Genomic DNA, 57,671 nt, shown 5'->3' on the forward strand with positions numbered 1-57,671 from the left:
ATCAGATGATTTACCATGCGTCCAGCGTGGTGAGAGCTGTAAAACGTGCCCTGGTGGTGGTGGATTTACCCTTTGGCTCTTATCAGTCCAACCCGGAACTGGCCCTTGCCTCTGCGGTTCGGATGATGAAAGAATCCGGTGCCCATGCGCTCAAACTGGAGGGCGGGGTAGAGATCGTGGAGGCCGTTAAAAAAATAATCGGCGCAGGCATCCCGGTCATGGGACACCTGGGCCTCACTCCGCAGAGTATCTATAAGTTTGGCACTTATACGGTAAGAGCCAAACAGGACGCCGAGGCAGAAAAATTAAAAACAGACGCCCTGGCCCTGCAGGAAGCCGGTGCTTTTGGCACGGTGCTGGAGAAAATACCTTCCGATTTAGCCCGGGAAGTATCCGGTTCACTTAGTATCCCGACCATCGGAATAGGAGCCGGCAACGGTTGCGACGGACAGGTCCTCGTTATGCATGACCTGCTGGGCATCAATCAGGACTTTCACCCCAGATTCGTTCGTAAATATCTGGATTTACAGTCCCAGGTGACGGGTGCCATACAAAACTATATTCAGGATATTAAATCCGGCAGTTTCCCCAGTGAGCAAGAGTCCTATTAAACCTCAGGCAAGACCAACCATCCATATATTTTAAATTTTATGGAAACCGGAAAAAACAAAATATTACAGTCCGTCTTTACCCTGGTCTTCTGGGCCTGCTTTTTAATGCTGCCCTTTTTATTCTTTCCTTTTGACAGGGATAAGTCTGCTTTTCAGAGCAGCCGGTTCATTGAGCTTTATATATTTTCCATACTGTACCTGGCTGCCTTCTTTTATGTCAACTCCGGCATTCTGATACCCAGGCTCTTAGGAAAAAGGAAAGCCTTAATTTATTCATTATGCATTTTAGGGGCTTTTTTGCTTTATCTAACCATCTATTACGTGCTGTGGTATAATGCGGCCGAGACCATAGAGGGTTTTGCCCGCAGAAGGGGCAGACGCAGGGAATGGCGCTGGTTTTATTTTTTTCGACTCGGCCCCATCGTTCTATTCCTGCTGGCCTTTACTTTCAGCAGCGTATCCAAGCTGATCGCCCGGTGGTTTTATGCAGAAAAGATAAAAGAAGAAGTCTCCAAACAGCAGCTACAGACCGAGTTGTCTCTTTTGCGCTCTCAGGTCAACCCGCATTTCCTGTTCAATACCTTAAACTCGATCTATGCGTTAACGGTCAGCGGCGATGAGAAAGCCTCCGACGCGGTGATGAAGTTATCCGGTATCATGCGCTATACCCTGGAAGAATCACAAAGTGAATATGTTCCCCTGCAAAATGAGGTCAATTTCATCAATAATTACCTGGAACTTCAACGGATCAGATCCACAGAAAAGGTCCAGATCGTTTTTAAAGTTGATACGGTCAGCCAGCAGGTAAGAATAGCCCCTTTGCTGCTGATCCCCTTTATTGAGAATGCCTTCAAGTTCGGAGTAAGCGCCAGGCAACACACCCAGATCGAAGTCGGCATCCGGGTCAGAAATAACAAACTGATTTTCACCTGCATCAATGATTTGCTGCCCAAAGTCAATACACCGGAAGGGACAGGGACAGGGATTGTCAATGTCCGCAGAAGGCTTGACTTGTTGTATAAAAAGAACTATCAGCTGCAGATCCAGACCGCAGACCACAAATATCAGGTATATCTGGAACTGGATATTGCTCCTCAGGAAGGTAAAACCGGTAATAAGGCTTAATTTTATCCTTAATGCTTACCTTAGTGCTCACTTGACAGATTGAATTGTTGGCAAACCCTGACAATATATAACAGAAAAACAATGAGTATAATTATACACGCCATTGCCATCGATGATGAGCCATTAGCCTTACAGTTAATTGAACAATATGCACAAAAGTTAGACTGGCTGCAGATCGATGCCACATTTTCCGATGCCATGGAAGCAAAGGAATATATGGAAAACAATACGATTGATTTACTCTTTTTGGATATCCAGATGCCGGATGTCAACGGGGTTACTTTTTACAAAGAACTCTCTTTAAAACCTGAAGTCATCTTCACCACCGCGTACAGTCATTATGCGGTGGAAGGATTTAACCTGAACGCTGTCGATTATCTGGTCAAGCCCTATGAGTTCAGCAGGTTCGAGGCGGCCGTTCAAAGAGCCAGAGAACTTATCGGATTCAGGCAGGCCAAAGAAGTCGAAGAAGGTTTTTTACTGGTCAAATACAACTACCAATGGCTTAAAATCAGCTATAAAGACATAGATTATATTGAGGCTTTGGATGACTATATTAAAATCAATGTGAAACCCAAGCCTTACCTGGTACATATGAGCATGAAGGTCGTCACAGAAAAATTACCTCCAGAGCGCTTTATGCGGGTACACCGCTCTTATATTGTCGGCATTGAAAAGGTGACCAGCTGGAATAAAAACACGATCACCATCGCAGACAAAACCATACCGGTCTCCATTACCTATCAGAAACAGGTACAGGACACACTCAATAAACTCATGGAGGAGAGCGGGGGATAAGTGATCAAAGGACCTATTGATGTGTTTGTCATTTAAAGCACGACCCTGAAATCCTGATCCAGCAATAATAACAGCACGCAGAGTATACACATCAATAGCGCATTGTAAAAATGGTGATACTCCTTATGCGCCATATGGGCCGTAAAAGCGCCAATGGCAAAAGGTAGCAGTAATATTAAAGCCAGGTTTTTATAAAAGGGTACAAATAGTCCCGTAACCAGTAAAAGCACTCCCAGTAATTCTGCGATGCCGATACCAATGGTCCAGCTCTTATTGAAACCCAGTTTTTCCATCCCCTGCATCATAGAGGTCTTCTGAAAGACCTTGAAAAGGGAAGCGTAGCCAAAAACATACAAAACATAGCCGTAGCTGCTCCAATAAATGGCGGATAATACTTTTTCCATTTTTCATTATTTTGATGAATGCTGCAAAATTCTTTATTAACTTGCAGAATTAAAAGAACCTACTAAATTGTAGGATACTGACAAAAAAGTAAGTATGGTGAAAAGAAAAGAAAACTCCACCAGCTCCCTTAATGAAAATTACTGGAAAGAGAACTGCGGGATTACCCGGACGCTTTGTTTAATAGGAGGTCATTGGAAAATCAATATTCTGGCATTCCTACTGAAGGAAAAGATACTCCGCTATCATGAGTTGAGAAAAAGACTGCATGGTATTTCTGAAAGAATGCTGATTGCAAAATTAAAGGAACTGGAAAATGACGGCCTGGTCACAAGAACCGTCTATCAGCAAGTGCCCCCGAAAGTAGAATATTCGCTCAGCGAACTGGGATCATCGCTTGAGTCGATTATACAGTTAATGGATCATTGGGGAGAAACGCATTAATTAAATTTAAAAACCTGTTTTACCGATTAAAGATCTGATCTACAAACAATTTTAACATCCATTCAATGAATCATCCAGATAACCAAGCCGATAAACAGGCCCAAAATCCCTTGGATCCATCTGTCCTGCCAATTAAAATAACCCTGATTGGTGCCGGAGGCGTGGCCACCAACCTGGGACGATTATTCAATGAGCAGGGCCGGGGAGTAGAGATTACGCAGCTGCTGGGCCGGTCAGAAAAATCAACAAGCGTCCTTGCAGAAAAATTAAATTGCCCTTATATTCTTTCTGCGGACCAATTAACTCAAAAGGCTGATCTGTATATTGTGTCTATTACGGACCGGGAAATTAAGGGCCTGTTGCCTAAGATTCATATTCCGGCAGCTTCGATGATTGTGCATACGGCCGGCGGCGTTTCTATAGATATTTTTAAGGGGTATTTTGAAAACTATGGCGTTTTATACCCTTTACAGAGTCTGAGAAAGGAGACTTCTGTTATTGCTCGGATTCCTTTTTATCTGGATAGTAATAACCGGAACAGTAAAGCAATACTGGAAAACTTTGCATGGAAAGCAGCACTGGATTATAGGTGGGCGGATGACCACCAAAGGATGCAGTTGCATATTGCAGCTGTTTTCTGCAGCAATTTCCCGAATTATCTGTATACCCTGGCTGAAGATTTCTGTACCCGCCAGGGACTGGATTTCACCAGTGTCTTACCGGTCATTGAAGAAACCGCCAACCGGCTTGGCAGAGAAGGCCTGCATCCGGCTACACTACAAACCGGCCCTGCCATCAGGCAGGATATTCCAACGACTGAGCAACACGCTGCTTTGTTGGTCAATGATCCGGAGGCCGCAGCCGTCTATCAATATATGACACAAAGGATCATGGAAAGTCCGCTTTTTAAACAGCCAACTAAGTAGCTGAGGACTACATCAAGCGGCCATTATTCTAAACATTAATGACTGGGAAAAAAGGTAATTTTCTTTCTGGGGCCGTTTTTGTATTTAAAATAAACAAAAACCAGGGTACTAATAACACCTGCGGCACCCGCTACGGCGACCGCAACCTTAGCTCCGCAACTGGAGGATAAGATACCAATCAACAGGCTGCCTACCGGGATAATCCCCTGATACCCCATAATAAAATAACTGATGACGCGCCCCCGCATTTCATCACTTACATGGGTCTGTAAATAGGTGTTGATGGCAGCCGTCTGTGTCATCATGCCCATACCTGTTACCAAGGTAAAAAACAGGGCTAATACCAGATCAAAGCTTACCGAAAGCAGCAATACACCGATAGAAAAAATAAGACTGGCAAATACCACTATCTGGATAATATTTCTGCCTGGCTTAATACCGGCAAAATACACCGTCCCCAGTAAGGCGCCCACGCCGGCAGCACTTTCAAACCAACTGAAGGTCCCGGCGTCCCCGTGAAAAACGTCTTTGGCAAATACGGGCAATAACGTGCTGAAGGGAATTACAAATAAACTGTAGCCCGCCATCAGTACAATTAAAGAAGATAAATCAGGCGACTGTTTTAAATAGATAAGGCCTTCTTTTAGCGTTTGCCATATCCTGACTTCCTGCTTTTTGGAGGCGGGCAGGTTCAGTTTCATTTTTAATAAAGAATAAATCACAAAAAAGTAACTCACAAAATTAATCAGAAAACAGGAAGTCTCTCCCAGCGTGCTTAGCAATATGCCACCTAGGGCAGGACCCAGAATCCTGGTCAGGTTGGCCATAGAGGAATTAATGGCAATCGCATTGGGGAGGTCCTCCTTATTATCAATCATATTGATCAGTAAGGATTGTCTGGCCGTGGTATCAAAAGCATTAATTAACCCTTGCATTAAACTCAAGGCCAGAATAATGGCTATACTGTCTATTTTTAAAAAAATAACCAGCGTAAATAATCCGGCCTGAACCATCAGTAATATCTGTGTAATCAATAGGATATTATAGCGGTTATGCCGGTCGGTATAACTGCCGGCGTAAGGGGATAAAAAAAGTGACGGAATCAGATTGGCAAACATAGTCAGCCCCAGGTAAAAGGCAGAATGCGTCAGTTGATATACAATCCAGCTCACCGCTACTTTTTGCATCCATGTCCCAAGCATGGATACAGACTGCCCACTCACAAAAAACCTGAAATTTCTGGATGAAAGAGAACGAAAAACTTGCATAAAATAATTTAAATCAGCACCACGCTGCACAGGGTTAACTGGCCAGACGGCCCAGTATCTCAACAGCTTTGATTAAGGTATCTTTTTCCTTTTGGCTGAGCTGTTCACTGACAGCCCCGGACAGCCATTTACTCCTTGAAACGCGAATGGCCAGCAGTTGCTGCTGCCCGTTACTGGTCAGCGATAAGTAGACCTTTCTTTTATCTTCCGGATCGGGATGTTTGTGGACAGCACCCTGTTCATACAACCTGTTAATAATCTGGGAAATGGCCTGTGCAGAAATAAAATGCGCATCGGCCAGTTCAGAAGGCAGCATTTTACCATTGCTGTCAAGCAGTGCCATTATAGCCTGCTCAGTCGTAGAAAAAGGCTGCTTACCTGCCTGTTTTCTGAGTTTTCTCAGGATTTTCCCCAGGACATTATACAGTCCCACGGAAAGCTTAAAATCATGCTCATTAATTTGAATGGCTGGATCCATAATCTTGCAGGTTTTACAGGCGAATAAAACGTAAACTACTAAACAAAGTTTATAAATTAACTTTGTAAAGTTACTTTAGTATTTTCAAATCACCCAAATTTATTTTATCAGATGCACTGATCAATAGGTCCGACAATTTCCATTTTAAGTAAAAAACGTCCAAATCGCAGGGAGGCAAAATAGCTAATCTCATTGCTTCATAACAATTAAAGTAGCTGAAAAAGAGTATCTTTAATTCTTATTACATCTAAAAACAACTACCATATGCTAACTGGAACGGACAGCTATGATATCCCTTTTAAAAAAACGGGTATGATCTTACTGGTAATAATAGCGCCTGTTTTATCGCTATTAATGGTCCTCATGCTCTTTTATCCGGAAATTTTAGGGCGTACGCCAGCATCCATAACCGGTAAAACGCTTCTGTATTTCACCATATTCCAGTTATTAATGCTGGGATTAGTTCTCTACTATGTCATTTTGTTAACCAAAAAGACACCGGCCGTTGTTTTGGATCCATTCGGGATAACCATTCATACTTCAGTCTGGGGGCCTTTGGAGATTGCATGGTCAGAGATGATACGACCCGAAATAAATATATCCGGAAAATACCGATATCTGCTTTTATTTGTAAAACATCCAGAGGAAATCATCAACAAGGCCACCAGCCTTCCGGTGCGGTGGTCGTTGAAAATACGTCAGAAACTACATAAGACACCCATAGTCATTGACATCCATTATTTAAAAGGAGAAATGGAATTACATAAAAAAGCCATTGAAATGCAGTTGAATAAGCGTAGTGAGACACATTTAACCAGCCGCTGAGTGCTGCTCCGGGGGCAGCCCGCTATAATACATTCCGGCCGATCCAAAAAGCCATGACCAGCACTAATATAAATTTAATGGCGCCCGCACCAAAAAGCATTTTACGCCATTTTAGCATGGAGCCTGAGAGGGGGGATGCCAGTTTAAAAACAAGGGCCACCAGCAAATAAGGAAAGGCCAGCACTAAAAGGGCGTTTTCTTTTAGTGCGCTGAGTATGTCCAGATTTAGCAGGTCATGGACAGCTCTTTGTGCGCCGCAGCCAGGGCAAAGCAGCCCGGTTAATGTCCTGAAGGGACATTTTGGGAACCAGGCGTAATCCAGCGGGTTATAGCTTTTATACACCCAGCCCAGCAGTACCAGCAACAGCGCACCCGCCGTCCATTTCAAGTAAGATTTAACGACCAAGGTTTTTACTTAAGCTGAAAAACATAAAACAACCATATATAATTCCGGATACAATACCTAGCCAAAAGCCAATATTCGTCCATTTTTTGGCCTCTTCGGATGCTTTAAAAGCGCCATCATAATCACCGGCATAAAATCTGGATTCCACTTTGGCAGCGTTCACAATGCCGGCAATACCAAAGGGCAGGCAGCAAATAAGTGTCACTAAAATGGATTCCACCAGCCAGGTCTTGGGCGGAGTCTGCCCCTGGGCCGGCGGGACACCTTGTTGTAGCGGCGGCTGCTCCGCCGCAGGCCTTGGACTGGCAGAATAGGTATAAGGAGGAGGCGTATCTTTAAATAAGATGCTCAGCTCAGCCACCGTTCCGGCAGGCTGCCATTCGGGCAACTCCTGGAACCAGACCTTTGTCTCTCTGCTTATATTTTCTTTAATCAGTTCCTCCAGCGTAAAGGGCCCGAAAGTCGTTATACCATTGGTGTAATAATATTTTTGCATTCAGTTTTTAGTTTTTCATTTTAAACTTGACGTAACGCTCGCCGGTCGGGATGCTCCGACCACTAAAACAAAGATAAGTTAATTCAGTGCTAACATTTATATTTTTTTGAATTGTAAGCACTTGCGGTCAAAAACACGACTTTCAAGTCTTAAAATGGAATACCTTGACGCAGCGAAGCCCAAGCTTCTTATTTTGCTGAGAGCAGGCTTTGCCTTTCTTATTAATTTTCAAAAACCCGATCAGGGTTTACTTAGCCATGCCTGTTATTTTCTTATCAGTTTCTTACCAGTTCGGAGCCGAACGGAGTTAGTATATCCCTGAAAATTGCCTTACTTTTGTGTGGCGGCGCAGGATAGATTGGCGCCCGGTAACAACCAATTAAACCATTATTTATATAAAAATCATGCTTAAAAAAGGTGTATTTATTATTTTGGCGCTCGTCGTTTGTATTGCCGCCTGGTTATTTTTTGCCAAATCCGGCAAGAAAGATGTTCAAAATCAAAAAGAAGTTCCCCTTAAAATCAGTAAAAATACAGACAAACTCAATCAAAGCCTGGACGGCACCTTAGCCATCTACAATGCCTTGCATGACGGACTGGTCCGCTGGGCCCCTTTGGATTCCATCAGTCTGCTGGCCGGTAGACTTAGCCAACAAACGGCGCAAATCCCTTTTACCGAGGTTAAAGCCGACTCCATCTTGATTCAGACAGCCAAAGACTTCGGACAAAACATTCAGGACGCCTGTCTGGCTATCACCAAGGATACAGCCATCACCGGACAACGCAGGGATTTCTATACAGCGACGGAAGCCTTATACAACTTGCTTAGAACAGTGCAATATGATAAAAAAATTATTTATCATATTAAATGCCCCATGGCTTTTAACGGCGATGAAGAAGGGTTTTGGTTAAGTGATTCCACCAAAATCGTAAACCCTTATTTTGGCACCAAGGATCCTACTTATCATAGCGGCATGATTGGCTGCGGCTCCGTAGAAGATTCTATTGCTTTTGTACATTCTTAAATGTTTCTCGCAGGAATTTCAGGATATCCCGAAGGCAGCCAATTTAATTTTAGGGCTTGCGCATTGAGGGATTTTGAAGGCATAGTTGTATTTTTGAGCACTTTTTCCATCAAACAATTCCTGGCAATAGCCAGGAATGTATAATATATTAATAAATATTATGATTCATATTACTTTTCCTGACGGAGCGGTCCGTGAATATGAGGCCGGTATCTCAGGACTAGATATTGCAAAATCCATCAGCGAAGGGCTGATGCGTAAGGTACTGGCTGTTGAGCTGGACGGTAAAGTGGTAGATGCCTTCGGAGCCATTAACCAGGACGCCCATATTAAATTTCTGACCTGGGACGATAAAGGGGGTAAATCCACCTTCTGGCATTCCTCCGCCCACCTGATGGCTGAAGCGCTGCAGGAAATCTATCCTGACACTAAATTTGCCATCGGACCACCCATTGAAAAAGGCTTTTACTATGACATTGACCTGGGTGAGCAGAAAATCACCGACGAAGACCTAGCGCTCATTGAAAAGAAAATGAAAGAGCATGCGGCTAATAAAGAACGCTTCAGCCGCAAAGAGGTATCTAAGGCTGACGCCATTGCCTATTTCACTGAAAAACAGGATCCTTATAAACTGGAACTCATAGACGGCCTTGAAGATGGGCAAATTACTTTCTATACCCAGGGAGAATTTACCGATCTGTGCCGGGGACCGCATATCCCTAATACTGGGTATATCAAGGCGATTAAACTGACCAATATTGCTGGTGCCTACTGGAGAGGAGATGAAAAAAATAAAATGCTGACCCGTATTTATGGGGTTACTTTTCCGGCTAAAAAGGACCTGGATGATTACCTGACCTTTCTGGAAGAAGCCAAAAAACGGGATCATCGTAAACTCGGTAAGGAGCTGGAACTCTTTGCCTTCTCAGAAAAAGTGGGAGCGGGGCTGCCGCTGTGGCTACCCAATGGTGCCATGCTCAGGGAAAGACTGCAGCAATTTTTACAAAAAGCGCAGATTGAGAGCGGCTATTTACCGGTTATCACCCCACATATTGGTAATATCAATCTGTATAAGACATCCGGTCATTACGAAAAATACGGTAAAGACAGTTTTCAGCCCATTAAAACCCCACATGAGGGTGAGGAGTTCCTGTTAAAACCGATGAACTGCCCGCACCACTGTGAAATTTATAAAACGTCTCCGAAGTCGTATAAAGACCTGCCGGTGCGTTTTGCAGAATTCGGGACCGTTTACCGCTACGAACAGGCAGGGGAGCTGCATGGCCTGACCAGGGTGCGCGGCTTTACCCAGGACGACGCCCATCTGTTCTGCCGCCCGGATCAGGTTAAAGATGAGTTTAAAAAAGTGATTGATCTGGTCCTATATGTATTTAAATCCCTTGGATTTAATGAATATACGGCGCAGGTCTCATTGCGTGATCAGAACGACCGCAGCAAATATATTGGTAGCGAATCCAACTGGGACATCGCTGAAGAAGCCATTAAGGAGGCTGCAGCGGAGAAAGGTCTTCCTACCATTGTCGAATATGGCGAAGCGGCTTTCTATGGCCCCAAGCTGGATTTTATGGTAAAGGACGCCCTGGGGAGATCCTGGCAGCTGGGTACCATACAGGTAGACTATAACCTGCCGGAACGTTTTGAGCTGGAGTATATTGACAGCGATAATACCCGCAAAAGACCGGTAATGATTCATAGAGCACCCTTTGGCTCCATGGAAAGATTCGTTGCCGTTTTACTGGAAAACTGCGCCGGAAAACTGCCTTTATGGTTGGTGCCGACACAGGTGAAAATTCTGCCTGTCTCTGATAAATACAATGACTACGCCAAGGAGGTGGAAAAGACTTTAAAGGCAGCAGATGTCCGCGTTTTGATTGATGAGCGTAGCGAAAAAGTGGGTCGTAAGATCCGCGACACAGAACTGGCCAAGATCCCTTATATGCTGATCGTCGGCGAAAAGGATGTAGAGGCAAAAACAGTGAGCGTACGTAAACAATCCGCAGGAGAGTTAGGTGCCATGCAGGTTTCCGATTTCATACAACTCATTGAAAAAGAAGTAAAAGAAAAGACTAGCTAAAATTTAACTTCAGGTAAGATTACCGGTTAATTTTGCGCTGTTTTTTTTCGCAAATAATAGTAAAGACGTCAGGGCTGGCTAAGATGCCTTAGCAGCCCTGGCGTTTTTTCATGGCCAGACGAGGCCGCATTAAAAGAGCCGCCCGGTCTTAAAATCCGGACGGCTCTTTTATTTATCTCTGAATATTTCCCCTGAAATGCTACACAAAACGACTCAGCTGCTCTGTAAGTTTTTTCAGCGTCTTTTTCTGATCCTTGATAAAACTGTTATCAGAAAACTTACCTACGACTGCTTCCATCTCTTTTTCATTCTCATACATCATCTTTCGGTAGGCATTGGTATAATCCTTTTTCCGGGAGATAACGATCTGATCCACCATCCACTTTTGAATCCGAAGATAATCCTCGGCCAGACCGGTAAGCTGGTCTTTGCTGAGCGTTGCCGGATTCAGGGCTAACACCTCGCTTAAGACGGCCAGCGCATCGGTTCTTTTTTGTTCTTCATATTTATCTCCCTGCGTTTTATAAAACTCATGGAGCTGATCCCAGCTCTGGATCTTACGGTTACGGACCCTGTCTTTTAAAGTTTCTACATTTTTTTCTAAAATCAACTGTCCGCCCACATTAAGCCATGGCTGTCTTTTGGGACTGGTCGGTAAATTTTCCAGTAATCCTTTCAGGTGTTTAACTTCATTCAACCTTTGTTCGGAAAATAAGGCCTGATAACCATAAAGACGAACCATATCATTATAACAGCGGTACGCATGCCGCACTTTAATGATTTCTACATTCCTTTTGCTATTTTCAATACCGCTGGCAAGGATGGTCAGCGATTCTACAGGCGAATCAGGATCTGAAAGGAGTTCCTTCCCTTTCTGAATTAAGGTATCCAGGTCAGGCTCTTTAAAAGGCTGGCCCTGAGGCGACTGGCTCTTAAAATAAGCCAGACCCGTGTATTTTTCCAAAAGTCGGATGGATTCCATCATTTCCCAGATCGTATCCGGTGCCAGGAAATCAAATTCCAGATGCTGGGCCTTTTCTTTACGCTGATCCCGATCGCCATATTTCCATGCATTTCTTTTCAGTGCATACATATTATACATAAACCAATAGCCTGGCATGATAACCAGCGCATTGGTGATGGGATGAATACTGATTAAAGAAAAAGGGAAAGGAATATTCAGCTCATAATTATAATCTCCCTTGGCTAGCATCGTAAAGCTTGCGAACTTACAATTATGCTTTAAGGAGACACATAAGGCCGGCCAGAAGCCTCTACCCGCTACAATCTCACCATCAGCTCCCCTGGAGTTGTGATTGGAACCAATGGTGGCTCCCGCTGGAATATTGCTTTGCCCCATGACGGTAGCCGCGCATAAAAAGGAGTTATTATGGTGCTGTTCATGCCCCGGGAAAATCAGGGAGTTAAGGACCTCACAGCAAGAGATCGTGGCATTACTCCCCAGATAGGAGTTAATGAGACGGGCGCCATATTTTAACTGCGTATGGGAGGCGGTCACAAAGCGGACGGCTTTCACCCCATAGAAGATACGACTGCCATAGCCTACGCTTCCGTTGACGAGCTCACAGCCTTCCCCGATCTGAGTTCTCCCTTCCTCTCCGGAATTAATGGTCAGGTTTTTCAGTTTATTGGCTCCTTTAATATAGGCATCGGATCCAATCCAGACGTCCTTAATAATATTGGAGTTCTTAATGACGGTTCTGTCTCCGATTTTTCCATAAAAGCCCCGGGCAGTTTTAAATTCAGTTTCCGTGAGTTGTTTAAAGCCTTCCAATAAGGCCTCATCATCACGGTATTTGCTCCACAGCCAGGCATCCCCCGGTAACATGCCGTTAAATGGAAGTATCTTTCTGCCTCCGTTTTCATTACAGAGCTCCAGCCAGATCCTTACAGATTCCTGTTCGCCTTCTTTAATAATACCATTACCAAATTTACAGATATCTGTCGTCTGGATTTCATTGATATTAGTCAGAATGACTTCCTGACCGATTATATAATGGGAGAGATAATGAACGTTGTTGATGACACTGTTATCACCAATATCGCTGGAGATAATCGTTGAATCATATAACCCAACGGCCACTTTGAGATCACTGAAACTTAAGAAGAATGGTTCCAGCTTGCCAATACGTACCAGCCCGTAAAACTTGCAGTTCTTAACAAGCTCAGGATTAAAGTTGTCAGAAACGAGGATATTATTCCAGTTATCACTGGTATTTCTGTTCCTCACCAGCACTTCAATCTCAAAGGCGGAGAGCTGACGATATTTTGTACCATTTCTGTTTTGAAGGTTGCGTAGATAATACTCATCCTTTCCTTTTGGCAGGTATTGTTTCTTTATAAAATCATACCCTAGAGAATCCAGGGGTAATCGGGTAATATTATTCATCTGGTGCAGGTTTATGTTAGAAAATCCGGAGAGATAACCCAGGTAACGGGCAAATCTGCTTCCTAAAAGATAAAGCAAACAGATTTAGCGATCAATCGGGTTAAGATTAATTCCCTGGCTGGCCCAGCAGCCAGCCAGGGATAATCCTGATATTTTTGTTGGACAGATAGAATTTGATGTTACGACTTATTCCACCGTCACAGATTTTGCCAGATTTCTTGGCATATCCACATTACATCCTCTGGCAATACCAATATGGTAGGAGAGTAGCTGTAAGGGTATTACATTTAAAATAGGCGCAATAATTTCATCAGCCTCAGGAATCGTAATGACGCTGTCTGCGATGGCCGGTGTCACCAGATCTCCTTCGTTAATGACTGCAATGACCTGGCCTTTTCTCGCTTTAATTTCCTGCATATTGCTGACAATCTTTTCATGGTAGACATCCTTAGTGGCCACAAAGATGACCGGAAGATTTTCATCCACCAGCGCAATCGGACCGTGCTTCATTTCTGCTGCAGGATAGCCTTCTGCATGGATATATGAGATCTCCTTTAACTTCAAGGCTCCTTCCAGTGCAATAGGGAAATTATAACCTCTTCCTAAAAACAAGGCATCGGAACTATCTTTCAGACTTTCTGCAATCTTTTTGATAGACTCATTTTGTTCCAGGATTTTTTCTACCTTACCAGGCACGAGGGCCAGCTCAGAACAAAGTTCCTTGAAACGTTCTTCAGTAATTGTTTGACGATGACGGGCAATTTTAAAGGCCACAAGCATGAGTGCCGCCAATTGTCCTGTAAAAGCCTTGGTACTGGCCACACCGATTTCCGGGCCAGAGTGGGTATAGGCTCCTGTCTGAGAAATCCGGGAAATGGAAGAGCCTACCACATTGACTATGCCCATGATTATGGCGCCCTGCTCCTTAGCCTTTTCAATGGCTACAATAGTATCCGCGGTCTCACCACTTTGTGAAATGGCGATAATCATATCTCCGTTATGCACAATCGGATTGCGGTAACGGAACTCAGAAGCGTATTCAACTTCCACTGGGATCCTGCAAGTCTCTTCAATAATATATTCTGCCACAAGGCCGGCATGCCAGCTGGTGCCGCAGGCAATAATAATAATACGGTTGGCACGAGAGATTTCTTCCAGATAATTTTCAATACCACTGACCTGAATAGTACCTTTCTCCGCATTGAGTCTGCCTCTCAGGCAATCTAAAATGGTTTTGGGCTGTTCAAAGATTTCCTTAAGCATAAAATGATCATAACCGCCCTTTTCAATAGTATCCAGTTCAAGGTCTAACTTGGTGATAAATGGCGTTTGCTTTTCATTACCCAGATTCTTCAAAATCAGTTCATCGGGTTTAACGATGGCAATCTCATAATCATTGACATACACCACTTCCTTTGTATATTCCACAATAGGAGTCGCATCAGAGGCCAGGAAATGCTCATTTTTACCAATACCGATTACCAGCGGACTGCCTTTTCTGGCCGCAATGATGGTATCCGGATTTTTCGTTTCAATCAATAAGATACAATAGGCACCTACCACTCTTTTAAGCGCAATACGCAGGGCTTCTTCTAAATTACCTCCATTATTTTTATAGATATCTTCAATAAAATTCAGCAGTACTTCTGTATCCGTATCGCTTTTGAAACGATATCCTTTCTGAAGTAAATCTGCCTTTAAGGATGCATAGTTTTCTATAATCCCATTATGAATCATGGCCAGTTCACCACTGCCAGATAAATGTGGGTGTGCATTTGCATCACTGGGTTCACCATGGGTGGCCCATCTGGTATGGCCGATAGCGGTCGTGCCTTCCAGTGATTTGCCGATGGTATAATTTTCCAGGTCTGCTACTTTTCCCTGTTTTTTATACAGCTTAATACCTCCGTTTAGCAGTGCGATACCCGCACTGTCATAACCGCGGTATTCAAGACGCTTTAGTCCTTTGATGACAACAGGATATGCCTGTCTGGACCCTACGTAACCTACAATTCCACACATAAATAATATCTTTTAGTAGTTTAATGGAATGCAAATGTAACTGAAATCAATCGTTTGCGTGAAAAATCCTATATTAAATATCAGTGTTTTTTGGATAACAATTATTTGTTATCTGAGAAAAAATCGCCGAAAATCAATCAGGAAAGTTTTGATCCTTGCTAACTTAAAAACCAGTAAATCAATTATTTCAGACATTAACACCTATCATTATTTGCTGGTGGCTACTTCAACAAAAAACAAGCAGAAGGTTGATTAAGATTGTTAAATAATTTCCTAAATTTTTGCAAACAATAGTTCGTATTCAATACCATAATATTTTGATTGGCATGGGAATAGGAGCCCCAATTGATATTTTGAACAATTCCTGGCCGTCCGGTCCTTATAAAATTTACCCAATAACGATGAACAACCTGGGCGAAGGCCTTGTCTTTTGCGTTCATATGATCTCTTGCCTGATCATACCAGACATAACGCAGTTCGGATGCGTGATGGGCCGGCGGATATGTAAACCGGTACATCCAGACAGATCGTCCGGCTATGGACAGGGTATCAGCCAGGCGGCTGGCATGCATTTGATACATGTATTGGGATAATACGGCGGCCACGGCCAGGCTATCAGCAGCAGATCCGGGCTTTAATCCCCGCCGGGCTTTTCGGATATCTGACAGGCAATAAGGATAATTTATGCCAAACCAATCATATATGACTGTGGAGTCCGGATGATATAGTCTTTTATCCATATCCATAAAAATCTTACTCTCATTTTCATTAGCGCCAATCAGATAATGGACCATATTGCGGCCTTGTTTTTTGACATATAAATAAGGATTCCCCTGGATCACCTGCCCATCCATCACGGGACCAAAATAATTAGTGCCCTGCGCGCCGCCCAGAACTTCCGCTTCGGCCTGAATCAATTTTTGCGTGGAAATATTGAACAGCTCCCTGGGGTCTGTAATACCTAACTTGTCCATTACCCGGCCGCGAATCCTTTTAGCAGTTATCGAGTCCCGGATACACTGAAAACCTCCGCTCTCTAAAATAATCCCTGAATAGAGACCTTCAGCCCTTGGAGTGGCTATTAAAGCACTGGTTAATTTAGCGCCGGCAGATTCTCCCATCACTGTCACTTTAGATGGATCACCTCCGAATCTGGCTATATTGGACCGGATCCATTTTAATGCCTGAATCACATCCAGGAGTCCATTATTGCCCGAGCTCTTATATTGGGGTCCCAGATCACCCATATACATAAAACCAAAGACCCCTAAGCGGTAATTAAGCGTGATGGTTACAATCGAATCCTGATCAGAAAAGGCATTCCCGTTCATGCCATCGCCTGAACCAGAAACCATGGAGCCGCCATGGACCCAGACAAGGACCGGCATCTTTGCTTTAGGTGCCAAGGAAGGTGTATATACATTTAAAAACAGGCCATCTTCACTGCCCCTGAGCGGCGCCTGACCGGATCCGGGCTGGGCTGACTCGGACCTGAAACCCATACAGTCTAATGTATCGGTCCAGTTATCATGCGCTACCGGTGCTTTGAATCTGGCTGCCCCGGTTCTGGGCGCACTATAAGGGATTCCCATAAAAACATAGCTACGCTGTTTGTAAATACCTTTTATATATCCGTTTAAGGTTTTAACTGCAGGTGTAGGAGGCGGCGGCCGTTTTATCCGGACTTTTGACATACTGCTAACCTTATATGAGTATACCTTCTGAGCCCGCAGTCCGTTCAGAACAGGCATGATTACAAAAATCAACATGCCCATTACCGCTATAGATAAACCGGACAGCTCAACGGTTTTAGGTTCCTGAGTCCGCCTGTTATGCTTTCGTAGAATCATTAAAGTAGAAGTTTATAATTGATCAATCAGCTTTAAAGATAAAAAACTCTCCCCAACCCAGTATAATGGCCCCCGGCATTAACAAGCTTGTGCAAATTGAGCCTTGGAATCTGGTAAATCTGCCAGGGAATGCCTTTCTTTGTAAAAGACAGCTTAACTTCATCCCAAAAGCAACAGACAAGCATTTTTATTAACCCTGGCTAGACCACAATAAAGTTATGGCACTCACAGATCCGACCATAAATATCTCGACACCTGCCAGCGCTGATGCGCAACACGCTTCAGAGAAGCCGGCAGCCTTTTACCTGACTGAACTTTCCGAAAGCAACCAATTATTAAAGGAGTTACAAAAGCAAATCCGTCTGGTAGCAACGGGCAGGCTTATCACAGGCATCGCCATTATACTTTGTATTTACCGTTTATTCAGAACTTTCGGCGCTGCCGCCTGGTGGCTTGCCCTAATCATATTACTGATTACTTTTATTCTGCTACTACGCAGATCAGGTGATTTACAACAAAAGGAGACTTTTGAATCCAACCGTAAAAGATTCAATGAGCAGGAACTCGAAGGCCTCAAAGGCCGGTTTGAAGCATTTGACGGGGGAGCGGGTATGGTGGGTTCAGATCATCCGTTTGCCTTCGATCTGGATTTATTTGGAAGCCGCTCGCTCTTTCAAAGAATCAATAGAACGGTGACTGTTGGAGGTAAAAACACGCTGGCCGCTTATCTGGCCAGTCCCGAGCAGGATAGTACCCTCATCAGGGGGCGACAATCTATGGTGAAGGCTATCCAGGATCTGCCAAAGTGGTGCCAGCAATTTCTGATTACCGGTTCATTGAACCAGGAAGATAAGCAAGACCAGGAAAATATCGAAACCTGGCTGGAAATGCCGCCGGTATATTATCCGAGTAAGCAATGGAAACTTTTGATTACGGTATTGCCGGTATTCACTCTCCTTGCCTGGCTGCTTTATATTTTTGGTCCGATACCTGCCTGGCCTGCTATCGGCCTCTCACTTATTTTACTGGGCATTACTGGCAGGCAGTCAAAGGTGATTAATGAAAGCCATCAGTTAATCAGCAAAAGAGCGGATACGCTTAAAAAGTATCATGAGCTGGTCGCACTTTTTATGAACCAACCCTTTGAACAGCCTGCGCTGGAGACATTAAAGGAAAAGCTCCATCTTCAACAACAAGGCACAGGAGGGTTTAAAAAGTTTATCCGGTTAATTGCCGCCCTGGATAACCGCCTTAATTTTCTGATGAACATTATATTAAACGGCCTGCTCCTGTGGGACCTTAACTGTCTTTACCGTATAGAGCAATGGAAGCAGATATTTAAAGGCCAGTTTGGAGAATGGATAAAGATCAGCAGTGAACTGGACGCCTTAATCAGCCTGTCTATCTTTAACTTTAACCACCCGGATTATGTCCGTCCGGAAATTGTAGACAGGTCTCCAGGCAATGAACAGGAATTTACCCTGGATATTACCTCAGGAAGACACCCTTTGCTCTTCCCGGAAGCCTCCATTGCCAATAGCCTGCATCAGGGAGCCCTGCTTAATCTTTATTTAATTACAGGGGCTAATATGGCCGGCAAAAGCACTTTTCTTAGAATGGTGGGATTAAATATGGTACTAGCCATGGCAGGCGCCAATGTAGCAGCCGAGGCAATGCGTCTGACGCCGGTTGCTTTATACACCAGCATGCGGACCAATGATTCTTTATTTACCCATACCTCTTTTTTCTATGCCGAGCTTAAAAAGCTCAGATGGATTATGGATCAGATCAAATCAGGCAAATCTATTTATATTATGCTGGATGAGATCTTAAAAGGTACAAACTCCAGAGATCAGCACCTGGGTTCCGCGGCCCTGATTAAAAATATTATTCAAAATAATGGCAGAGGACTGATTGCCACCCATGACATAGAGCTTACTAATCTGGCTGCCAGCTATCCGGATCATATTAAAAACATAGCTTTTGAAATCGATATGCAGGGAGATAAAATGATTTTCAGCTATCAGTACCGCGATGGCGTTTGCCAGAATATGAATGCCTCCACGCTCATGAAACAAATGGGCATTATATAAAGAAAACAACCGGCGGCATTACATTAATTTCTGTGTCTATTCAGACACAGACGCCAAGGAACTTGTGGCAGGCCTGAGCATTGGCCCTATTACAACCTTTTGTACAGCGGCTTATCAGTAAGTATTTTATTTTTTGTACCTGTCATTGCAACAAATAAAATAAAATTTCGTAATTTCACCCTCATAACTACTTCAAGTACATATAATTGAAGTAATTGTCGTTTAAAAGCCACTCCATATTTGATTTGCTCACCAGGAATGAAACCATAAAATTCAATTCCTATAAATAGCCTATTGATCAAACATGCTACCTAAAAAATTCATTGCAAAACAACAGATTCAAATTCATTGCCACTACCTCAGAGAAGATCATAAAGATCAACTACATTCGGAACATGTCATTTATCACCTTATATCTGGCACCATTAAGTTTCTAGACAATAAAAAGGAATATATCTGTAAGGAGGGGGATTATTGGTATTGTTACAAAAACCAATTTCTGAAATATCAAAAAATCCCCCAAGACAGAGACACGCCATGCAAGTTTATCCGGATGGAGCTAGATGAACAACTGCTGAAAAAAATCGCCCGGGAAAAAAAGCTCCGCAGTACCTGGATGGAAAAACAAGCAGGCGTTATTATGATCAAAAATAACCTGTCCATGCAGGAAATCTTTGCTTCATTTATTAACAATGAAAGTAACACCATGACTGTGGACCCAGACGCCACACTGGCCAAAATGGAAAAGGCGGCCATGATCGTTTTGGAGCAACACCCGCAGCTTAAAAACGCCTTGTTTGACTTTAACCAACCGACCAGGAAAGTATTTGATGATTTTATGCAAAACAATTTCATGTTTAATGTTTCCTTAAAAGCGTTTGCCTATATGTCCGGCAGGAGTATTTCAACCTTTAAGAGAGACTTTATTAAAACCTTCAAAATGCCTCCAAAAAAGTGGCTGGTGGAAAAGCGAATGCAAAATGCCTATTATATGATCAGTGAAAAGGGGAAGCGTTCAAGGGAAATATATTTCCTGCTGGGCTTTGGTTCAGAAAGTAATTTCTGTTTTGCATTTAAAAAGTATTTCGGCTTTAATCCTTCGCAAGTAAAAGATAATAAAATTGTTTTGGGAGAAAATGGTATTAATAAATTCTACATATAATCAAATTAAGGACATTTAAGTAATTCCGGAAACAAATTCAAATGCAAAAAAAAGATATGAATTAAAAAAATATTCATCTGAAATCAGTATAATTCTCAAAATATTATTGTAATTATGTACTACAAAAGTTAAGGTTTTTCATAAAATCTTAATATTTTATTGGCAATGTACGGGATTTTGTAATCATTACTTTAACCTATAAACACAAAAAAACAGCATTGGATAACAGGCAAAACACCTCAAATTGTTCCGCCAGGAATTTATTGGTTTGAAAGTGTTTGTGATTTAAAACTGAATCCGAATAACTGATATAAGATTGATTGTAATTCAGCGAGATCGTTTGGCAGAGCCAGGTAATTTTTGTCCCAAGAGAATAATAGCACAGGCTAATTCTTGAATGATTTCCTTACAAGTCTATATGTAAATCCTATAATATTTCCCCTATGCGAAAAAAGATCATTTTTAACCGGTTAAGCATCTGGATTACGCTGATCGGTATTTGTCTGACCAGTAATATCATGGCACAGCAACAAACCGTGTCAGGTCAGGTTCAGGACAGTTCAGGTGCTGCCCTTGTAGGTGTTACGGTTCAACTGGCCGGTACCAAACAAGCTTCATTAACTGATAAGACGGGAACGTTTTCCATTAAAGCCCAAACGGGAGACGTATTGGTATTTACCCATATTGGTTATATCTCCACCCAAATTACAGTGGGCAGCCAATTAAACTACCAAATCACCTTGCAGGCCAGCGCCGATAATAACCTAAAAGACGTGGTCGTCACGGCCATGGATATTAAAAGAAATTCCAGAGAATTGGGTTATTCCGTGCAAACCATAAAAGGAGATGACATCCAGCAGACGCAAAGAGAAAACTTTGTCAATGCATTGCAGGGTAGGGCAGCAGGGGTTACGATTAACCCGACCAGCGGACAGGCTGGCGCTTCCTCTCAAATCGTACTTCGTGGCTTTAATTCCGCCTCCCTGAATAACCAACCTTTATTTGTGGTGGACGGGATTATCATTGACAATACAACTTTTAACGAGACGTCCAACGGTGGCTCCGGCATTGGTCTGGCAGATGACCGTCCAAACAGAACCAGTGACTACGCCAACAGAATCTCAGATATCAATCCGAGCGATATTGCTTCTATTACTATTCTGAAAGGACCGGAAGCAACTGCCCTTTATGGGAGTCAGGCAAGCTCCGGAGCCATTATCATAACGACCAAGAAACCAGGCATGAACGGTCAGGTTCATGTCAGTTATGACAATAGCTTCCGTTTTAATAAAATAACCCGTTTCCCTGAAGTGCTGGATGAATATGGGCAGGGTAAAAATGGGGAAGCCACTAATATACCCTCAGAAGCATTTTTATATTTTGGTCCAGCCTATGCGGCAGGCACCCAGAAATACGACAATATTTCTTCCTTTTTCCGTACTGGTTTTGCCAATACTCAAAATGTAGCGGCTGATATGGGTACCAAAAATGTCGGATTCCGGCTCACCGGATCCTATTTTAATAATAGTGGCGTTATCCCTAATAATAAGTATAGACGTTACAATTTTAAATTGTCCAATAACACGAAACTATGGGACGGCAAATTGGTCATCAGCCCTTCCATCAGTTATATTAATTCTGAAAACCTCAAACCAACAAGAGGGGCAGGCGGATATATTTTAGACCTTTACGCATGGCCAACCATTGATAATGCGTCTAATTATCAGGACGCAGAGGGGAATAAAAGGTTACTTTACGCAGATGATCCAAATTCTGAAGTATTAAATAATCCATTTTTTAGCGCCTACCGTAATTATGGCCAGGATAATGTCTCCAGGTGGATCGCCACTTTAGGCATTGATCTAAAACCGGTAGACTGGCTGACCATCGCCGGCAGATTTGGCTACGACACCTATGACCAGGATGGCTATTCTTTAACCGATCCGCAATCCAGCACATTAACCGCTGCCTCACAAGGTTTTTTGAGTAACTATTACCTGAATTATAAAGGATACAATCATACGATTACAGCGACTGCCACCAAAAAAGTCGGAAAATTTGGTCTCAGAGCAATGGTAGGAACCATGTGGCAGGATTATCAAACCAGAGAATATGCGCTGGCAGGATCACAGCTACTGGACGCCGACAATAAACTTTCTCATAGCACCGACAGCAGCAATATTGGCATGGTCTCTTCCAGACTGGCCCGCAATAAGGAAGGCTTACCCAATGAGAGCATTACACGTCAGGTTGCCTATTTTGGTGAAGCAGCCGTCAGCTATAACAATGTTTTGTTCCTTTCCTATACCCATAGGTTTGAACAGGCTTCTGTTTTTGCTCCGGATAAAAGAAGCTATAATTACCCGGGTATCAGCTTCAGCGCCATCTTAAGCGACATAATTCCTGGCATTAAAGGCAATTTCTTAAATTACTTAAAACTGCGAGCTTCAAGAGCACAAACAGCCAGACTCATGCCACCTTACCTGAACCAGGCGGTATTTGTCGATAACTATGCGAGCTCAGACATTCCGGCTTATTCCTATTCCTACTATAATAATAACCCCAATCTGGTTCCAGAAAAGCAGAAAACTTATGAAATGGGTTTAGAAACACGTCTGCTGGATAACAGAATTTCTCTGGAAGCGGCATATTATAATACCCATAACCTGGATCAGATCAGTGTAGGATATAGAGCCAGCTATGGTACAGGATATATCCTCAATACGCAGAATGCAACTGAATCCCGTAACCAGGGTATAGAAATCACGATGAATATCAATCCGGTCCGTAAAAAAGACTTTAACTGGGATATCGAATTCAATTTTAACCACATGTGGAGCAAAGTGCTGGATATCCCGGCATCTATTGCTGATAAAAATGATTATTATATTTCTGATACCTGGATTTATCTAAACACAAGGGGAGGGTTTGTAAGAGGCTATCCGACAACAGAACTGACAGGTTATTCTTTTGAAAGAAATAACAACGGTCAGATTTTGATCAGTCCTGAAACGGGTATGCCTGTTGTCAATACTAGCTTTAGCCCGATCGGAGACAGAAACCCGGACTTCACTTTAGGGACCAATAACACCTTCCGTTATAAAAACTGGCAGTTAAGCTTTTTATGGGACTTAAGGGTAGGAGGAGATATTTATAATGCGACTGAACAGTATCTGACCTATATGGGTAAAAGTCAGCTCACCAAAGACCGCATGAAGTCGACGGTTATTGAAGGGGTATTGCAGGATGGCAATGAGAATACGGCCAATCCTACCAAAAATACCATCTCCTTTATCCCTAATGAGGTAGCTAGTACTTATTACTCAGAGACCAAGGGCTTTCCCGATGAAGTCTTTATCCAAAAGGACATCAATGCATTTAGATTAAGAGATGTCACGCTGACGTATCAGATACCGCAAACCCTAATTGACAAATGGAAGGTATTTAAGTCCTTGAGTTTCTTTTTTACGGGCAATGATTTAGTTCTATTTACCAACTACAAAGGGGCAGATCCAAATGTAAGTGGAACTACAGCCGGCTCTGTTGGGGTAGGAGGCTTTGGCATGGATTACGGCAATGTGGCCGCTCCAGTTTCATATAATTTTGGCCTCAAGGCTAATTTTTAAATCCAGTTTAAAATTACAATCATGAAAATATTACCCAATATAAAAATCTCCGTCCGGCTGTCCTTGCTGGCTATTACCGCGGCAGTCCTCGCACTATCATCCTGTTCCAAAAAATTGGATGAAGCTTATAAAAACCCTAATTCACCACCAGATGAGCCTGTGGAGAATATATTCCCCGGCCTGATAGGTAGCATAATCGGCAGTTCTGCAGCTGCAGGGTCTGCTTATGGCATTGCCGGAGATGGCACTTACATCGGGCGGTATGTCCAATACTGGAACAACTATGCGGCCACAGCAACCGACAATGGAGGTACACAATTTGATCAGATGGGCGGAGTTCTTGGTTCCAGCGATGCCTTTGGGAGCATGTGGGCGGCCTTTTATTTTGGCCACGGGCAAAATCTGAACTATATTGTTTCCCGTGCAAGCTCAGAACAGAAATGGGATTTTGTCGGCGGTGCGAAAGCACTCAGGGCCTGGGGCTGGTTAGAGCTTGGTAATGAGTACGCCAATGCAATCATCATTAAGCAGGCCTTCGACGTTAACCTGTCTACCTTTAATTATGATTCTTTGTCTTTAGCCTACGATTCCTGCCGAAAAGCATGTTTTGATGCCCTGGCTGCATTTAATCAGGCTGGCAGCGGCTCAAGCTCCTTTAAAACGGCGGATGCCTATTTTAATCAGGGAGACATTCATAAATGGCAGAAATTCATCTATGGTATTTTGGCCAGGAGTTATGCTTACCTGTCTAACAAAAGTAGTTACAGCGCTGACTCTGTCATTAAATATGCCACTCTGGCCGCTTCCACCAATGACGAAAATGCTACCGTGAAATTTTCCGCCATCGGAACTTCAGGCAGCTCTAATTACTATGGCCCTTTCAGGGGAAATGTCGGCAGCATGAGACAATCCGCTTATTTTGCAGATTTATTATCCGGCCGAAACCCCCAAATATTTACTGGTGTGGAAGATCCAAGGGCCTGGTACCTGATTCGGGAAAACAAGGAAGGGACCTTTTATGGAGTGACCATCGGAAAAGACCTGGATGAAAGTTTACCGGATGCAAATCAGTGGCCTGCAAATTTCTGGGGTAAATCCGGTCTATCCACATCAAGTCCTGCCACGGATTCCGGCAGGTATATATTCAGGGATAATGCAGCGTTCCCAATTATGACCGCTTCGGAAATGCAATTCTTATTAGCCGAGGCTTATTATAAGAAAGGGGAGAAGGGAAGTGCGCTGACCGCTTATAAAAATGCGATTAGCCTTAATTTTGATATGTTAAGTACTAATTATGCGACCAATGTCCCAACAGATCATATCATATCCTCAAACAGTAAAAATGCCTATTTAAATAATTCCGCCATCGTTCCAAGTGCTTCTTCGGATCTGACCTTGTCAGATATCATGATGCAAAAATATATTGCATTATTTGGATGGGGATTCCAGGAGACTTGGGCCGATATGCGCAGGTATCATTACACAGATAAAGATCCGGTTACAGGCAATCAGATATATGCCGGATTTAAACCGGGAGGAGGCACCTTATTTGTAGATAATAATGGCAAATACGTTTACCGTGCAAGGCCCAGATATAATTCTGAATACCTGTATGACATCCCTTCACTAACCTTAGTTGGAGCGGTAGATGCGGATGGATCTCAGGTTACCGATTATCATACGGTTGAAAGCTGGTTCTCGGAGCCTTAAACATTTTTTTAAAATTCATGGGAAACAGAAAGGGTTGCAGACAATTCAGATTGTTTGCAACCCCTTTTTTATATAAAGGTCTATAAAATGAGATTTTACGCCTATCTTTGAATATATCTTCCATTATTGATAATAATATCAAGATGACACCTCCTTACTAAACTCAGTATTATGAAACTAAAATTAGTATTTGCCATTGCCTTCATTTTCCCCATATTGAGTTTTGCTCAATCAGCCAAACCAAAAGAGCAGCAGATTGCAAAAGAGTTTGTTGAGGATATCATGCAGGAACGCTATGAAAAAGCGCTGAGTCTATGCGACACCTTATTTAAAGTAAAGGTATCTCAATCAATGCTTCAACAAATTAGAAATGGCCTTGTTCAACAACTAGGTTCCCTTAAAAATATTATATCAACCTCACAACAGCCTTATAAAGAAGATCAATTAATCATTCTTTATTCACAATTTGAAAAGGGCAATCTGGACCTAAAAGTGCTAACAAATAAGGATTTTACAGTATCAGGTTTTTATATGGCCCCCCACAAAGAAGCCTATAATCAGGCGACCAACCCGAATGCTTATGATATACAGTCCGGCAATCTCTTACTTCCAGGAACTTTACTTATTCCGAAAAGTGACAACAAACATAAGCTTGTCATTCTGGTCCATGGATCCGGTCCAGGTGACAGAGATGAAACCCTGGGTCAAATAAAACCTTTTATGGATCTTGCCGAAGGCCTTCTAAAAAATGGTATCGCCAGTTACCGCTACGACAAAAGAACATTTGTCAATCCAGGATCATTGCCCGCTGATTATACAATAGACGATGAAGTAACCACTGATGTATTCAATATAATTGAGCACTTTAGCAGCAATGATACTTTCAGAAATTACAAAATTTATGTAATCGGTCATAGCCTGGGAGCAATGTTGGCACCCAGGATTGCCAAAGAAGCTGGGGATAAAATAAGTGGCATCGTTATGATGGCAGCACCTGCAAGAAAACTTTCCGACATTATCCTGGAACAAACCAAATATCTGGATTCCCTGTTTCCTGGTAAGGAACAAGATGAAGCCTTACGTATGACAGCCCGTCAATTGCATTATATGCATAGTCCGGCTTTTAATGAGCGTTCGCCGCTCGATTCGCTATTATTAAATCAGCCTGCCAGCTATTGGCTGTCATTGAAATCTTATAACCAGGTAGGTACCATAACAGGGCTTAGACTGCCAGTTTTAATACTGCAGGGAGAAAAAGACTATCAGGTCCGAATGACTGATTTTAATATCTGGAAACAAAATACCAAGGGAATGTCCAATTTTACTTATAAAAGTTATCCCGGACTTTCACACCTATTTATGTCCAGTAATGGCATACCCAGTCCCAAAGATTATCAGGGCGAAAAGCACATACCTGATTACGTCATAACTGATTTATCCAAATGGATCATTAACCAGAAGTAATCACGATCTCATTGGTATTTGAAAGTTGAATTAGAAATAATAAACCTAAATCAGCCTATTGTTCATAATTTTTGCGCATGGTTCCTCTTAAAATCTACGATGAGTACTGATATAGCTCCTGAAGGTTCAGTTGTTATCTGACCAAATGCTCACACATGAAAAAAATCTTTATTAAAAAGCAATCCGCCAACTCAGTTTTGGTGAGTGCTTACTTAATAGAGAAAAGTGTATCCCGAAACAATTCTTAAAGCAAATAGAAGAAAAAAAATTGTACATAGAATACAACAGTCGGGAAGAAGTAAACAACAATCACAGAACAATTAGCAAGATTAAGGTCAATGTTCCTTACAATAATGGCATTAGTATCAGAACTTCCTGCCAAACAAGATAACCAATTTACCCACTTTAAATAGGCCATCTTTCGACAGTTTTGGTGAGCAATAGTGATGTAGCCTGCAGAAGCACAACCGGACGTATTTACTAACAATCGTTGTTGGAACCCGCAGAATTATTTGCTAATTTCAATGCAATTTTTGTCAATAATCACAATGCATATCTGAAAAATGAGTGAAACACTTAGTCTGTTTATCAGCAACTTACATAAGAAGAATCCTGGTGAACCAGAATTTTTACAAGCGGTTGAAGAAGTTGCCACGTCCTTAATTTCTTTTATTGAATCTGAGTCCAGATACAAAAATACTAAAATATTAGAGCGCATCGTAGAACCGGAACGCGTTATTATTTTTAGGGTACCCTGGCTTGATGACAAAGGCGAAATACAGGTAAATAGAGGCTTTAGGGTTCAGATGAATAGTGCAATCGGGCCTTATAAGGGAGGTTTGCGTTTTCATCCCTCCGTTACCCTAAGTGTCCTTAAATTTCTGGCTTTCGAACAGACATTTAAAAATAGCCTTACCGGCCTGCCTATGGGAGCGGGCAAAGGAGGATCAGATTTTGATCCAAAGGGTAAGTCTGACAATGAAATCATGAAATTCTGCCAGAGTTTCATGACCGAGCTTTATCGTCATGTTGGTGCTGATACTGACATACCTGCTGGAGATATAGGTGTTGGTGGTCGTGAAATAGGTTATTTATTTGGTCAATACAAACGTATTGCTGGCGCTTTTAATGGGGTACTAACCGGTAAAGGCAGCGAATGGGGTGGAAGTCAGATCAGGCCGGAAGCTACAGGTTACGGACTGGTATATTTTGTTGAAGAAATTTTGAAGACCAAAAAAGATTCCATGTCCGGCAAAACAGTAACAATCTCTGGTTCCGGCAATGTTGCTCAGTATGCAGCGGAAAAATGCATTGAGTTGGGAGCTAAAGTTTTAACCTTGTCCGATTCAAAAGGCTTTATTTATGATCCGGCTGGAATCGACAAAGAAAAACTCGCTTACTTAATGCATCTTAAAAATATTGAACATGGTTGTATTAAAGAATATGCCATAAAATATAATTGTGAATATTTCGAAGGGGAGAGGCCTTGGAAAATAAAATGTGACATAGCCCTTCCAAATGCGACTCAAAATGAATTGGATGCCAATGATGCTAAAACACTATTGAAAAATGGATGTATCTGTGTTGCTGAAGGTGCTAATATGCCTTGTACGCCAAGAGCTGTAGCCACTTTCCTCAAAGAAAAAATATTTTATGCACCCGGAAAAGCAGCCAATGCGGGCGGTGTCGCAGTCTCTGGTTTAGAAATGTCGCAGAACTCACAACGATATTCCTGGAGCCGGGCAGAAGTGGACGCCAAATTAAAAATGATCATGCATGAAATTCATGAGCGTTGTATTCAGTACGGTAAAGAAGAAGATGGATTCGTTAACTACGAAAAAGGAGCCAATATCGCTGGCTTTGTAAAAGTAGCAGATGCAATGCTAGCTCAGGGCCTGGTGTAATATATACATTAATCGAGTCGGAAGGTAGCGATTAGTTCGCTACCTGTCCGCTCACACCACCGTACGTACGGTTCCGTATAACGCTAGAGCAAATATTGTCCAAACAATATTTAACGCCATACACTACTGATCCGAGACAAAAAGTTGCTATCGGAATAAATTTTTCCTCAAAGGAGAAAAGGGTTACAGATTTTCTAGTAAAAGAACCAAGAACTTTAAATGAATACTAAACATTCTCAATAATTTTTGTGACATTCAAATACAGTGGAAGCTGAAAAAGGAAAATAACTAAAGAATTTTCAGTATTTTAATCCGACGCTATACTTAACTAATATACAGTGGATGCTATTCATTTTTCAAAACTCAATCACTTACACACCTTTCGTAGAGTACATTTGGATATTCCTGGTCACTCAAATCCCCGAGTTTATGTTCATTTTGGGTGTTCATTTCTGCCTGGGGAGTCATTTCTTATTATTTTTTTTCGAGAAAGGCATACAAAGTAAAATTATTAATCGTAATATTGCAATAAATTAGTAGGAAATGGGAGCGACGAAAACGGATTTATTTACCAAAGAACAAAACGAACTGGCAAGCATGGCTAAAGCTATTGCGCATCCGGCTCGTATAGCCATTTTACAGCAGCTCATGAAATTGAATGCTTGTGTTTGTGGAAGTTTAGTTGATGAACTCGGCTTAGCGCAACCCACTATCTCGCAGCATCTTAAAGAACTAAAGCTGGCAGGTATTATCCAAGGCACGGTGGAAGGTACAAGCGTTTGCTATTGTATTGACCCAAAGGTCTGGCAAAAATACCGGCAGTTTTTCAATGACTTCTTTGTAGCCGTAAATGAACTTGCCAGAGAGGACTGTTGTTGATTTTTTTTATATTATATAATCGTATCATTGCAATAAACAAATAAAACGACAAAAATGAATAACAACAAATACAGAATTCTTTTCGTTTGCGTACATAACAGCGCACGGAGCCAAATGGCAGAAACTTTCTTAAATGAATTAGGTAAGGACAAGTTTGCAGCGGAAAGCGCTGGTATAGAGCCGGGGAACCTCAATCCCTATGTTGTTGAAGTAATGGCTGAAAGTGGAATAGACATCAGCGGCAAGCAAACAAAAGCTGCATTTGACTTGGTACAGCAGGGTAAGCACTATGACGCCGTGATAACCGTATGTGATGCGGCGAACGCCGAAAAATGCCCGGTTTTTCCCGGTAAAACTAGGCGCATAGCCTGGTCATTTCCCGACCCTTCCGGATTTGCAGGAACAAAAGAACAGATAATGGAACAAACCCGGAAGGTTAGGAATGCCATACAGCAGAAAGTGGAGGATTTCATACTGGAAGCCAGTGCGGTGAAATTTTGGATATAATATTATTTAATCATCTTAAATGAATAAAATCATGAATAACGAACAAGAGTTAAAGGAGCTGGTAAAGCAAAAATATGCGGAAATTGCCTCCCAGGATAAGGCCATGAATCAGGCGTCTTGCTGCGGATCTGGCTGCTGTTCTACCGATGTTTATAACATAATGAGTGAAGATTACAGCAAGCTGGAAGGTTATAATCCCGAGGCTGACCTGGGTTTAGGCTGCGGCCTGCCTACTCAATTTGCCCAAATTAAAAAGGGAGACACGGTTATAGACCTGGGCTCAGGCGCCGGAAACGATTGTTTTGTGGCCCGCAGGGAAACAGGCGGATCTGGCAAAGTAATCGGCATCGATTTTACGCCGCAAATGATTGAAAAAGCCAGAGAAAATGTAGAAAAACTGGGTTATAACAACGTAGAGTTCCGTCAAGGAGATATTGAAGCTATGCCTGTGGGAGCCGACAAGGCTGATGTAGTGGTAAGCAACTGTGTACTGAACCTTGTCCCCAACAAAGACGGTGTGTTCCGGGAAGTATACCGGGTACTGAAGCCAGGCGGTCATTTCAGTATATCGGACATTGTGCTGGAAGGAGAGTTACCTAATGCATTAAGGCAGGCAGCCGAGATGTATGCCGGATGTGTCACTGGTGCAATTCAAAAAGAGGAATACTTCGGATTGATAGCCAAGAATGGATTTACCAATGTCACGCTTCAAAAGGAAAAGGCCATTGAAATACCTGACGATATATTAGCTGTGTATCTGTCTGCGGAAGAAATCAATCAATTTAAAACTTCAGGAGGGGGCATTCAAAGCATTACCGTGTATGCGGAAAAGGCCGAAAAATCGATTTGCTGTGGTCCGGATTGTTGTAATTAATCACTGATTTTTATATTATGTCTACAAAATGTGCCCCAATTCATAAAAGAAAAAGGCTTGGCTTTCTCGACCGGTATTTAACACTCTGGATTTTCCTGGCAATGGCAGTGGGAGTATCCATCGGTTATTTTCTGCCGTCTTCTTCGGCATTTATTAATTCCTTTTCTTCAGGAACGACTAATATACCATTGGCTATAGGTCTTATCCTGATGATGTACCCGCCATTAGCGAAAGTACGCTACGAGCAAATAGGGAAGGTATTTCGCAATACGAAGGTGCTGACAGTCTCCTTGCTACTAAATTGGGTCATCGGGCCGGCCTTAATGTTCGTTTTGGCGTTGCTGTTTCTCCATGATTACCCGGAATATATGACCGGCCTGATATTAATAGGGCTTGCGCGATGCATTGCAATGGTCATCGTATGGAATGAGCTGGCGGAAGGGAACCGGGAATATGCAGCCGGTTTGGTCGCTCTGAACAGCATTTTCCAGGTATTACTCTATAGTATATATGCTTACCTATTTATTACGGTACTACCTCCTTTATTTGGTTTCAAGGGATTAGATGTAAATATTACTATCGGTCAGATTGCGGAAAGCGTAGCTATTTATCTGGGAATACCTTTTGCTGCAGGTATCATAAGCCGCTATATACTACTGAAATTAAAAGGAGAGCAGTGGTATCAAAACAAATTTGTTCCATTTATTTCGCCCGTCACCCTGATAGCGCTGCTATTTACCATAGTTGTCATGTTTAGTCTGAAAGGGCAAATGATTGTACAAATACCTTCTGATGTACTACGAATTGCACTGCCATTGGTCATTTATTTTGCAATTATGTTTCTGGTAAGTTTTTTTATCGGCAAAAAATTGGGCGCTGATTATTCACAAAATGCTGCTGTTTCTTTTACGGCAGCCGGAAATAATTTCGAGCTTGCTATTGCTGTAGCCATCGGCGTATTCGGTATTAATTCCGGGGAAGCATTTGCCGGTGTCATTGGCCCGTTGGTAGAAGTTCCTGCTCTGATAGCTTTGGTAAATATAGCTTTTTGGCTTCGTCGAAAATATTACACTACAGCGGCCCTCAATATTCAAAAACAACGCAAGAAATGAACACATAAAACACTACATCCCGCTTAACATAATATAAATTATGGGACAAATTTATGAAAAATGATTCCGCCATATATAATTATATATCAATACTTTAATTTAATATTCGATAGATTCTACAGGCAATAAAAATACACACATATGGCTAAGTAACAACTACTGAATGTTACCCGCCTTATACATATCCAATAAAATGCATTCTCAAACTAAGATCCGTAATTAGGTTCATATCTGACACTAAGAAACGATTCACCATTACAATCCATCAAATCAGGCAACTTTCCCCAGCGTCTTGTGATTAACAAACTAACCCCTAAGATGAAGAAGCTCGGATTTTTTAAATATTAAAAACAATGGCAAAACAAAACAAACTTAAAAGCCATGTAACGCTCAGTCAGTGAGTTGAATTATGCGTTAAATTTATTTTTTTTTAATTTTTGAGCAATATTATTTCATCATATATAGATATTTTAAAAACCTTAAAGCAATTAAAATTTTAGTAAGTTCACTTATTAATAGTATCTTTATAATAATTTAATTTATAATAAATTATTAAATAAAATATATTTTGATTATAATTAATATTATTATATGCTTATCTAATAATAAATATTTATACTAATTAATGCCTCAAAATTATGATCAGATACTGGATGGCAGCAATATCGAAAGAGCATACTTCAAGAGGTATTCAAGGTGGATTTATACAAGTATGCCACGGAAAGAAAGCACCTTTACAAAAGATGAAAATGGGCGATTATATTATCGTCTATTCCTCTAAAGTCAATATGTCCGATACTATTAAGTATCAGAAATTTACGGCCATCGGAAGGGTTTCAGACAATGAGGTGTATCCTTTTCAAATGACCCCAGATTTCTGCCCATTCCGCCGTAAGATTGAATTCTTAGAATGTCAGGAAGTTTCAATTATTGATTTAATTCCAGATTTGCAATTCATAGAAAATAAGCAACGGTGGGGCTATCCATTCCGATTTGGTTTCTTTGAAATCTCAGAACATGATTATCAACTCATTTCTTCTAAAATGTTATTACATGACTCGTAAATCGAAAGCACAAGGATTTAGCGTAGAAAAAGCTGAAGATTCGACAGGATTTTTAATTTAGCAGCTTACCACTGTTTGGCAGCGATCGGTCAAAAAAGTTTTGATGCCTTATGATCTGACACATGCGCAGTTTGTTGTGTTAGCCAGTGCCCACTGGCTAAGTTTGCAATTGCAGGACGTTACTCAAATAGCGTTATCAAAACATTCAAAAATTGACACAATGACCGTTTCAGCAGTTCTAAGGAAACTTAATACTAAAAAACTCATTACGCGTATTGAGCACCCTACTGACACTAGGGCCAAAACCGTCTTACTTACAAAAAAGGGACAGGAACTTGTCAAAAAAGCCATCGTTATAGTAGAAAACTTTGATAAAGAGTTCTTTAGTAAACTAAAATCTGGATTACCTACATTCAATAAATCTCTAGTAAAATTATTGAACCATGAATAAAAACTTGTTGAATATCATTTCAATTCACTACCTTTTCGACTATTTACTGTTGTAGGAAGAATATTTAAAATGACTTGCATAAAATCTTCAAAGATTATCTGATGGTCAAGGTCTGACTTCCTGGTTTTAATGCATATGATTTCCCAGCCCAGATAAATTCACCCGTAAGTCCGTCAGGCAAGGTTATTTTGGCATTCAGACCTGAGGAACCATTTCCGGCCACGGCCTCTCTCCTCTCAAGTCCCACTGTAATCTGACCTGCTGGCACATCCATGGCTCCGTTCGCAGACCTAAGATCTCCTAAATGCGGCTCAATCCTTACCTTACTAAACCCCGGCGCTGATGGTGTAATTCCAAGGATAGTAGCTAAAAAGTCATAAGCCGGACTAGTTGACCAACCGTGACAATCTGATCTCGTAGGCTCCGGTTTCTCCGCAAACGTCGTTAATCCTATTTTCAACATATCCAGCCATGGAGTGAGCGATTCATAATATTTATCACCAAGACCAGCCTTAACCATCGCTCTTGTCAGATAAAAACGGTAATAAAAAGTTGCTTGGCTCAGCGTAGTATCTTTCAATATCTGCTCCATAACTTCCTTCTGCTTTTCAACGGGTATTGCATTTGTTAAAACTCCCAGGATACTAGCATGTTGGCTAAACTGATTTTTATCTCTCGTATCTGCCATTTCACCGCGCTGCTCATCAAAGCAAGATTTGTAAGTAGCCTGCGCCAGCTTGTTTGCCAAGGCTGCATAATGTTCACTTTTTTTATATTGATTAAATCCTGCAAAGAGATTAGCTGCCTGTTGTAAGGTTAGGGCGTATTGCAAAGTAATCACCGAACTATTGCCTTCGCTAACTCCAGCAGGCACCCCATTTTTAAAGGCAGGATTCCAGTCCACAAAATTCCACCAGTTTAAAGGGCCCAACATTCCTGTTGACGAATCAATGCGGTTTTCAAACCAGCTCAGTACCTGGCTAGCTCCCGCCAGATAGTTTTTGACAAAGTTTTGGTCTGGTCGCAACATCCAGTAATCATGTAGCATCGTCACCCACCATAGCGAAAACGGTGGTATAACTTGAAAACGGTTGCTGGGATACCGTCCCTCGGTTAGTCCTTCGGGTGTCAGTGATAAATAAAAATCATTAATTGCTTTTCTAACCAAACGGTCATCCCGGCTATTATATAATGTAATTAAAGCCTGGATTCTGGTATCCGCTTCATATTGTAATTGTTCATAATAAGGACAATCAAAATAGGTTTCTCCTGCACAAAGTCTTGCAGTACGCCAGCCGACATCCCAAATTTTAGTGAGTGAACTGTCTGAACTATTAAATTTTGCTGACCTTTTCAAGGGATAAGCTGCAAAAGTATTTTTAAATGACTCAATAGACACAGGCATCTCTGACGTCTCAATACTTAATAAAACATACCGAAAGGTCCTGATCCAAAGCGGACGGAAAACTCTCTTTTCGCCTCCATCCGGCAAATATTCATCAAAAAGACCTTTAACGGTTTTACCTTCAATCGAATCCCGGTTCCCTTTTTGATTGGTACTATCCAAAAGCGCTTCCGTGTAAGTTAATTTAATTATAGCACCTTTGCCACCACTAACAGTCAGCTCGGGATATCCAACCGTTTCATAACCTTGATCTATTAAAATATTTAATTTTTGATGAGCAGGTATCTTGAGGGCTTTTCCCGCGTTAAAATCTGACATAAAAGACTGCTCTAAATCTTTGAGCGTTTTTTCGGCAATCTCGTTTTCAGATTCAACCCGCCGAATCTTCCCAACCGGTTCCATCTGATGCTGCATCTGAGGAATAGATCTCGGTACAAGCGTCCACCTATTATCCGTACCATAGCCTGCAGGTGCAACCGGCGCTGCGATATTAGTAGCCGATAACCAATCGCTATCATTGTAATCTATTGCTTCCCAACCCCAAGGATACAGAGCTCCCTCTACCCTGTCCCCTGGCCCGGATACGAAATAACTATGTAGTACCTCTCCCGTATTCAACGCCGTTGGGTGGTAGGCTGTATCATGCATCACTTTCCAACTGGGACCTGTATTAAAATTGTCCAGATTACCCTGATCCATATTATCCTGCTGAACTAAAAATCCCGTTTCATTTGAAATTTGTGCCACAGGTGCATAGGTGCCCATATTCCAGACCTCTGCCGCAAGGACATTCTTACCTAATTTCAGATAAGGAGCCAGATCATAACTGCCAAAAGCCCAATGCGTCAGATTACCTCGAGCAGGTCCGTCCCCTATCCAATGTCCATTAATATAAAGCCGGTAGCGGTTATCAGCAGATACGTGTATAATATAATGACTTGGCAATGTAGCCAGGTTAACCGCCTTTCGAAAATGATATACACCATAGGCCCTTGGATCCGCCTGCTGCTCATTCATATGAATCCAATGACCTGGCCAGGTTCCCTGCAATAATTTTGGATTAACAGCTATCAGAGTCTCAGATCGTTCCCTTTGAGACATCACAGGATGGGAAATAAATATAAATAAAACTATATAAATAAATGATTTACAAAATACTATATTACTAAATCTAGAAAACTTAGAACAATTTACTCCGTATATATTTCTTAGAGGCTTCAACATAGGACAAAATGATTTTATCAAAAAATGAATTAAAACCCGCAGTGAAAATTTTACTTAAGGACTATAAAGAAGTTTCTTAAAGAATACAATTTCATAAATTTTTACCGGACAGCCAATGAAAATTATCATTATTAAACCAGCTAGGCTCGACAATTAATTATAACTAACTATAATAACTAAATAATATTCAAAACGATAGAGCAATTTAATAATAACCAAATTATTCTATTTCATCAAAAATATTTGACGACCATTGACCTTTCAGCAACTTCCACTATTTCCTTACTCGACAATCCGATTTCTCAAACAATCTTGGCACATGATCTTCATGACAACAAGTCCTCTTCGTTGAAGTGAAGATTTGTTATCATGAAGATTGATAAAAGAAGGGTTAGGCGGTCTAAAGGCTGACAAACTGCAGCCCGATTATTTTCATTCAAAAAAAATAGACTCAACGGATGATAATAATGTAAATATATAATATTTATTTAAAATATATTAAAAAAAACAATTTCCAATAAATCATAATAGGAATTCGAGAGCCCACTTTCCCATCATTGACAAATACTGCCTGGTTTAAGCTGTAATGATAAATGCATCATGAAATTTAGATTTTATTCAGTTTCCTTTTTTATATGATATTAATATTCGTATCTTTATTGGCCGAACTTATCAAAAACAAATGCCAGATGAAATATTCGGAACTCGAAAAGAAAATAAAAAAAATCGGTTGCAATGATACAGGTAAAAAGATGAACGGTCATCCATTATGGTATAGTCCCATAACGGATAAATATTTTAAAATGAGCAATCATAAAAGCGAAGAGGTTAAAAAAGGTACACTTCAAAGCATTTTAAAAGATTCAGGTTTGAAGTAAAGTTTTAAATTAATAATAATGAAAACAGTAAAAGCATTTATCGAAAGAGGGAGCGACGGCACCTACGGTGTATATATTGACTTAGAGGATAATACCTTGAATTATGGTATTCATGGTGAGGGCAAATCTGCAAAAGAAGCGCTGGAAGACTTCAAGGCTTCCTATCAACAGATGAAAGCATTCTATAATGAACTGGGTAAAAAGTTTGTAGAAGCTGAATTTAATTACTATTACGACCTGCCCTCCTTTTTGTCCTACTACAGTAATATCTTATCCTTGGCTGGTTTAGAAAGATTAACAGGCATTAATCAAGGCCAGCTGAGCCACTACGCAACCGGATACAGGAAGCCCAGCAAAAAAACTGTCGAGAAAATTGAGCAAAAATTACACAAGTTTGCAGAGGATATTCAACAGATTGCATTCATTTAATTAAATCTTATACGGGAATCTGCTGAAGTATATAATCAAAATTCTTTATAGTTTTACTACCTCTAACTAAGCATCGGAGGCACTTTACCCGTCTCTCGGTTTAAACTGCATATACTAGCCATCAGTCTAGCCTACCATTAATAAAGTCAAACAAGTAATACATTTTCAAACAATCCAGCCCTCTACTTTAAGCTAAATAGGCTATCGACGAATTCATGTTTATTAAAAATCATCAGATCCTCTACCCTTTCTCCAACACCAATATAGCGCACAGGAATATTTAACTGGTGGGCTATAGCCAGCACAACGCCGCCTTTTGCAGTTCCATCTAACTTAGTGATAGCCAGTGATGATACATCTGTTGCCTCAGTAAATTGTTTAGCTTGTTCTAAAGCATTTTGACCGGTAGATCCATCTAGTACCAACAGTACATCACTGGGGCCATCAGGCACTACTTTTTCAATCACTCTTTTAATTTTATTGAGTTCATCCATTAGATGAACCTTGTTATGCAATCGTCCTGCTGTATCAATAATAGCAATATCAGCATTTTTTGCCACCGCACTCTGAACTGTATCAAAAGCTACGGAAGCAGGATCACTGCCCATTGGCTGCTTTACAATAGGCACACCTACTCTTTCGCTCCAGATAGTCAGTTGGTCCACCGCTGCAGCTCTGAAAGTATCAGCTGCTCCGAGCACAACTTTATTGCCTGCCGCCTTATATCTGGCAGCCAGTTTCCCAATGGTCGTTGTTTTACCAACTCCATTTACGCCAACCACTAATAATACATAAGGCTTTTTAACGGCACCCAGATCAAAAGTTCCAAAATTAGCTTCGGTTACATCAGGCAAAATCTCTTCAATTTCTTCTTGAAGTAATCTATTTAAATCACTGGTAGTTACGTATTTATCTTTAGCAACCCTTTTCTGTACACGATCAACGATTTCCAGAGTTGTATCCACACCAACATCAGCTGTAATTAAAGCATCTTCCAGATTATCTAGTACCTCATCATCTACCGTAGTTTTACCGGCAACTGCTTTTGTAATTTTTGATAGAAAATTATCTTTGGTTTTTTCTAATCCCTGATCCAGTGTCTCTTTTTCTTTCTTACCAAATAAATTCCCAAAGAATCCCATAAATTATTATTTAATAGTAAGTTATAAAATTACTCTTATTTTTTTAGCTTTTTTGACAATCTCCTGATATCCAACCATATCATTCATAAAATTAATTGCAATTAAACTCAATATAATACTAGCTAACAATATATTACAATTAATTAGTAAACAGACTTAGTCAATAATTTCATAGAAGATTATCAATGACCGCCTATCTCCCCCATTCAGATGGTTTTTCCCGCCATTCTAGTAGTTTGCCTTCATCCGCTGCCTGAATCATTCCCTTTCCTTTAGCAAGCTCAATCAATGCTCCATAATTGGTAAGGGATTTGAAGTTTGTTTCATTGGCTGCAAAGGCATCCACTGCCTTTTGAAAACCATAATTAAAAATTGAGACAACACTTATAACATCAACATTTTCATTTTTTAATACATTTACAGCTTCAAGGCTACTTAAACCGGTAGAGATTAAATCTTCAATCATAACCACCTTCCAGCCTTGCTCTAATTTACCTTCAATCTGGTTGCCCATACCATGACCTTTAGGCTTGGAACGTACATAGACAAAAGGTAATTTAAGCTGATCTGCCACCAAGGCGCCCCAGGGTATCCCCGCAGTAGCCACACCGGCTATTGCGTCTGCATCCGGATACGCATCAAAGACCACATTGGATAGCTCGCTTTTAATAAAATCTCTGATAAAAGGAAATGACAATAATTTACGATTATCACAATAAATTGGACTTTTCCATCCACTGGCCCAGGTAAAGGGTTGTTCGGGACTCAGTTTTACGGCTCCTGCCTGTAATAATTTCTCGGCGATTACTTTTTCGTCGGTCTTTGCCATAGCTCTAAAAAATTTTCACGAAGGTAAAATATTATTGCCTTGTTAGGTCATTATTGGTAAATTTAGTCCCTCAAATACAATTAAATTATCCTATTCAAAATACGTTTATATGTCTAAGCCCAGAATAGAGGCCGCAGGTGGCCTGATTACCGACAGCCAAGGTCATTTACTATTAATCTATAGAAGAGGCTATTGGGATCTGCCTAAAGGCAAGGTCGACCCAGGAGAATCGGTAGAAGACTGTGCCATAAGAGAAGTTCAGGAAGAAACAGGTATCAGTGAGGTAACCTTAGGAGAACTGCTAGGGATTACCTTACATGAGTATTTTGATCAATGGACCCATCAGGATGTAGAAAAACAGACACACTGGTTTGCCATGAAGGCAGCAGACGGCCAGCACTTGACTCCCCAGACCGAAGAAGACATTGAACAGCTAATCTGGGCCGATCAGATCCAAATTGACCTTTGCATGCAGGACACCTACCCTAATATCTTAGAAATCGTTAGTAAAGCAGGCTTTTATAAAAAGCCATAGCAGGCCAATAATATTTTCAGGTGCATAAATTTCAACTGACATAGGGTTGTCAGCGGGGTGATTTTACTTTGCGTACTAAGGTCTTACGACCCGGCTATGTCTACCGTAAAGTTGAACCCATGAATCATATAACCAGTTCAAAATCAAACACGCCAAGCATAATCCAGGAGCAAATTACCTCCTATAAACCTGGTAGGTTATCTTATCTGAGACTCCTGCTACCGGGACTTTTTATCCGGCTAGGTTTACTGAGTATACTAGCCAGTTTAGCCTTGCTCTACTACAGCTCCTCTTCCAACCAGACAGGAAAAACCGAGGCAATACCTCTTGGACTAGGTCCGACTAATATTTATTTTAGTGGCGGCCTGCTTAGACTAAGCAATTTAAACAACGTAAAAGTAGCACCCGCCTGTCAAAGTCCGGTTTTCTTACTTCCATCAGACAACAGCAGCGCCACTACAAGCTCCGCCCCTAATAACATACTCGCCTTCACAGGACTACAATGGCTAAGCTGGGGTTCGCTGTTCTTTATATCCACGCTGCTATTTGCCTTTCTGTTACTTTTGCTGGAAGGCATTATTACACGCCGCCAAACCGCTCCCCCTAGCACAAAAAAGCCAAAGTCGCTTATTGTAATCTCCACCCCTAACCGGTCTTTATGGACACGCAAACGTCCGTTTCGCAGTGTCAACAAAAAAGGCAGGCAGCAAATCTTATCTGTCTTTGAAAAGTTCCTTTAAATTTCTGCCGGCGCTTAGTCAAATAACTAACTGAACAATTAATATATTAAATAATTTTTTACATTATAATATACTGTTTAAATCCCTACCATTCAGTTGCAAAATCCATCAGCTCCTCCTTTGTATTCCAACCAGAGAACTTCACTTGTAGACGACCGACACCTTGAAGTCTTTCAAAAGTCACACTTAACTCTTTGGACTCACCAGGCGCCAGGGTTACATAATTGTCAGACCATAAGGCGGCATTGATTTCCTCGCCATCCACCAGCACCTGCCCCCTGTTAAAAAAGGCAATCTGCTGGCCTTTGTTTTCCAGTTTAATGGTCATTTTTTCCCAGCCACGGTGTTGGTCTGAGTTAACAACAGAGGCCGAAATTTTGGTACCGGTCATCTGGTTAAGCGCTGTGTAATCATTTCCTGCAGCTGTCCAATAAACATTACTAGAGACCTCTTTGCCAGCCTGATCTTTTAAAGACAACAGGATAAATCTAAATTCGCTTTGTCCTTGTAAAAGTTTTTTCAGGCTAAGTGCCGTGATGGCATGATCGGCAAGAGCCTGTTTTACTTTTGCCGTCTGTTTACCGGTTACTTTACCTGTAATATCATAAAGGGTCGCTTCTGCTGTCAATCCACCCTGATCAAAACGGCTCCGATTAATGACAGCCACTGCTGAGTCATTTTGATTAAACTGAATATGAACAGGCTCACAGGCTTTTTTCATATAATAATAACCCGCATTCGGCAGTAAATACCAGTCATAGATCTGCCAGATTACGCTAGGCAGTGCGGCATTCAGTTTCCAGAGCATCACACCACCGTTGTCGCTGATCTTAGAATTGGCTGCCTCAAATATCCCCTGGTACCCCGTTGCATTCATTAGCTGCATTTTATTGGAAAAGCTGTCTATTTGCAGGGGCTGTCCATAGCGGCTGACCATATCCTGATAGTACTCATCATATTTCCCGGCACCTGTGCAGGCGTCATGATACCCCCAGGTATTATTGAACGGATAAGGCAGGGTCGTATCCCAGACCATATCAGGAATCACTTTTCTTAAAGTATTTAAAGGTGGCTGAGAAGGAATCCCTGTTTCATCCTTAAAGAGCCAGTCTTTGGCAGTATCTGCCAGGCTGTAATAGACCTTGGGATCTTTCCATGCGTAAGGTCCGCCGCTATATACACCAGCAGGCTTATTATCAGGCCAGGAGCCCAGCCAGCCTTTAGGCATTTTAGCATAGCCGGAAGAACTGGGAATATAAGGCCTTGTGCCATCCAGCGTTATAATCGCCTGACGCATCCCATCATAAAGCTCTTTACGGGCATGGCCTTCATTACCGCCGGTCCAGACCAGTAAGCTACTGTGGTTGCGTATGCTTAAGATAGAACTGGTCACATTCTTCAAAAATACATTACCCTGGAATGGATAATCCGGTGAGCCTTTAAATTCTCCTTGCGTATCTCCGGTCACCCAGAAATCATTCCAGACCAAAAGTCCGAGTCTGTCTGCCGCGTCCCAGAAGGGTTCAGGAGGTGTAATGCCCCCACCCCAGATACGAATCAGGTTCAGGTTGGCATTTTTACATAAAGATAGTTCCGTATAAAAACGTTTAGCGTCCCTGTCCAGCATCATATCTGGGACCCAGGCACCACCCACCAGGTGAATTCTTTTGCCGTTTACATAAAAATTTCTTCTGTAAAATCCGTCATAATGTCCGCCAACGGATTCTGCTTCTGATTTTACCGTGCGGATCCCAAAAACAAAACTGGTATCATCCAGTGTTTTTTCCTGACTGGTAAATTTCAGCTGGATACGGTACAGGTTCGGATCTCCATAACCAACCGGCCACCAAAGTTTTGGATTTTTCACCAAGAGGTCCTTAATTTTATTGGCATCCAGACTGACACTCCCCTGCCCCTTGGCTCCTACTGTCACGTCCTGGGAAAATGAGATCCGGTCACTGCTGTTACCTTTAAAATTCTCAGGGTGGATACTGACCTGAAGCTTTCCCTTAACGGCTTCACTACTGCTATTGTGTAAGGCCAGATTCAATTTCAGGGAGGCTTCGCTGGTGTCTGGCAGTTTAGGCAGCTCAGTAATTAACTGTGTATTGCCAATAGAGACCACACCTGTTTCTCTTAAATAGACCGGTTGCCAGATACCCATATTACGATCCCGGGTAGGCGGCATCCAGTCCCAACCTACAGAACACAGCATGGTCACGTTTTTACCAATATCTCCGGTAGGACCACCGTTCAGATAAAAACTACCCAGCGCCTGCAACTGTTCCGTATCCGGCGTTCCCGGATAGTCCAACGGATAGATCTTAACGGCCAGCGCATTACTTTGATTCGCCTTTATAAAAGGAGTTACATCAAATTGATATTTAGCAAACATCCCCACCATTTTGGAAGAGTCCGCTACCTGGTGGCCGTTTAACCAGACTTCCGCCCGGTAATTGATTCCGTCAAATATCAGTTCAAATCTTTTGGAAGGGTCTGCGTCTGCTACATTAAAAGTAGTCCTGTACCAATAAGGATCTTTCCATGGATTCTTAACATGAGGCAGATAAGAATACTTATCCAGTCCATAGGCCGTACTAAAACTATCATTGGCATCCGGGATCAGCATATTATTCATGCCGATATGCGGATCCGGATATACCTTGTTTGCAACCAGGGCCGTCAGCACGGTAGAAGGCACCGCCGCATCAAACCATGCCTGATCTCCTTTAAAGGCCGGGTCAGAAATCTGCTTGCCTCCAGCGTGGATCTGAGTGGAGCTCATCAGTTTAAACTGCTTTAACTGAGTCGTACTTACTCCTTGTGCATTCACCACCGCATTACCCGCTCCCAGTAAAGCAAATGCTACCAATATGGATTTAAAATAATTCTTTGGATGATTCATCATTTTTTACAATAAAAGGTATATAAAAGCTATAGAGAAATATATGATTACAAGACCAGCACAAAACTAAGTCATAAATTGCCTGAACATAAATACTAATTTATCAAAAAAAGATACTTTACGAACGAAAAATAAGAAGAAATCAAAGATATTAAAGCTTTAAGAGCATTTTCCTTAGTTATACTTTTTTATGCACATACTACCCTCCAACAAACCAAAACTTAAAATCCCTGCAGCGCATCCCGCACAATGGCCTCGATATTCTGCAAACGCATACAATTAAAATGCTTTTTAGGACAAGCCTTTAATCCAAAGTTGGAACAAGGCTGACAAGGGAGGTTCGGCACAATATAATTACGGTAGCTCCTAGCTGTAGCAGACGCTTTAGCGCCATAGTAAGGTTCTACGGCCAGTTTAGGAGATGTACCGCCCCAGATTGCCATTACCCTTTTTTGGAAGGCACAGGCAATATATTGCAGTCCTGTATCATGAGAAATCACCCAGTCCGCCTGACGAACAAGGTCAGCGGAACCGTTCAGGGAAAACTTTCCGCAACTATTCCAGGCTTTTTTATTTTTAGTATTGCTGATGATCTGGTCTCCGATGAGTGTATCCTCGGGGCCGCCCATCAGCATGACCGGATAATTCAACCGGTCGATTAATTCGGTAAGTTTTTCCGGGGGCAGTTTCTTGGTATAATAAGAAGCCCCTATAACAACGGCGCCATAGCCTTGATGCAGAAATTCCGGCAGCGTCCGCAGATCTACTTTTTCTCTATCGGGGATAAAATAGTCCAGCCCTAATCCGTCATCGGAAACATCCAGCGGCAAAAGCGTGTTTAAGCTGCGGGTGGTGATATGCTCCTTAGCCATCACATCCCAGTGAAATTTTGTCAGCAGGAATTTCTGTAAAGAAAGCTTGCGGTAACTATACCATTTAGCCCGGATCCAGAACCTGAGCCTCAGCGTTCTTAGGTTTTTATGCAGATCAATGACATAGTCAAACTGCTCGGCTTTTAAAGCAGTGGCCATACCCTTAAAGTCCTTGTCAAAATAATGGAACTTATCAATATAGGGATTAGCCTCCGTAACTGCCTTCATTTTCTTTTTGGTCAGAAAATGCAACTCCGCATCCGGATATCTTTTTTTCAGGCACCGGATGGCAGGTGTAGCCAGAACGATATCTCCGATAGAGGAAAAGCGGATGACCAAAAATTTCATCGGTTATCAGATGATTTTGAAGACGAAGAAGCGGTAGGTTTAATAATAGTGAGTGGCTTAAATATTTTAGGGGCCATCGTAACCAGAATAATTCCGATAATCACCAGCAGAAAGGAAATGATTTCTGCCTGGGATGGGTGGAAAATAATATCATATTTTGTGTTTACCCGTATCTGTTCAATTAAAAAACGCTCGACACCATTTACAATCAGATACAGACCAAACAGTTTACCCGGATAAGTGATTTTCTTTCTCAGGCTCCACAGAATTCCGAATAAAATAAGCGACATGACGATTTCATATAGCGGTGTCGGATAAACGGGCAAAGGAAGATAATTGCAGTACTGTCCCCAGTCACAATTAGCCAGCGCAATACCCTGGCTATTTACATTATGCGGATAGGAAAAAGCAAATAACCAGTCAGGCAGCCAGCTGGCTCCCTTAAAGGCCGCATGCTGAATTTCTCCGACAATCCCATATTGCTCCGTATGATTTTTAAATAAAACGGCTGCCTGCTGAAACTGCTGGGGCGTGGCGAGCCTTAAAGAGCCGTCCGGATTGGACAGATAAGCGCTATTGATAATCCCCCAGTCTCCGTCTCCGGCAACCTGGCAACCAATCCTGCCCAGTCCATAAGACAACATCAGAATGGGAGCCACGCTATCGGCTACATTAATAAAACGCATATTGTTTTTCTTAAAGTAGATCCATAAGGCGATAATGGCCACAATCAATCCGCCGTAAAAGGTCAGCCCGCTGGGAGAAAACAGATTACCGATCGGGTCCTGGATAAACCGGTCCCAGTTTTCCAGATTATCAAAAATCTTAGCCCCTACAAAGCCTGCGATGGCAGAAATAATCACGATATCTCCTACCCGGTCGCTCGGCCAGATACGCACCGTACGCTGTTCAGGTTTATCCAGTTTAGATTTATTCTTATCCTTCCATTTTAAAAATAAAAACAATCCCCCAAGTAAGATACCGGCCAGCCAGCTGCCTGCTCCGGAAAAAATAAAGGCCTGCGGATTTGCCATGGCCCCCTTGGTAAAAAAGATGCCCAGGATCTTATAGCCAAATACAAACCCCAATAAAAAATTAGCCAGCAGTTCCCCTGAACTGGCCGGTTGTCCGATGGTGATTTTCTTTTCCGTATAGGTAAAATATCCTAAAGCCTGTCTTCTTTTAAATTCCCTTGAGATCAGCCAGGCCGACACCAGAAAAGAAATCGCGACAAAGAACCCAAATGAGTTAACGACTTTTAATATCGATATTTTTATGCCAAATAAATCCCAAAATAAATAATATAAATTAGGGTACATTGCTCAGTTTTTTAATGTCTGGTTCGCAATAATAAGGAAAAATATCTATAAATGGCCTTTGAAAAAAATTCCTACATAGAAATGTAGGAATTATAACCCTTAAAACAACCAACATGAAAGCGTTTATATATAGATATAATATAGTATTATATATGTCTAAATTAGGCTACCAAAAGTAACCATTTAAGCGAATACAAACAAAATTATTATAGTTTATTTTGTTAACGCCAGCTCTAAAACTTCCTTCATGGTCCGTACATAGTGAAATTTCACACCTTTAATAAAGGCTGGATCAATCTCCTGTACATCTTTTTCATTCTCAAAACATAAGATCAGCTCTTTTAATCCGGCGCGTTTAGCAGCCAGGACCTTTTCCTTAATACCTCCTACCGGCAGCACCTGCCCACGCAGGGTAATCTCTCCGGTCATGCCCAGGTAAGACTTTACTTTTCTTCCTGTAAAAGCTGAAGTGATAGCTGATAACATAGTGATTCCTGCGCTGGGGCCGTCCTTTGGCACCGCTCCTTCGGGAACATGGATATGAATGTTCTTTTCCTGAAAATCTTTCGGATCAATTCCTAATTCCTTGGCATGCGCCTTTACATAGGTCAGTGCGGTCATCGCGCTTTCTTTCATAACATCTCCCAGGTTACCGGTAAGGCGCAGTTCCCCCTTGCCTTCGCTGGGCAAGGCTTCAATAAATAAAATATCACCGCCAACGCTCGTCCAGGCCAGGCCAACGGCGACGCCGCTGATGCCGGCAATCCGGTAGAGTTCATTAGAGTACCTGCTTTTACCCAATATCTGCTCCACAAGTTCTTCTGTAATGGAGCCGGGCACCTCCTGCTCCAAAGCCACCAGTTTTGCCATATAACGCATGACACTGGCCAGCTGGCGGTCCAGTTCACGAACCCCGCTTTCTCTGGTATATTTTTCTATGATTTTCTCGATTACCTTAGGAGCGATTTTAAATTTGGTTTTCTCCAGACCATGTGCCTGCTTTTGTTTAGGAACCAGGTATTTTTTGGCGATCTCCAGTTTTTCCTCAATGGCATAACCGTTCAGGTTGATAATTTCCAGACGGTCTCTTAAGGCCGGCTGAATACTGGCCAGATCATTGGCCGTGGCAATAAAGAGTACTTTACTTAAATCATATTCCAACTCTAAATAATTATCATAAAAGGTTGCATTCTGCTCAGGATCAAGAACTTCCAAAAGCGCAGAGGAGGGATCTCCTCTGTGATCAGCGCCTACTTTATCGATCTCATCCAATATAATGACCGGATTGGACGTCTTTGCCTTTTTAATGTTCTGCAGGATTCTGCCCGGCATGGCGCCTATATATGTTTTACGGTGTCCCCTGATTTCACTTTCATCGTGGAGACCTCCAAGGCTAAGCCGGATATACTTTCTGCCTATGGCACTCGCAATACTTTTACCCAGCGATGTCTTACCAATACCCGGAGGGCCCACAAAACACAAAATAGGGCTCTTCATATCCCCTTTGAGTTTTAAAACCGCCAGATATTCCAAAATACGCTCTTTGATCTTTTTAACGCCATAATGATCCTGATTGAGCACCTGTTCTGCAAAATTCAGATCATAATTATCCTGGCTATAATCCTGCCAGGGCAGATTCAGTAAAAAGTCAGTATGGTTGTATAAAACAGAATAATCAGGCGTGCTGGAATGCATGCGCTCCAGCTTGCTGATATTGGCATTAAATAAATCCTTAGCGGCTTCAGGCCAGTTTTTGGTCTCAGCCCGCTTTTTCATGGCGTTCAGCTCCATGTCATTATCTGCGCCTAACTCGTCTTTAATGCTTTTGAGCTGTTGCTGTAAAAAATATTCCCTTTGCTGTTTATCAATCTCAGTGCGGGCATTATTGGTGACTTTATTTTTAAGCTCCACAAATTGCAGTTGCTTTTGCAATAGATTGATCAGCAGTAAGCTCCTCTCTTCAACTGAATTAATTTCCAGTAGTTGTTGCTTATCTTTTACATCCACATTCATATTACCGCCCACAAAATTGATTAAAAATTCAGGGCTTTCAATATTGCGTAAAATGATGGATGCCTCTGTAGGCATATTGGGTGACAGCTGAATGATCTGGGCAGCCAGGTCTTTAATACTGTCAATATGGGCCAGAAAATCTTCTGCCTCCGGCGCTTTCTGGACCGAACTGAGTTCAATCAGCGCCTTAAAATAAGGCTCGGACTGGGTAATTTTCTTTAAATTAAATCTTCTTTTACCCTGGATGATAATGGTGGTTCCTCCATCCGGCATGCGGATAAGTTTCACAATTTTAGCCACGGTACCCACATTGCACAAATCCTCAGCGGTGGGTTCTTCCACCTGATCGTCCTTTTGAGCAAGCACTCCAATGAGTTTACCCCCTTTATAAGCTTCAGTCACCGCCTGAATGCTTTTATCCCTCCCAACGGTAATAGGAATAACCACACCCGGAAATAAGACCGTATTGCGTAAGGGCAGCAGGATGATTTCATCTGGAATATCCAACACCTCCTTATCATCCCCCATTTCATTCATGGGCAGTAAAGGCAAAAAATCACTTTCATCCATATTTTGTAAAAATAAATCGCTAATCTTTTGATTCATAATAATTGTAGGTTACTAAAGTAAATACGCAATAAGTAGCGGTGCGCTGCACCTGGTGACCAGCCCTCCTATTTTTCGTTCTGCTCATGAGGTCAATATGTCATCTTTAAAAGCTAAAATTCCGCGGCTTTAACTAGTCAATTTAGGTGCCAGAGGGCATAACCCTTGTTTTAGCCGTTAAATTGGCACAATTTGACCGAAGTAACAGCTATTTAATGACTTTTTTGCATAGGTTTTAAAGGAGTATTGCTAAATTTGCTGACAAATAACCCGATTATTTTGAGTACAGAACAATTACCTTATTTTTTCGAATCCCTGCTCACGCAGCAAAAAGGCGCCTTTACGTTAAGCGAGGCCACCAGTAAGCACTGTGTCCAGGTACTAAGGATGACTGAGGGGGAACAGCTGCAGTTAACCAATGGCCATGGCCTGCTGGCCACAGCCCGACTGACGATGGCCCATAAAAAGCATAGCCAGGTAGCGATTACTGATACCGAGGCCTTCGCTCCGCCCGCCTCAAATATTACCATCGCCATAGCCCCTACCAAAAATATAGGACGTATAGAATGGCTACTGGAGAAGCTGACGGAAATCGGTATTTCCCGGATTATTTTAATGAGTACAGAAAGAACAGAACGGACGGCCATCAAGCAGGACCGGCTGGAACAGATCCTGATTGCCGCCATGCTGCAAAGCAGACAAGTATTTTTGCCCGAACTGAAAGGTCTTTTAAAATTCGGTGCCGTGATAGCCGAAAGTAAAGGTTTTACCCATAGATGGATAGCCCACTGTCTGGAAAACGGTCCGAAGCAGTCCATAAACCAGGCATCAGACCACCAGTCTCATATTATCCTCATTGGTCCGGAAGGAGATTTTTCCGCTGCGGAAATTGATCAGGCATTAGCCGCGGAAAATCAATTTGAACCAGTAACTTTGGGAGAGACACGGCTCAGGACAGAAACGGCGGGTCTGGTGGCCGGCGTTTTATTAAAAATGGGCGGCGCTAAATAATTTAATGACATCAAACAGCATCTATAGACAACAAACAATATTTCGCGATCAATGAATAATCCCTTCGCAAAAAACCGATTATAAAAGCCAACAACTTTAAACACCTGACAATTAATGAATTTTAGAAAATTACTTTTTATTACCGCTATTCTTACCTTAATCCTGGCCAGTTGCGGCCAGCGTAAAAACAGAAAGGTAAAAATAGATCAGACCATCACCCCGCAGACCTCTTACAACAACCTGTTCTTAGACAGTGGTGCCATACGGCAGTTCATAGACAAGGATTCCGTTTATCGTCCTTATGCGGATATGTTTATTAATTTTTACCGGCACAGGAATTTTGAATTTGCCTGGTTTGATACGAGCGGACTGGTGGAGCAGGCCCATAATTTCATCAATTTACTAAGTGCCGATGCCAAGTCCATGCGTAAGCAGGACAGCACGGAAGGACAAAAGAAAATAGCCGCCATATTAGACCGGTTTTCGGACAGCTTGCCTCCCGGCCTGACCCACGAGGAGCTGATCCGTTCAGAGCTTGTGATGACCGGTGAATTTTTCCGCCATGCGGAACAAGTCTTCAAAGGGCAGGGCGGCATTGATGCCACCCAGTTAGGCTGGTATATCCCCAGAAAAAAAATAGATTTCTCCGCCTTGCTGGATTCTACCATCAACGGTAAACAGGCGCCGGATGAAGAAAAGCTGCTCAATCCACAGTTTAAAATGCTTAGAGCAGCGCTTCAAAAATATATAGACCTTAAAAACGAAGATCATCCCTGGGACTCCATTGTCCTGGAACGTCCCAAACTTGTCTTAGGGGATTCAGGTGGTTCCATCCAGGCCATTAAAGAACGCCTCCATTATCTGGGTGATCTGGCAGAGGCGCCCTCCGATGACAGATATGATGAAACAACTGAGCAGGCCGTCAAATCCTTTCAGGCAAGATACGGCTTATCCAGTGACGGCGTTGTAGGGCCTAATTTTATGAATGCCCTGAATATTCCGCTGGACACACTGATAAGAACCATTACCATCAACCTGGAAAGGGTACGCTGGATTCCCAGTGAACTGCCCGAGGAATATGTCTGGGTCAATATCCCGGATTATAAACTGCATGCCTATGAAGGCGGTAAGGAAGTCTTCAATATGCGGGTTATTGTAGGCTCCGCGGCGCATGGCACGACCATATTCTCGGGTAATATCAAATACATCGTTTTTGCGCCTTACTGGAACGTTCCGACAAGCATCGTTAAAAATGAGATTCTGCCCGGCATGAAAAACAATCCCAACTATATCAGAAACCATAATATGGAAATCTATGGTAAGGATGGTAAGTATCCACTGGTCAGACAGCTGCCCGGCCCTGACAATGCCCTGGGCAGAGTCAAGTTCCTGTTCCCCAACAGTTATAATATCTATTTGCATGACACCCCCAATCACGATCTATTCACCTCCAGAAACCGCGGACTCAGTCATGGTTGTGTCCGGTTGTCTCAACCGGAGAAAATGGCTGAATGGCTCTTAAGAAATGACACCACCCATTACCCGGTCAAGGTAATAGACTCTTTAATGAATAACAACCCTAAGGAAAAATGGGTAACACTTGATCAGACAGTACCGGTTTATCTGGTATATTTTACCACCTGGGTGGATAAAGATGGCCAGGTTAATTTCCGTAAAGATATCTACGGTCATGACGCCAAAATAGCAGAGAAACTTTTTCAGTAAGGAAAAGCATTATATATCATCACAAAAGCCTGGAAGCGCTATGGATATCTTCGGTAGCATTTCCCGGCTTTTTTTCATCACTTTTCTGTTATGCGGTGGCGATAGCCGCCGCCAGCTCTTTAAACAAACAAATCTCTGATTCAATAATAATTAAAGCATCCAGGCGTTTTAATGCTAATATGGGGTTACTGGCAAAAGCCTGGGTAGGCACTGCTGCTAAAAGCAGCAATAATACCGGTCACTGGATGTCCCAAAAAAGAAAATGCCTGGCGGGCCTATTTAAGTGTGCATTACTGACGCTGTTATTGCTATGCAGCGTCCGGGATTTGTATGCGCAACCCGGGACCACCATCAATCTGACCAGCATCAAACCTGCAGAATTTGCCAAGAAACTATTACGCTCCGAGAAAACCGGTTACGGTCCATTAGGCAAGTTTCAGCAGCTGATGCAAAACACCTTTACCCGGTTCAATTATCTGTATAATGCCAATGAACGCCTGAAAGCAATCATGGACCAGGCTATCACTGCCTATTCCGAAGATTATAACCAACTCCTCTCCTATTATCCCTATGACAGTAAACGACTGGCCACCAACCCGTTTTTAGATTCCGTCATACAACACGCCACTGCTGGCATCCTGCTTCATGATCTGCGCAATCAGTACGTCGATGAACTGTATTTTTTGCTGGGAAAAGCCTATTACTATCAGCAAAAATATGATACCGCTCATGAGGTTTTTCAGTATCTGAACTACGCATTTGCCCCCAAGGACGATGGCTATGACCTGCCTATCGGCAGTAATATCAGCAAGGTAAAAGATCAGTTCACCATCCTGAACCCAGAGCATAAGGGAATCAGTAAAAACAGTTATGCCCGCAAAGAGAGAAGAAATGACGGCCTTATCTGGCAGGTAAAAAACTATATTCAGTCAGGTGATTATGTCCAGGCCGGCGTACTACTCGGATATGTAGAAAAAGACAGCCTGCTGCCTAAAAGACTGGTACCGCTGGTAGCAGAGACCCATGGCTTTTTGTTTTACCGTTTAAAGGCATATGACAGTGCCGCCAGCTACCTGGTAAAAACAGATTTTGACGGGTATAAAAGATCCGTTCGTCCGAGGATGTATTACCTAACCGGGCAGTTATATGCCCTGGGCAGGGACAGCGTTGAGGCCGCCCGGTGGTTTGCCAAGGCCAAAAACAGTGCCCTTGACCCCTTACTCAGCATCTACAGTGCGCTTGCGGAAGCCTCCATGCAGCCTCAGCGGCAGCCGGTTGCACTAATGCCCGATGCCCGGCAAAGTCATACGGCCCTCTTGGAAAAGCTTTCCCGGAAAGAAAAATTCCATCGCTACAAAGATGTCATCTATTACGCTGAGGGTGCCATTCAGATAGCCCAAAATCATACGCAGGAGGCGGAGACTTTATTATTATCCAGTCTTGCGGCCGGTAAAAAAATAACACCACCCAATGATTGGCAAAAAAGCAGAACCTATTTTGCCCTGGCCAATTTAGCTTACCAGGATAACCGGTTTTTTGAAGCCTCCGGATTTTATGATAGTGTCAGCTCCGGGGACCTTACCACCAGCCGGGAGCGTCAGGACCTACAGGAGCGAATGGGCCCGTTAAATCAGGTCGCCCAACAGCTGGATTCCGTGTATTTTCAGGACAGCTTACAAAAACTGGCCGGCCTTCCCCAAAATGACCGGATGCAGATTCTAAAAGAAAAAGCCAGGGATATCCGTAAAACCATTGCCCGCAAACAAAGCGAGGCAGAAGGCAATCAGATAAATCCGGCCATCAGAAAGCCTCCGTCCACCACCCCTACCACTTTATTTCCCCAAAGCCAGGGAAGTGCCGCCATTTGGTATTTTAACAACCTGAGTCTTAAAAACAGCGGTTATCAGCTTTTTAAACAAAAATTTGGAAACCGGCCGAATGTGGATAACTGGCAAAGGCTCAGCGCCATTAACGGGACGGCCAGGGCGCCGGGTAAATCAGGCACTTCATCGGATTTATTATCAGGCCTGAACCCTGATGGCAGCTTAAAGCTGGACAGCAGCAATATCCAGGCAGAAGACTTATTAAAAGACCTGCCGCTAACCGCTGAAGCGCTTCGTTTAAGCAATCAGAAAATCGCCACTGCGTTATTCATGGCAGGACAGACCCTGCAAAATACGATGGAAAACTTCACCGGAGCCCTATACGTGTATGATTCACTCAACCGGCGGTTTCCGGCCTGGGATTCCACCGACCTGCTGTTATACAATAAATATATCTGCTGGCTACTTTTAGGCAAAAAAGAGCAGGCGGATAAAACTTTAGGACAGCTGGCTGCCGGTTACCCCAGAAGTTCCTGGCTTCAAAAAATCAAGGCGCAGGACAGCCTCTTAAGTCCGGTAAAAGAAACCAGCCTGCAAAATCAGGCGACTTACGCCTATAACGAGGTTTATCAGTTGTTTGTAGCAGGAGCTTTTGCCAAGGCAGATTCCCTGAAGCAAATAGCCGATAAAAAGTACGGCCGTTTTTACTGGACCCCTCAGCTGTTATATATAGAAGCCATTTATGATATCGATCGTCAAAAAGACAGCCTGGCTACCCAAAAACTCGGTTATCTGATCCAGCATTTTTCCAGCTCCCCGATAAAGCCCCAGGCCCAGCATCTGCTGAACATCCTAAAAAGGCGTGGTGAGATTGAGGCTTATCTACGACAACTGGTCATCACCCCTGCAGGGCAGCTTCAAAACAGCCGTCTTGCCAGACTGGAAGCAGCGGCAGCGCAGCTGGCTGACCAAAGAGAACGCCGGATCGGCCTTTTAAGAAATCAAAAAATACTGAATCTGACGGACAGCACGGCTCAGAAGGCTGAGCAGCTGGCAGGCGCAGTCAGCAATCAGCATGGCCTGATTGGCATAAAAGCGCCGGATAGCCTAAAAGTAGCCAAGGGAGATAGCCTTCAGGTGGCCGCTACCAGCATCCCGGCATTGGCCACCAATAAGCCCGCAGGTCCCGATAGCACCAAAGTGGCCATCAACCAGGGCATACCTCCTGTTGAACAGCCGCCGGTAAAAGACAGTAGTGTCCAGGTAAACAACCTGCCACCCACACATCCGGACAATACCGATACCTCCCTTGTAGCTGAGAAGCCGGCGCCACAGGAAATTCTTCCGGCAGCGTCCAAGACCGAGACGGCTCCGGCGGCCAAAGGTGAACAGACCATCGGCGGATTTACTTTTAATCCGGCGGCCCCCCAGTATGTTACGGTTATTCTGCACAAAGTAGCCCCTGTATTTGCCAGCGAGGCCACCAATGCCTTTAATCGTTATAACCTATTGGCTTTTGAACATGAAAAATGGCCGGTAGACCATTTACAGACGATTGAACAGACAGATATGGTACAAATCGGACCTTTTAAAGATTATGCGTCCGCTCAAAGTTATCTTAAACAGATTCAGGAAGTTGCCGCTTCCACCTTCCTATCCTGGCTCACACCTGACAAATATGAGTATATCATTATAAGTCCGCAGAATACCAATAAGTTAAAATCGCCAGAGGATCTAAGAAATTACCAGGCGGCCTACAGGCAATTTGAGGCAAAATAGTAATTTTATGGCTATCTATCAGGAAGTCATTATTTTTGACCAGTCAGTCAAAAACTGCCCATGCCAACTGCCTGCATAAAAAAGCGGATAATAATGGCAATCGGTTCAATTTTTGATTAATAGTAGCAGTTGATAAAGTAGCAAAAAGCAGTATCTTTTAAAAGCATGGTATGCTTTGTTTGAAAGATCCAATATTAAGAACAAGAAATTAAAGCATGACGCAGCAAAATAAGTCAAGCGCTGGTAACCAATCCGGTGCAAATAGTAAACCAGCAGGCAAACCCAAAAACAAAGTCGTCCGCCTGTTATGGATTATATTTTTTGCGGGCCTACTGGGTGGTTGTTTAATCATTGCCATGGCCAATTATGGATTGCTGGGAGAAATGCCCTCCATCGAACAGCTACAAAACCCGAATGCCTCAGAAGCCAGCCAGATTTTTGCGGATGACGGGACATTAATGGGGAAAATCTATTCAGAGGACAGAATCAATGTTTCTTTTGAACAAATCAGCCCGCACGTGATCCAGGCTTTAATTGCGACAGAGGATGAACGTTTCTATCAACATAGCGGTATTGATCCCCGTTCTTTGGCCCGGGCCTTTTTCTCCTTAGGCGGGGACGGCGGCGCCAGTACAATAACCATGCAGACGGCAAAAAATCTATTTACCGACTATAAGCGTAACGCCTTTATCCGTATCATACAAAAACTCAAAGAATCCATCATTGCCATTAAGCTGGAACGCAATTTTACCAAAAATGAAATTGTCACCTTGTATTTAAACACGGTGCCCTTTGGGGATAATGTATATGGCATCAGAAATGCAGCCAGGACCTTCTTTCAGGTCAATCCTTCCGAGCTGACCGTCAACCAGGCTGCCGTCTTAATCGGGATGCTGAAAGCATCCACCGCCTATAATCCACGCATTCATATGGACCGGGCACTGCAACGCCGCAATGTTGTGATCAATCAGATGGTGCGTAACCGTTTTGTGTCAGCAGCAGATGCTGAAAAGATTAAAAAAGAGCCCATTACGCTCAACTACCATAAGATGAGTAATTCCAATGGGCTGGCGCCTTATTTCAGGACCGAACTGATTCGTCAGCTTAAACAGTGGTGTGCGGACCCTGCCAATAAAAAACCCGATGGCACTACCTATAATCTATATAGAGACGGCCTTAGAATCTATACCACCATTAACCCGGACCTGCAGCGTTATGCAGAGAGTGCCGTTTCCAAAAACATGAGTTCAATGCAGAAATTGCTCAATGCGCAGGAAAATGTCAAAGACGGGAGTATATGGAAAGGCCACGAGATCACTGTTGAACGCTCCATGAAACGCTCCAACCGTTGGAGGACTTCCAAAGAAAACGGCATGAGTGATGCCGATATAGAAAAGTCCTTTCATGTAAAAACTAAAATGAAAGTCTTTGCCTGGAACAGTAAAAGGGAAACAGATACGGTCATGACCCCTTATGACTCCATCAAGTACACCAAACAAATGCTGCAGGCAGGTGTGATGGCAATGGATCCTATTTCCGGAGAAGTAAAAGCATGGGTCGGTGGTATTGATTTTCAGACCTATAAGTTTGATCACGTCAATATCAATACCAAAAGACAGGTAGGTTCCACCATCAAGCCGCTGCTATATAGTATGGCTATTGAGCAGGGCGGTTTTACCCCCAGCACACCCGTAGAAGATGTTCAGCAATATTTTAAAGGTTATGGCAATGTACCGGCTACCGGTGCTACCTGTACGGGTAGAACGATGCCCATGAGTGAGGCCCTGGCCGAATCCCGTAACTGTGCCACGGCTTATATCATGAAACAGATGGGGCCCAACGGAAATGAAGGTGCGGTGAAATTTGTAGATTTTCTAAAGACCTGTGGCATTACCTCCAAAATAGACCCCTATCCTTCCATTGCCCTTGGTAGTGGTGAGATCTCTTTGTATGAAATGATGGAAGCCTATTCCATGTTCCCGGGCAGAGGTTTTACGGTGCAACCCATGATCATCACCCGAATTGAAGATGCGCATCATAATATATTATTTACCAGCACAC

The 57,671-nt window shown here is 42.5% G+C and carries 43 protein-coding genes (2 of these 43 only partly in view); 28 read left to right on the plus strand and 15 right to left on the minus strand.

Translation table 11 applies throughout. The features are described 5' to 3' along the window. From panB to BLU80_RS04515, 3 genes are all read left to right on the plus strand, one after another. On the plus strand, positions 1-611 hold the 3' portion of the coding sequence (gene panB, locus BLU80_RS04505) for a 3-methyl-2-oxobutanoate hydroxymethyltransferase (RefSeq protein WP_091394063.1). The gene continues 208 nt to the left of window position 1, outside the view; only the last 611 of its 819 coding nucleotides appear in the window; its start codon lies beyond the left edge, outside the window; its stop codon occupies positions 609-611. A gap of 39 nt (positions 612-650) precedes the next feature. Next, positions 651-1,736, plus strand: a complete 1,086-nt coding sequence (locus BLU80_RS04510; RefSeq protein WP_091394067.1) for a sensor histidine kinase — start codon at positions 651-653, stop codon at positions 1,734-1,736. An 81-nt stretch (positions 1,737-1,817) separates the two neighbouring features. Beyond that, positions 1,818-2,534 carry a LytR/AlgR family response regulator transcription factor gene (locus tag BLU80_RS04515; RefSeq protein ID WP_091394070.1) on the plus strand — a complete coding sequence of 239 codons (717 nt, stop codon included), beginning with the start codon at positions 1,818-1,820 and terminating at the stop codon, positions 2,532-2,534. A gap of 32 nt (positions 2,535-2,566) precedes the next feature. Here the strand turns inward: BLU80_RS04515 and BLU80_RS04520 are convergent, their stop codons facing one another. Next, on the minus strand, positions 2,567-2,938 hold the full coding sequence (locus tag BLU80_RS04520) for a DoxX family protein (RefSeq protein WP_091394073.1): 372 nt from the start codon (positions 2,936-2,938) through the stop codon (positions 2,567-2,569). A gap of 94 nt (positions 2,939-3,032) precedes the next feature. Here BLU80_RS04520 and BLU80_RS04525 point away from each other — a divergent pair, with 94 nt between their 5' ends. Together BLU80_RS04525 and BLU80_RS04530 are read left to right on the plus strand one after the other, a co-directional pair. Beyond that, a complete protein-coding gene (locus BLU80_RS04525; protein ID WP_091394077.1) occupies positions 3,033-3,380 on the plus strand; it encodes a winged helix-turn-helix transcriptional regulator in 348 nt (115 codons plus the stop codon). A 65-nt stretch (positions 3,381-3,445) separates the two neighbouring features. Then, positions 3,446-4,306 (plus strand): Rossmann-like and DUF2520 domain-containing protein, encoded by an 861-nt coding sequence (locus BLU80_RS04530; RefSeq protein WP_091394081.1) that lies wholly within the window; start codon positions 3,446-3,448, stop codon positions 4,304-4,306. A gap of 35 nt (positions 4,307-4,341) precedes the next feature. On the opposite strand, the gene BLU80_RS04535 is transcribed toward BLU80_RS04530, so the two are convergent. Together BLU80_RS04535 and BLU80_RS04540 are read right to left on the minus strand one after the other, a co-directional pair. Then, positions 4,342-5,574, minus strand: a complete 1,233-nt coding sequence (locus BLU80_RS04535; RefSeq protein WP_091394085.1) for an MFS transporter — start codon at positions 5,572-5,574, stop codon at positions 4,342-4,344. Between the two features lie 34 nt (positions 5,575-5,608). Beyond that, positions 5,609-6,052, minus strand: coding sequence for a MarR family winged helix-turn-helix transcriptional regulator (locus BLU80_RS04540; protein ID WP_091394088.1), 444 nt, complete (start codon positions 6,050-6,052; stop codon positions 5,609-5,611). A 264-nt stretch (positions 6,053-6,316) separates the two neighbouring features. On the opposite strand from BLU80_RS04540, the gene BLU80_RS04545 reads away from it, so the two are divergent. Beyond that, positions 6,317-6,877 (plus strand): STM3941 family protein, encoded by a 561-nt coding sequence (locus BLU80_RS04545; RefSeq protein ID WP_091394092.1) that lies wholly within the window; start codon positions 6,317-6,319, stop codon positions 6,875-6,877. Positions 6,878-6,899: 22 nt separating this feature from the next. On the opposite strand, the gene BLU80_RS04550 is transcribed toward BLU80_RS04545, so the two are convergent. Both BLU80_RS04550 and BLU80_RS19380 read right to left on the minus strand, forming a co-directional pair. Continuing rightward, positions 6,900-7,265 carry a DUF2752 domain-containing protein gene (locus BLU80_RS04550; protein ID WP_170831137.1) on the minus strand — a complete coding sequence of 122 codons (366 nt, stop codon included), beginning with the start codon at positions 7,263-7,265 and terminating at the stop codon, positions 6,900-6,902. 7 nt (positions 7,266-7,272) lie between these two features. Next, entirely contained in the window at positions 7,273-7,779 is a 507-nt protein-coding gene (locus tag BLU80_RS19380) for a CD225/dispanin family protein (protein ID WP_139188085.1), read from the minus strand. A gap of 404 nt (positions 7,780-8,183) precedes the next feature. Between BLU80_RS19380 and BLU80_RS04560 the strand changes: the two genes are divergently transcribed. Beyond that, the gene (locus tag BLU80_RS04560; RefSeq protein WP_091394100.1) at positions 8,184-8,804 is read left to right on the plus strand and encodes a DUF3347 domain-containing protein; all 621 of its coding nucleotides are present in this window, start codon (positions 8,184-8,186) and stop codon (positions 8,802-8,804) included. A 160-nt stretch (positions 8,805-8,964) separates the two neighbouring features. Then, positions 8,965-10,899, plus strand: coding sequence for a threonine--tRNA ligase (gene thrS, locus BLU80_RS04565; RefSeq protein ID WP_091394296.1), 1,935 nt, complete (start codon positions 8,965-8,967; stop codon positions 10,897-10,899). A 199-nt stretch (positions 10,900-11,098) separates the two neighbouring features. On the opposite strand, the gene BLU80_RS04570 is transcribed toward thrS, so the two are convergent. From BLU80_RS04570 to BLU80_RS04580, 3 genes are all read right to left on the minus strand, one after another. Next, positions 11,099-13,309 carry a DUF4954 family protein gene (locus BLU80_RS04570; RefSeq protein WP_091394300.1) on the minus strand — a complete coding sequence of 737 codons (2,211 nt, stop codon included), beginning with the start codon at positions 13,307-13,309 and terminating at the stop codon, positions 11,099-11,101. 186 nt (positions 13,310-13,495) lie between these two features. Next, positions 13,496-15,331 carry a glutamine--fructose-6-phosphate transaminase (isomerizing) gene (glmS, locus tag BLU80_RS04575; RefSeq protein WP_091394105.1) on the minus strand — a complete coding sequence of 612 codons (1,836 nt, stop codon included), beginning with the start codon at positions 15,329-15,331 and terminating at the stop codon, positions 13,496-13,498. 221 nt (positions 15,332-15,552) lie between these two features. Then, positions 15,553-17,181, minus strand: a complete 1,629-nt coding sequence (locus BLU80_RS04580; RefSeq protein WP_091394108.1) for a carboxylesterase/lipase family protein — start codon at positions 17,179-17,181, stop codon at positions 15,553-15,555. A gap of 218 nt (positions 17,182-17,399) precedes the next feature. On the opposite strand from BLU80_RS04580, the gene BLU80_RS04585 reads away from it, so the two are divergent. The 12 genes from BLU80_RS04585 (at position 17,400) to BLU80_RS04650 (ending at position 34,027) form a co-directional block, all read left to right on the plus strand. Then, positions 17,400-19,274 carry a MutS-related protein gene (locus BLU80_RS04585; RefSeq protein ID WP_091394112.1) on the plus strand — a complete coding sequence of 625 codons (1,875 nt, stop codon included), beginning with the start codon at positions 17,400-17,402 and terminating at the stop codon, positions 19,272-19,274. Between the two features lie 304 nt (positions 19,275-19,578). Continuing rightward, positions 19,579-20,436: a helix-turn-helix domain-containing protein gene (locus tag BLU80_RS04595; protein WP_091394120.1), complete on the plus strand. Its 858-nt coding sequence runs from the start codon at positions 19,579-19,581 to the stop codon at positions 20,434-20,436. A gap of 443 nt (positions 20,437-20,879) precedes the next feature. Next, on the plus strand, positions 20,880-24,062 hold the full coding sequence (locus tag BLU80_RS04600; protein WP_091394124.1) for a SusC/RagA family TonB-linked outer membrane protein: 3,183 nt from the start codon (positions 20,880-20,882) through the stop codon (positions 24,060-24,062). A gap of 21 nt (positions 24,063-24,083) precedes the next feature. Further along, the gene (locus BLU80_RS04605) at positions 24,084-25,772 is read left to right on the plus strand and encodes a SusD/RagB family nutrient-binding outer membrane lipoprotein (RefSeq protein ID WP_091394127.1); all 1,689 of its coding nucleotides are present in this window, start codon (positions 24,084-24,086) and stop codon (positions 25,770-25,772) included. A gap of 171 nt (positions 25,773-25,943) precedes the next feature. Beyond that, positions 25,944-27,236, plus strand: a complete 1,293-nt coding sequence (locus BLU80_RS04610) for an alpha/beta hydrolase (protein WP_091394132.1) — start codon at positions 25,944-25,946, stop codon at positions 27,234-27,236. Positions 27,237-27,799: 563 nt separating this feature from the next. Beyond that, positions 27,800-29,140: an NADP-specific glutamate dehydrogenase gene (gene gdhA, locus BLU80_RS04615; RefSeq protein WP_091394135.1), complete on the plus strand. Its 1,341-nt coding sequence runs from the start codon at positions 27,800-27,802 to the stop codon at positions 29,138-29,140. A gap of 543 nt (positions 29,141-29,683) precedes the next feature. Then, entirely contained in the window at positions 29,684-30,019 is a 336-nt protein-coding gene (locus BLU80_RS04625; protein ID WP_091394141.1) for an ArsR/SmtB family transcription factor, read from the plus strand. A gap of 54 nt (positions 30,020-30,073) precedes the next feature. Next, positions 30,074-30,526, plus strand: a complete 453-nt coding sequence (locus tag BLU80_RS04630) for an arsenate reductase ArsC (protein ID WP_091394146.1) — start codon at positions 30,074-30,076, stop codon at positions 30,524-30,526. 31 nt (positions 30,527-30,557) lie between these two features. Then, entirely contained in the window at positions 30,558-31,400 is an 843-nt protein-coding gene (locus BLU80_RS04635) for an arsenite methyltransferase (RefSeq protein ID WP_091394303.1), read from the plus strand. A 17-nt stretch (positions 31,401-31,417) separates the two neighbouring features. After that, positions 31,418-32,512: an ACR3 family arsenite efflux transporter gene (arsB, locus tag BLU80_RS04640; protein WP_139188086.1), complete on the plus strand. Its 1,095-nt coding sequence runs from the start codon at positions 31,418-31,420 to the stop codon at positions 32,510-32,512. A 638-nt stretch (positions 32,513-33,150) separates the two neighbouring features. Further along, complete coding sequence (locus tag BLU80_RS04645) at positions 33,151-33,576, plus strand: EVE domain-containing protein (RefSeq protein ID WP_091394152.1); 426 nt, start codon at positions 33,151-33,153, stop codon at positions 33,574-33,576. A gap of 103 nt (positions 33,577-33,679) precedes the next feature. Further along, positions 33,680-34,027, plus strand: coding sequence for a MarR family winged helix-turn-helix transcriptional regulator (locus tag BLU80_RS04650; protein ID WP_091394155.1), 348 nt, complete (start codon positions 33,680-33,682; stop codon positions 34,025-34,027). Positions 34,028-34,121: 94 nt separating this feature from the next. Here the strand turns inward: BLU80_RS04650 and BLU80_RS04655 are convergent, their stop codons facing one another. Then, positions 34,122-36,533 carry a family 78 glycoside hydrolase catalytic domain gene (locus BLU80_RS04655; protein WP_170831138.1) on the minus strand — a complete coding sequence of 804 codons (2,412 nt, stop codon included), beginning with the start codon at positions 36,531-36,533 and terminating at the stop codon, positions 34,122-34,124. 812 nt (positions 36,534-37,345) lie between these two features. On the opposite strand from BLU80_RS04655, the gene BLU80_RS04660 reads away from it, so the two are divergent. Both BLU80_RS04660 and BLU80_RS04665 read left to right on the plus strand, forming a co-directional pair. Further along, a complete protein-coding gene (locus BLU80_RS04660) occupies positions 37,346-37,534 on the plus strand; it encodes a type II toxin-antitoxin system HicA family toxin (protein WP_091394163.1) in 189 nt (62 codons plus the stop codon). A gap of 18 nt (positions 37,535-37,552) precedes the next feature. After that, positions 37,553-37,963 carry a helix-turn-helix domain-containing protein gene (locus tag BLU80_RS04665; RefSeq protein WP_091394165.1) on the plus strand — a complete coding sequence of 137 codons (411 nt, stop codon included), beginning with the start codon at positions 37,553-37,555 and terminating at the stop codon, positions 37,961-37,963. Between the two features lie 182 nt (positions 37,964-38,145). Here BLU80_RS04665 and ftsY read toward each other — a convergent pair whose 3' ends face one another. Both ftsY and pyrE read right to left on the minus strand, forming a co-directional pair. Beyond that, positions 38,146-39,105 (minus strand): signal recognition particle-docking protein FtsY, encoded by a 960-nt coding sequence (ftsY, locus tag BLU80_RS04670; protein ID WP_091394168.1) that lies wholly within the window; start codon positions 39,103-39,105, stop codon positions 38,146-38,148. Positions 39,106-39,298: 193 nt separating this feature from the next. Then, positions 39,299-39,934, minus strand: coding sequence for an orotate phosphoribosyltransferase (pyrE, locus tag BLU80_RS04675; protein WP_091394171.1), 636 nt, complete (start codon positions 39,932-39,934; stop codon positions 39,299-39,301). A 109-nt stretch (positions 39,935-40,043) separates the two neighbouring features. Between pyrE and BLU80_RS04680 the strand changes: the two genes are divergently transcribed. Continuing rightward, positions 40,044-40,469 (plus strand): NUDIX hydrolase, encoded by a 426-nt coding sequence (locus tag BLU80_RS04680; RefSeq protein ID WP_091394175.1) that lies wholly within the window; start codon positions 40,044-40,046, stop codon positions 40,467-40,469. A gap of 119 nt (positions 40,470-40,588) precedes the next feature. Then, positions 40,589-41,209, plus strand: coding sequence for a hypothetical protein (locus BLU80_RS04685; RefSeq protein ID WP_091394178.1), 621 nt, complete (start codon positions 40,589-40,591; stop codon positions 41,207-41,209). 85 nt (positions 41,210-41,294) lie between these two features. On the opposite strand, the gene BLU80_RS04690 is transcribed toward BLU80_RS04685, so the two are convergent. The 4 genes from BLU80_RS04690 to lon form a co-directional block, all read right to left on the minus strand. Beyond that, entirely contained in the window at positions 41,295-44,117 is a 2,823-nt protein-coding gene (locus BLU80_RS04690) for a glycoside hydrolase family 2 protein (RefSeq protein ID WP_091394181.1), read from the minus strand. Between the two features lie 218 nt (positions 44,118-44,335). Then, positions 44,336-45,334 carry a glycosyltransferase family 9 protein gene (locus BLU80_RS04695; protein ID WP_091394184.1) on the minus strand — a complete coding sequence of 333 codons (999 nt, stop codon included), beginning with the start codon at positions 45,332-45,334 and terminating at the stop codon, positions 44,336-44,338. After that, on the minus strand, positions 45,331-46,653 hold the full coding sequence (locus BLU80_RS04700; protein WP_091394186.1) for a prolipoprotein diacylglyceryl transferase: 1,323 nt from the start codon (positions 46,651-46,653) through the stop codon (positions 45,331-45,333). Before BLU80_RS04700 ends, BLU80_RS04695 begins: the two co-directional genes overlap by 4 nt. A 213-nt stretch (positions 46,654-46,866) precedes the next feature. Further along, positions 46,867-49,272: an endopeptidase La gene (gene lon, locus BLU80_RS04705; RefSeq protein ID WP_091394189.1), complete on the minus strand. Its 2,406-nt coding sequence runs from the start codon at positions 49,270-49,272 to the stop codon at positions 46,867-46,869. 279 nt (positions 49,273-49,551) lie between these two features. Here lon and BLU80_RS04710 point away from each other — a divergent pair, with 279 nt between their 5' ends. The 4 genes from BLU80_RS04710 to BLU80_RS04725 form a co-directional block, all read left to right on the plus strand. After that, positions 49,552-50,283 (plus strand): RsmE family RNA methyltransferase, encoded by a 732-nt coding sequence (locus BLU80_RS04710; RefSeq protein WP_091394306.1) that lies wholly within the window; start codon positions 49,552-49,554, stop codon positions 50,281-50,283. A 114-nt stretch (positions 50,284-50,397) separates the two neighbouring features. Continuing rightward, positions 50,398-52,008, plus strand: a complete 1,611-nt coding sequence (locus tag BLU80_RS04715) for a L,D-transpeptidase family protein (protein ID WP_091394192.1) — start codon at positions 50,398-50,400, stop codon at positions 52,006-52,008. A 179-nt stretch (positions 52,009-52,187) separates the two neighbouring features. Next, positions 52,188-55,610 (plus strand): type IX secretion system periplasmic lipoprotein PorW/SprE, encoded by a 3,423-nt coding sequence (gene porW / locus BLU80_RS04720; RefSeq protein ID WP_091394195.1) that lies wholly within the window; start codon positions 52,188-52,190, stop codon positions 55,608-55,610. A 215-nt stretch (positions 55,611-55,825) separates the two neighbouring features. Continuing rightward, on the plus strand, positions 55,826-57,671 hold the 5' portion of the coding sequence (locus BLU80_RS04725; RefSeq protein ID WP_091394198.1) for a penicillin-binding protein 1A. The gene runs 647 nt beyond the window's last position; 1,846 of the gene's 2,493 nt are visible here — the first part of the coding sequence; its start codon is at positions 55,826-55,828; its stop codon lies off the right edge, out of view.

It is taken from the genome of Arachidicoccus rhizosphaerae (assembly GCF_900107765.1).
GTDB lineage: Bacteria > Bacteroidota > Bacteroidia > Chitinophagales > Chitinophagaceae > Arachidicoccus > Arachidicoccus rhizosphaerae.

Coding starts and splice junctions, on each gene's coding strand:
- BLU80_RS04510 (WP_091394067.1), top strand. CDS start 651: ATGGAAACCGGAAAAAACAAAATATTACAGTCCGTCTTTACCCTGGTC.
- BLU80_RS04515 (WP_091394070.1), top strand. CDS start 1,818: ATGAGTATAATTATACACGCCATTGCCATCGATGATGAGCCATTAGCC.
- BLU80_RS04520 (WP_091394073.1), bottom strand. CDS start 2,938: ATGGAAAAAGTATTATCCGCCATTTATTGGAGCAGCTACGGCTATGTT.
- BLU80_RS04525 (WP_091394077.1), top strand. CDS start 3,033: ATGGTGAAAAGAAAAGAAAACTCCACCAGCTCCCTTAATGAAAATTAC.
- BLU80_RS04530 (WP_091394081.1), top strand. CDS start 3,446: ATGAATCATCCAGATAACCAAGCCGATAAACAGGCCCAAAATCCCTTG.
- BLU80_RS04535 (WP_091394085.1), bottom strand. CDS start 5,574: ATGCAAGTTTTTCGTTCTCTTTCATCCAGAAATTTCAGGTTTTTTGTG.
- BLU80_RS04540 (WP_091394088.1), bottom strand. CDS start 6,052: ATGGATCCAGCCATTCAAATTAATGAGCATGATTTTAAGCTTTCCGTG.
- BLU80_RS04545 (WP_091394092.1), top strand. CDS start 6,317: ATGCTAACTGGAACGGACAGCTATGATATCCCTTTTAAAAAAACGGGT.
- BLU80_RS19380 (WP_139188085.1), bottom strand. CDS start 7,779: ATGCAAAAATATTATTACACCAATGGTATAACGACTTTCGGGCCCTTT.
- BLU80_RS04560 (WP_091394100.1), top strand. CDS start 8,184: ATGCTTAAAAAAGGTGTATTTATTATTTTGGCGCTCGTCGTTTGTATT.
- thrS (WP_091394296.1), top strand. CDS start 8,965: ATGATTCATATTACTTTTCCTGACGGAGCGGTCCGTGAATATGAGGCC.
- BLU80_RS04570 (WP_091394300.1), bottom strand. CDS start 13,309: ATGAATAATATTACCCGATTACCCCTGGATTCTCTAGGGTATGATTTT.
- glmS (WP_091394105.1), bottom strand. CDS start 15,331: ATGTGTGGAATTGTAGGTTACGTAGGGTCCAGACAGGCATATCCTGTT.
- BLU80_RS04580 (WP_091394108.1), bottom strand. CDS start 17,181: ATGATTCTACGAAAGCATAACAGGCGGACTCAGGAACCTAAAACCGTT.
- BLU80_RS04585 (WP_091394112.1), top strand. CDS start 17,400: ATGGCACTCACAGATCCGACCATAAATATCTCGACACCTGCCAGCGCT.
- BLU80_RS04595 (WP_091394120.1), top strand. CDS start 19,579: ATGCTACCTAAAAAATTCATTGCAAAACAACAGATTCAAATTCATTGC.
- BLU80_RS04600 (WP_091394124.1), top strand. CDS start 20,880: ATGCGAAAAAAGATCATTTTTAACCGGTTAAGCATCTGGATTACGCTG.
- BLU80_RS04605 (WP_091394127.1), top strand. CDS start 24,084: ATGAAAATATTACCCAATATAAAAATCTCCGTCCGGCTGTCCTTGCTG.
- BLU80_RS04610 (WP_091394132.1), top strand. CDS start 25,944: ATGAAACTAAAATTAGTATTTGCCATTGCCTTCATTTTCCCCATATTG.
- gdhA (WP_091394135.1), top strand. CDS start 27,800: ATGAGTGAAACACTTAGTCTGTTTATCAGCAACTTACATAAGAAGAAT.
- BLU80_RS04625 (WP_091394141.1), top strand. CDS start 29,684: ATGGGAGCGACGAAAACGGATTTATTTACCAAAGAACAAAACGAACTG.
- BLU80_RS04630 (WP_091394146.1), top strand. CDS start 30,074: ATGAATAACAACAAATACAGAATTCTTTTCGTTTGCGTACATAACAGC.
- BLU80_RS04635 (WP_091394303.1), top strand. CDS start 30,558: ATGAATAACGAACAAGAGTTAAAGGAGCTGGTAAAGCAAAAATATGCG.
- arsB (WP_139188086.1), top strand. CDS start 31,418: ATGTCTACAAAATGTGCCCCAATTCATAAAAGAAAAAGGCTTGGCTTT.
- BLU80_RS04645 (WP_091394152.1), top strand. CDS start 33,151: ATGATCAGATACTGGATGGCAGCAATATCGAAAGAGCATACTTCAAGA.
- BLU80_RS04650 (WP_091394155.1), top strand. CDS start 33,680: ATGCCTTATGATCTGACACATGCGCAGTTTGTTGTGTTAGCCAGTGCC.
- BLU80_RS04655 (WP_170831138.1), bottom strand. CDS start 36,533: ATGTCTCAAAGGGAACGATCTGAGACTCTGATAGCTGTTAATCCAAAA.
- BLU80_RS04660 (WP_091394163.1), top strand. CDS start 37,346: ATGAAATATTCGGAACTCGAAAAGAAAATAAAAAAAATCGGTTGCAAT.
- BLU80_RS04665 (WP_091394165.1), top strand. CDS start 37,553: ATGAAAACAGTAAAAGCATTTATCGAAAGAGGGAGCGACGGCACCTAC.
- ftsY (WP_091394168.1), bottom strand. CDS start 39,105: ATGGGATTCTTTGGGAATTTATTTGGTAAGAAAGAAAAAGAGACACTG.
- pyrE (WP_091394171.1), bottom strand. CDS start 39,934: ATGGCAAAGACCGACGAAAAAGTAATCGCCGAGAAATTATTACAGGCA.
- BLU80_RS04680 (WP_091394175.1), top strand. CDS start 40,044: ATGTCTAAGCCCAGAATAGAGGCCGCAGGTGGCCTGATTACCGACAGC.
- BLU80_RS04685 (WP_091394178.1), top strand. CDS start 40,589: ATGAATCATATAACCAGTTCAAAATCAAACACGCCAAGCATAATCCAG.
- BLU80_RS04690 (WP_091394181.1), bottom strand. CDS start 44,117: ATGATGAATCATCCAAAGAATTATTTTAAATCCATATTGGTAGCATTT.
- BLU80_RS04695 (WP_091394184.1), bottom strand. CDS start 45,334: ATGAAATTTTTGGTCATCCGCTTTTCCTCTATCGGAGATATCGTTCTG.
- BLU80_RS04700 (WP_091394186.1), bottom strand. CDS start 46,653: ATGTACCCTAATTTATATTATTTATTTTGGGATTTATTTGGCATAAAA.
- lon (WP_091394189.1), bottom strand. CDS start 49,272: ATGAATCAAAAGATTAGCGATTTATTTTTACAAAATATGGATGAAAGT.
- BLU80_RS04715 (WP_091394192.1), top strand. CDS start 50,398: ATGAATTTTAGAAAATTACTTTTTATTACCGCTATTCTTACCTTAATC.
- porW (WP_091394195.1), top strand. CDS start 52,188: ATGGGGTTACTGGCAAAAGCCTGGGTAGGCACTGCTGCTAAAAGCAGC.